The 57,671-nt window shown below is 60.2% G+C and carries 49 protein-coding genes (2 of these 49 cut by a window edge); 21 read left to right on the forward strand and 28 right to left on the reverse strand.

The window, feature by feature from the left end; genetic code table 11:
* The 3 genes from QM596_RS28620 to QM596_RS28630 all read left to right on the forward strand — a co-directional run.
* On the forward strand, window positions 1-1,408 hold the 3' portion of the coding sequence (locus QM596_RS28620) for an NAD(P)/FAD-dependent oxidoreductase (protein ID WP_019749255.1). Its footprint begins 269 nt before the window's first position; 1,408 of the gene's 1,677 nt are visible here — the last part of the coding sequence; the start codon falls outside the window, past its left edge; the stop codon is at window positions 1,406-1,408.
* Window positions 1,409-1,417: 9 nt separating this feature from the next.
* The gene (locus QM596_RS28625) at window positions 1,418-2,854 is read left to right on the forward strand and encodes an ATP-binding protein (RefSeq protein WP_283310491.1); all 1,437 of its coding nucleotides are present in this window, start codon (window positions 1,418-1,420) and stop codon (window positions 2,852-2,854) included.
* Window positions 2,855-2,924: 70 nt separating this feature from the next.
* Window positions 2,925-3,278: a UBP-type zinc finger domain-containing protein gene (locus tag QM596_RS28630; protein ID WP_003941317.1), complete on the forward strand. Its 354-nt coding sequence runs from the start codon at window positions 2,925-2,927 to the stop codon at window positions 3,276-3,278.
* Window position 3,279: 1 nt separating this feature from the next.
* Here QM596_RS28630 and QM596_RS28635 read toward each other — a convergent pair whose 3' ends face one another.
* From QM596_RS28635 to QM596_RS28650, 4 genes are all read right to left on the reverse strand, one after another.
* Window positions 3,280-3,606: a hypothetical protein gene (locus tag QM596_RS28635; protein WP_113684045.1), complete on the reverse strand. Its 327-nt coding sequence runs from the start codon at window positions 3,604-3,606 to the stop codon at window positions 3,280-3,282.
* Window positions 3,607-3,649: 43 nt separating this feature from the next.
* Window positions 3,650-4,141, reverse strand: a complete 492-nt coding sequence (locus QM596_RS28640) for a DUF3558 domain-containing protein (RefSeq protein ID WP_230091180.1) — start codon at window positions 4,139-4,141, stop codon at window positions 3,650-3,652.
* 68 nt (window positions 4,142-4,209) lie between these two features.
* A complete protein-coding gene (locus QM596_RS28645) occupies window positions 4,210-4,563 on the reverse strand; it encodes a hypothetical protein (RefSeq protein WP_232816907.1) in 354 nt (117 codons plus the stop codon).
* Window positions 4,564-4,593: 30 nt separating this feature from the next.
* Window positions 4,594-5,088 (reverse strand): DUF3558 domain-containing protein, encoded by a 495-nt coding sequence (locus tag QM596_RS28650; protein WP_051296052.1) that lies wholly within the window; start codon window positions 5,086-5,088, stop codon window positions 4,594-4,596.
* A gap of 176 nt (window positions 5,089-5,264) precedes the next feature.
* Between QM596_RS28650 and QM596_RS28655 the strand changes: the two genes are divergently transcribed.
* Window positions 5,265-6,320, forward strand: coding sequence for a 2,3-butanediol dehydrogenase (locus QM596_RS28655; RefSeq protein ID WP_283310493.1), 1,056 nt, complete (start codon window positions 5,265-5,267; stop codon window positions 6,318-6,320).
* Here QM596_RS28655 and QM596_RS28660 read toward each other — a convergent pair.
* The 3 genes from QM596_RS28660 to QM596_RS28670 all read right to left on the reverse strand — a co-directional run bounded on the left by QM596_RS28660 (window position 6,310) and on the right by QM596_RS28670 (window position 8,568).
* Window positions 6,310-6,633, reverse strand: coding sequence for a 4Fe-4S dicluster domain-containing protein (locus QM596_RS28660; protein WP_007726052.1), 324 nt, complete (start codon window positions 6,631-6,633; stop codon window positions 6,310-6,312). The genes QM596_RS28655 and QM596_RS28660 overlap by 11 nt on opposite strands.
* A complete protein-coding gene (locus tag QM596_RS28665; RefSeq protein ID WP_283310495.1) occupies window positions 6,630-8,219 on the reverse strand; it encodes an FAD-dependent oxidoreductase in 1,590 nt (529 codons plus the stop codon). Before QM596_RS28665 ends, QM596_RS28660 begins: the two co-directional genes overlap by 4 nt.
* Before the next feature lie 124 nt (window positions 8,220-8,343).
* Window positions 8,344-8,568 (reverse strand): hypothetical protein, encoded by a 225-nt coding sequence (locus QM596_RS28670; RefSeq protein WP_283310496.1) that lies wholly within the window; start codon window positions 8,566-8,568, stop codon window positions 8,344-8,346.
* A gap of 244 nt (window positions 8,569-8,812) precedes the next feature.
* Between QM596_RS28670 and QM596_RS28675 the strand changes: the two genes are divergently transcribed.
* Complete coding sequence (locus QM596_RS28675; protein ID WP_003941392.1) at window positions 8,813-9,193, forward strand: helix-turn-helix domain-containing protein; 381 nt, start codon at window positions 8,813-8,815, stop codon at window positions 9,191-9,193.
* Here QM596_RS28675 and QM596_RS28680 read toward each other — a convergent pair.
* From QM596_RS28680 to QM596_RS28700, 5 genes are all read right to left on the reverse strand, one after another.
* Window positions 9,190-10,983 (reverse strand): AMP-dependent synthetase/ligase, encoded by a 1,794-nt coding sequence (locus tag QM596_RS28680; protein ID WP_283310497.1) that lies wholly within the window; start codon window positions 10,981-10,983, stop codon window positions 9,190-9,192. The two genes, QM596_RS28675 and QM596_RS28680, sit on opposite strands and share 4 nt — an antisense overlap.
* Window positions 10,980-11,423: a MarR family winged helix-turn-helix transcriptional regulator gene (locus tag QM596_RS28685; RefSeq protein ID WP_007726042.1), complete on the reverse strand. Its 444-nt coding sequence runs from the start codon at window positions 11,421-11,423 to the stop codon at window positions 10,980-10,982. Before QM596_RS28685 ends, QM596_RS28680 begins: the two co-directional genes overlap by 4 nt.
* A gap of 103 nt (window positions 11,424-11,526) precedes the next feature.
* Window positions 11,527-11,658: a putative transporter small subunit gene (locus tag QM596_RS28690; RefSeq protein WP_003941363.1), complete on the reverse strand. Its 132-nt coding sequence runs from the start codon at window positions 11,656-11,658 to the stop codon at window positions 11,527-11,529.
* 27 nt (window positions 11,659-11,685) lie between these two features.
* Window positions 11,686-13,338, reverse strand: a complete 1,653-nt coding sequence (locus QM596_RS28695; protein WP_283310548.1) for a sodium:solute symporter family protein — start codon at window positions 13,336-13,338, stop codon at window positions 11,686-11,688.
* A 389-nt stretch (window positions 13,339-13,727) separates the two neighbouring features.
* The gene (locus QM596_RS28700; protein ID WP_349307334.1) at window positions 13,728-15,026 is read right to left on the reverse strand and encodes a plasmid pRiA4b ORF-3 family protein; all 1,299 of its coding nucleotides are present in this window, start codon (window positions 15,024-15,026) and stop codon (window positions 13,728-13,730) included.
* A gap of 338 nt (window positions 15,027-15,364) precedes the next feature.
* Here QM596_RS28700 and QM596_RS28705 point away from each other — a divergent pair, with 338 nt between their 5' ends.
* Window positions 15,365-15,961, forward strand: a complete 597-nt coding sequence (locus tag QM596_RS28705; RefSeq protein ID WP_283310499.1) for a T3SS (YopN, CesT) and YbjN peptide-binding chaperone 1 — start codon at window positions 15,365-15,367, stop codon at window positions 15,959-15,961.
* A gap of 190 nt (window positions 15,962-16,151) precedes the next feature.
* Here QM596_RS28705 and drmB read toward each other — a convergent pair whose 3' ends face one another.
* The 5 genes from drmB to QM596_RS28730 all read right to left on the reverse strand — a co-directional run bounded on the left by drmB (window position 16,152) and on the right by QM596_RS28730 (window position 28,900).
* The gene (gene drmB, locus QM596_RS28710; protein ID WP_283310500.1) at window positions 16,152-17,987 is read right to left on the reverse strand and encodes an MrfA Zn-binding domain-containing protein; all 1,836 of its coding nucleotides are present in this window, start codon (window positions 17,985-17,987) and stop codon (window positions 16,152-16,154) included.
* A complete protein-coding gene (locus QM596_RS28715; protein WP_283310501.1) occupies window positions 17,974-21,159 on the reverse strand; it encodes a helicase-related protein in 3,186 nt (1,061 codons plus the stop codon). The genes drmB and QM596_RS28715 overlap by 14 nt, the downstream gene beginning before the upstream one ends.
* Entirely contained in the window at window positions 21,156-22,676 is a 1,521-nt protein-coding gene (locus QM596_RS28720) for an NERD domain-containing protein (RefSeq protein ID WP_283310502.1), read from the reverse strand. The genes QM596_RS28715 and QM596_RS28720 overlap by 4 nt, the downstream gene beginning before the upstream one ends.
* Window positions 22,673-27,403, reverse strand: coding sequence for a DEAD/DEAH box helicase (locus tag QM596_RS28725; protein WP_283310503.1), 4,731 nt, complete (start codon window positions 27,401-27,403; stop codon window positions 22,673-22,675). Before QM596_RS28725 ends, QM596_RS28720 begins: the two co-directional genes overlap by 4 nt.
* 303 nt (window positions 27,404-27,706) lie before the next feature.
* On the reverse strand, window positions 27,707-28,900 hold the full coding sequence (locus QM596_RS28730; RefSeq protein ID WP_349307333.1) for a DNA cytosine methyltransferase: 1,194 nt from the start codon (window positions 28,898-28,900) through the stop codon (window positions 27,707-27,709).
* 573 nt (window positions 28,901-29,473) lie between these two features.
* Here QM596_RS28730 and QM596_RS28735 point away from each other — a divergent pair.
* Together QM596_RS28735 and QM596_RS29835 are read left to right on the forward strand one after the other, a co-directional pair.
* Window positions 29,474-30,694, forward strand: a complete 1,221-nt coding sequence (locus QM596_RS28735) for a DNA cytosine methyltransferase (RefSeq protein ID WP_283310506.1) — start codon at window positions 29,474-29,476, stop codon at window positions 30,692-30,694.
* Window positions 30,691-31,449, forward strand: a complete 759-nt coding sequence (locus QM596_RS29835; RefSeq protein ID WP_502943452.1) for a hypothetical protein — start codon at window positions 30,691-30,693, stop codon at window positions 31,447-31,449. Before QM596_RS28735 ends, QM596_RS29835 begins: the two co-directional genes overlap by 4 nt.
* Before the next feature lie 1,086 nt (window positions 31,450-32,535).
* Here QM596_RS29835 and QM596_RS28740 read toward each other — a convergent pair.
* On the reverse strand, window positions 32,536-33,018 hold the full coding sequence (locus QM596_RS28740) for an IS110 family transposase (protein ID WP_283310507.1): 483 nt from the start codon (window positions 33,016-33,018) through the stop codon (window positions 32,536-32,538).
* Between the two features lie 611 nt (window positions 33,019-33,629).
* Here QM596_RS28740 and QM596_RS28745 point away from each other — a divergent pair.
* Window positions 33,630-33,845 (forward strand): hypothetical protein, encoded by a 216-nt coding sequence (locus QM596_RS28745; RefSeq protein ID WP_283310509.1) that lies wholly within the window; start codon window positions 33,630-33,632, stop codon window positions 33,843-33,845.
* A gap of 346 nt (window positions 33,846-34,191) precedes the next feature.
* On the opposite strand, the gene QM596_RS28750 is transcribed toward QM596_RS28745, so the two are convergent.
* On the reverse strand, window positions 34,192-34,311 hold the full coding sequence (locus QM596_RS28750) for a hypothetical protein (RefSeq protein ID WP_283310510.1): 120 nt from the start codon (window positions 34,309-34,311) through the stop codon (window positions 34,192-34,194).
* A 253-nt stretch (window positions 34,312-34,564) separates the two neighbouring features.
* On the opposite strand from QM596_RS28750, the gene QM596_RS28755 reads away from it, so the two are divergent.
* The 7 genes from QM596_RS28755 (at window position 34,565) to QM596_RS28785 (ending at window position 43,316) form a co-directional block, all read left to right on the forward strand.
* On the forward strand, window positions 34,565-37,168 hold the full coding sequence (locus QM596_RS28755; protein WP_283310511.1) for a Z1 domain-containing protein: 2,604 nt from the start codon (window positions 34,565-34,567) through the stop codon (window positions 37,166-37,168).
* A complete protein-coding gene (locus QM596_RS28760; RefSeq protein WP_283310513.1) occupies window positions 37,165-38,157 on the forward strand; it encodes a PD-(D/E)XK motif protein in 993 nt (330 codons plus the stop codon). Before QM596_RS28755 ends, QM596_RS28760 begins: the two co-directional genes overlap by 4 nt.
* A complete protein-coding gene (locus QM596_RS28765; protein WP_283310515.1) occupies window positions 38,154-40,028 on the forward strand; it encodes a hypothetical protein in 1,875 nt (624 codons plus the stop codon). Before QM596_RS28760 ends, QM596_RS28765 begins: the two co-directional genes overlap by 4 nt.
* Window positions 40,025-40,918: a hypothetical protein gene (locus QM596_RS28770; protein ID WP_283310516.1), complete on the forward strand. Its 894-nt coding sequence runs from the start codon at window positions 40,025-40,027 to the stop codon at window positions 40,916-40,918. Before QM596_RS28765 ends, QM596_RS28770 begins: the two co-directional genes overlap by 4 nt.
* Window positions 40,915-41,709, forward strand: a complete 795-nt coding sequence (locus QM596_RS28775; RefSeq protein WP_283310517.1) for a DUF6339 family protein — start codon at window positions 40,915-40,917, stop codon at window positions 41,707-41,709. Before QM596_RS28770 ends, QM596_RS28775 begins: the two co-directional genes overlap by 4 nt.
* An 886-nt stretch (window positions 41,710-42,595) precedes the next feature.
* A complete protein-coding gene (locus tag QM596_RS28780) occupies window positions 42,596-42,991 on the forward strand; it encodes a hypothetical protein (RefSeq protein WP_283310519.1) in 396 nt (131 codons plus the stop codon).
* Window positions 42,992-43,121: 130 nt separating this feature from the next.
* Window positions 43,122-43,316: a DNA/RNA helicase domain-containing protein gene (locus tag QM596_RS28785; protein ID WP_283310521.1), complete on the forward strand. Its 195-nt coding sequence runs from the start codon at window positions 43,122-43,124 to the stop codon at window positions 43,314-43,316.
* Between the two features lie 482 nt (window positions 43,317-43,798).
* Here QM596_RS28785 and QM596_RS28790 read toward each other — a convergent pair whose 3' ends face one another.
* The 3 genes from QM596_RS28790 to QM596_RS28800 all read right to left on the reverse strand — a co-directional run bounded on the left by QM596_RS28790 (window position 43,799) and on the right by QM596_RS28800 (window position 45,546).
* Window positions 43,799-43,960, reverse strand: coding sequence for a hypothetical protein (locus QM596_RS28790; RefSeq protein WP_269578019.1), 162 nt, complete (start codon window positions 43,958-43,960; stop codon window positions 43,799-43,801).
* 59 nt (window positions 43,961-44,019) lie between these two features.
* Entirely contained in the window at window positions 44,020-44,229 is a 210-nt protein-coding gene (locus QM596_RS28795; protein WP_283310522.1) for a hypothetical protein, read from the reverse strand.
* 216 nt (window positions 44,230-44,445) lie between these two features.
* Window positions 44,446-45,546 carry an LLM class flavin-dependent oxidoreductase gene (locus tag QM596_RS28800; protein WP_069147393.1) on the reverse strand — a complete coding sequence of 367 codons (1,101 nt, stop codon included), beginning with the start codon at window positions 45,544-45,546 and terminating at the stop codon, window positions 44,446-44,448.
* 297 nt (window positions 45,547-45,843) lie between these two features.
* On the opposite strand from QM596_RS28800, the gene QM596_RS28805 reads away from it, so the two are divergent.
* Window positions 45,844-46,845 (forward strand): MBL fold metallo-hydrolase, encoded by a 1,002-nt coding sequence (locus tag QM596_RS28805; RefSeq protein WP_019749272.1) that lies wholly within the window; start codon window positions 45,844-45,846, stop codon window positions 46,843-46,845.
* 42 nt (window positions 46,846-46,887) lie between these two features.
* Here the strand turns inward: QM596_RS28805 and QM596_RS28810 are convergent, their stop codons facing one another.
* Complete coding sequence (locus QM596_RS28810; protein WP_113684028.1) at window positions 46,888-47,808, reverse strand: universal stress protein; 921 nt, start codon at window positions 47,806-47,808, stop codon at window positions 46,888-46,890.
* On the reverse strand, window positions 47,805-49,250 hold the full coding sequence (locus QM596_RS28815) for an amino acid permease (RefSeq protein ID WP_283310525.1): 1,446 nt from the start codon (window positions 49,248-49,250) through the stop codon (window positions 47,805-47,807). The genes QM596_RS28810 and QM596_RS28815 overlap by 4 nt, the downstream gene beginning before the upstream one ends.
* Window positions 49,251-49,410: 160 nt before the next feature.
* Between QM596_RS28815 and QM596_RS28820 the strand changes: the two genes are divergently transcribed.
* Together QM596_RS28820 and QM596_RS28825 are read left to right on the forward strand one after the other, a co-directional pair.
* Window positions 49,411-51,204: an alanine racemase gene (locus tag QM596_RS28820; protein ID WP_283310527.1), complete on the forward strand. Its 1,794-nt coding sequence runs from the start codon at window positions 49,411-49,413 to the stop codon at window positions 51,202-51,204.
* Between the two features lie 31 nt (window positions 51,205-51,235).
* Window positions 51,236-52,078, forward strand: a complete 843-nt coding sequence (locus QM596_RS28825; protein WP_283310529.1) for a hypothetical protein — start codon at window positions 51,236-51,238, stop codon at window positions 52,076-52,078.
* Here the strand turns inward: QM596_RS28825 and QM596_RS28830 are convergent, their stop codons facing one another.
* A complete protein-coding gene (locus QM596_RS28830; RefSeq protein ID WP_283310551.1) occupies window positions 52,079-53,053 on the reverse strand; it encodes a TauD/TfdA dioxygenase family protein in 975 nt (324 codons plus the stop codon). It lies immediately after the preceding gene.
* Window positions 53,054-53,164: 111 nt separating this feature from the next.
* Here QM596_RS28830 and QM596_RS28835 point away from each other — a divergent pair, with 111 nt between their 5' ends.
* On the forward strand, window positions 53,165-53,713 hold the full coding sequence (locus QM596_RS28835) for a nuclear transport factor 2 family protein (RefSeq protein WP_283310531.1): 549 nt from the start codon (window positions 53,165-53,167) through the stop codon (window positions 53,711-53,713).
* A gap of 3 nt (window positions 53,714-53,716) precedes the next feature.
* On the opposite strand, the gene QM596_RS28840 is transcribed toward QM596_RS28835, so the two are convergent.
* A complete protein-coding gene (locus QM596_RS28840; protein ID WP_283310532.1) occupies window positions 53,717-53,950 on the reverse strand; it encodes a hypothetical protein in 234 nt (77 codons plus the stop codon).
* Window positions 53,951-54,230: 280 nt separating this feature from the next.
* Here QM596_RS28840 and QM596_RS28845 point away from each other — a divergent pair, with 280 nt between their 5' ends.
* A complete protein-coding gene (locus QM596_RS28845; RefSeq protein WP_020970156.1) occupies window positions 54,231-55,724 on the forward strand; it encodes a stealth family protein in 1,494 nt (497 codons plus the stop codon).
* A 51-nt stretch (window positions 55,725-55,775) separates the two neighbouring features.
* Here QM596_RS28845 and QM596_RS28850 read toward each other — a convergent pair whose 3' ends face one another.
* Together QM596_RS28850 and QM596_RS28855 are read right to left on the reverse strand one after the other, a co-directional pair.
* Complete coding sequence (locus QM596_RS28850) at window positions 55,776-57,143, reverse strand: NtaA/DmoA family FMN-dependent monooxygenase (protein ID WP_283310533.1); 1,368 nt, start codon at window positions 57,141-57,143, stop codon at window positions 55,776-55,778.
* A gap of 20 nt (window positions 57,144-57,163) precedes the next feature.
* On the reverse strand, window positions 57,164-57,671 hold the 3' portion of the coding sequence (locus QM596_RS28855; RefSeq protein WP_283310535.1) for an LLM class flavin-dependent oxidoreductase. The gene runs 839 nt beyond the window's last position; only the last 508 of its 1,347 coding nucleotides appear in the window; its start codon lies beyond the right edge, outside the window; its stop codon occupies window positions 57,164-57,166.

Raw genomic sequence — 57,671 nt, forward strand, 5'->3', positions numbered from 1 at the left:
TCGGCGCGTTCTACTGACCGCCTACGCCGATACTGATGCTGCGATCGACGCCATCAACGTAGTCGACCTCGACCACTACCTCCTCAAGCCTTGGGATCCGCCGGAAGAGAAGCTGTACCCCGTCATCGATGCGCTGCTTGATGCCTGGGCAAGCTCGAGTCATCACCCCGCCGAGGAAACCAAGGTGATCGGCCATCGTTGGTCCGAGCGATCATCCGACGTCCGAGAATTCTTGGCACGCAACCAACTTGCCTATCGCTGGTACATGTCGGACGAGCCGGAAGGCCAACGACTGCTCTCGGCTGCCGGTACCGACGAACTGCGGCTTCCCGTCGTCATCGCATCCAATGGGGATGTCCTCGTCGAGCCCACTGACGCCGAACTCGCCGACAAACTCGGGTTGAGTACCACTCTCTCCGAAGACTTTTACGATCTCGTTGTCATCGGCGGCGGCCCTGCGGGTCTGGGCGCTGCTCTGTACGGCGCTTCGGAGGGACTTCGGACGGTTCTCATCGAACGGCGGGCGACTGGCGGTCAGGCCGGCCAGAGCTCTCGAATCGAGAACTACCTCGGCTTCCCCGACGGAGTTTCCGGCGCACAGTTGGCCGATCGCGCAAGACGCCAGGCAACCAAGTTCGGCGCCGAGGTCATCACCGCGCGAGACGTCACCGGTTTGGAAATCAACGGCTCGGCCCGCACAGTGCGTTTCGACGACGGTTCGTCGGTCGACGCTCATTCGGTCATCTTGGCGACAGGTGTTTCCTATCGCCAACTTTCGGCGCCGGGGCTCGATACATACACCGGGCGAGGGGTCTACTACGGGTCAGCTGTCACCGAAGCCGCTCGGTGCAGCGAGCAGGATGTGTACATAGTCGGCGGCGCCAATTCGGCAGGCCAAGCTGCGGTCTACCTCTCCCGCGGAGCTCGGTCAGTCACCATTCTCATTCGCGGCAACTCGCTCGAAGCCTCGATGTCGTACTACCTGATTCAGCAGATCGAGAAGAATCCGAAGATCACCGTGCGCACGTGCACGGAGGTAGTCGGCGCTGAGGGTGACGATCACCTCGAACGAATCACACTGCGTAACAGAGCCACCGGAGAAGAAGACACTGTCGATGCTCAGTGGTTGTTCATCTTCATCGGTGCCGCTCCCCTGACCGACTGGCTCGGCGACGTGGTGGTCCGCGACGGAAATGGCTTCGTTCTTGCCGGCCCGGACCTTCCGTCCGAAGGCGTCACCCCGGACGGGTGGCCGCTCGACCGCGCACCACATCATCTCGAAACCAGTGTCCCCGGAGTGTTTGTTGCCGGGGACGTACACGCCGAATCGGCCAAGCGCGTCGCGTCGGCCGTCGGAGAGGGCGCGATGGCCGTGATGTTCGTCCACCGCTATCTCGCTCAACAATAGGGAGATTCGATGTCCATTCCTGAATGCAGCCCCGACCTGCTCCGCACCCTGTTCCTGTTCGAGAAGCTCACCGACGATCAACTCGAATCACTGTGCCAGGCAGGCCATATCACCGAGATCGATCGAGGTCAGGTCTACCTCGAAGGTGAGCCTGCCACCTGCTTCTACGTCCTCATCGAGGGCGAGGTGGTGCTGTCCAAGCTGTCGGGCGGCGAAGACATCGAGATCAACAGGACCACCCAGCGCGGCGTCTACTCGGGAGGCTGGACGGCGTATCTCGGCGATCGTGTACCGCAGGTCTACGCGGGGTCGATGCGAGTGACGACTCCTTCGACGTTTTTCGTCCTGGACGCCGACAAGTTCGGCAACGCGATGCGCGAGTGGTTTCCAATGGCGGTTCATCTACTCGAAGGTGTTTTCTTCGGCAAGAAGAACACTCAGCAGATCATCGATCAGCGAGAGCGACTCCTTGCACTCGGATCACTGTCGGCCGGGTTGACTCACGAGCTCAATAACCCTGCAGCCGCAGCGGTTCGAGCGACAGCCTCTTTGCGCGAGCGTGTCGCAGGCATGCGCCACAAACTGGGGATGGTTGCATCGGGCACCTACGACCGCGATGCCCTCGTCACTCTCATGCGACTTCAAGAGGAAGTTGCAGAGGTTGTCGCCAAGGCGCCGACGCTCACTCCCCTCGAAGCCTCGGATCGAGAGGATTCGTTGGGTGAATGGTTCGAGGATCATTCGATTCGAGAGGGTTGGGATCTGGCTCCGACCTTCGTGCAGGCTGGTCTCGATACCGCTTGGCTCGAGAATGTTGCTGCAGCCGTAGACGAGTCGGTGCTAGAAGGCGCAATTCGCTGGCTGAATTACACCATCGAATCCGAACTACTGATGAACGAGATCGCCGACTCCACAACGAGAATCTCGACGCTCGTCGGTGCGGCGAAACAGTATTCACAGATGGACCGCGCTCCCTTCCAGACCATCGATGTCCACGAATTGCTCGACAGCACGTTGATCATGTTGGGGCAAAAGATCGGAAGCGGAATCGAAGTCGTCAAGGAATACGACCTCGCGCTGCCACCGATCGACGCCTACGCCGCCGAACTCAACCAAGTGTGGACCAACCTCATCGACAATGCGGTGTCTGCCATGGACGGATCGGGAACACTCACCGTTCGGACAAGCCGCGACGGTGACCGCGTGTGCATCGAGATCTGCGACACCGGCGCCGGGATTCCCGATGACGTCATCGACAGGATCTTCGAACCCTTCTTCACGACTAAGCCTGTTGGTGAGGGAACCGGTCTCGGCCTTGATATTTCGTGGCGAATTGTGGTCGGCAAGCATCGTGGTGAGCTTCGGGTCACGTCGGAGCCCGGTAACACCCGGTTCAGAGTTTTGCTGCCCATCGCGGGCCCACCGCAGGATACGCGCGACGACTAGTCGCCCTTGCACGGCCGGTAGGCAAAGCGCACGATGAAATGACCGACTTCAGTCAGCGAGAGGGTGGACCATGACCGACGGACTTCCAGCGGGGATCGATCCGAGTGTGCCGCCCAGTGGCGCGGGATGCGTCGAATGCGATGCGAGCGGCGGTTGGTGGGTGCACCTGCGTCGATGCGCGCAATGCGGTCACGTGGGGTGTTGCGACTCCTCACCGTCACAGCACGCGAGCAAGCATGCGGCCTCGACAAAGCATCCGTTCATGCAGAGCTACGAACCCGGTGAGGATTGGTTCTGGAGCTTCGAAACCAACGAGGCGTACGACGGACCTGAATTGGCGGCGCCCACTTCACATCCCGTAGATCAGCCGACGCCGGGACCTAAGGGTCGTGTCCCAGCCGATTGGCAGCAACACATCCACTGACTCAGTTCGGTTGGTCGATCGACCTCAAAGTCGAGACGTTCGACGACTCCTGATCCAATGCGTTGTCGATGCAGGCTTGAAACTGAGCCTGCATTGCCTCCACGACCGCGATATGACTCGCCAACACATCGACGAGCGCGTCGTGGCCACCGACGGCCTTCTCCTCGAACTTAGCCTGTAGGGCCTGTGCGGATCCTAGGGTTCCAAACCCTGTCAATTGACCGAGTAGTGCGGCGGAGTTCAATGCTGCCTCGAACTGCGCGCGGAGTTCAGTGCAAGCCGCGATCAGCTCGCCGGCGACTTTGGCATCGAGATACAAATTCGACATGTGACTCCTGTATTCGAGGGTGTAGCTGCAATCAGGACCGCTGTCACGGGAGCAATGGAATCACTGTCTCGGCGATTCGTTCCACCAGCGTGCACGGCGTCTCGGGGCGCGCCACACCGACCTTGGCGCCGACGCGGATCATCGCAGTGGATTGAGAGGTCGCGAAGGCGACGTTGCAAGCAGAATCTGTTTTGTCATTGCGTTCCTGGTATTTCAGAACTTCGCGCCCGGCGATTTGGGCTCGATGAAGGTCGCGCATGACTGGATTCTGTTCGACCTCTACGAGTGAATGATCGGTCGATGTCAGAGACAAGAAGTACCACTCACCGTTCCACGAGCAAATGTTGAAACCATCGATATGCGTGTCAACGATGTCAACCTCTTTTGTTGCCGGGTCAACTCCGACTTTCTCCAATTCCTCATTGCTGAGAACCTCACACGGATCAAACATCCCAATCACATCGACAGGGAAAGCCTCGCCCTCGACCGTCGAGGAACAACCCCCAACCAACAGCGCGGCCGCGACCAAGACCACGGCACCCCTCACTCCCACAGCACTCCCCCTCATTCGCTGCCCGGACACTCCAGCGACACTTCGCTGCCTCAATTTGGCAGGTCGACCGACCTCAAAGTCGACACGTTCGACGACTCCTGATCCAATGCGTTGTCGATGCAGGCTTGAAACTGAGCCTGCATTGCCTCCACGACCGCGATATGACTCGCCAACACATCGACGAGCGCATCGTGGCCACCGACGGCCTTCTCCTCGAACTTCGTCTGAAGCGCTCGACCTGATGCGAGCGTCCCTAAACCACCAACCCAACTCAGTTTCGCAGCAGCAACAGACAAATGCTCCAACGTCATTTGGTATTCGCCGCATGCCGTAACTAGCAATCGCGCCGTGTCCGGATCCAGCGAGAACGAAACCTCGGCCCCGGAGTCCTCATTTGAACTCATGCGTAGCACCACCTTCATCAAGCGAGCGATTCATCTGGGGAGCTCCGGGAAGAGTTTGTCGGTAATCGTCGAGGCGAGGCCACACGGGTCGATTGGCGTCTCACCGAAGTCTGGGGCGATCCGAACGATCAGCACCCCCTGATTGGTCGTCCAAGCTACAGAGCAAATCTGTCCGGTCGCATCGTCACGCTGCCCGAATTTGATAGCAGGGCCGCCATGAACATTCGCAGCCCTTACATCGGCATTGTTGGTGTTCGCTTCGACTTCGTCGAGAGTGTGGTCAGTTGACCAGACGCTCAGCGAAATTCCCGTCCCATCCCAAGAGCAGATTTCAAATCGTGGAATCTGAACTCCAAGAATCCCGCGTTCCTCAGTCGCCGGATCAACGCCGACATACCGCAAGGCGCTGTCGCTAATGCCGCCACAAGGGTCAAATAGCCCAACAGCCTCGTCGGCTCGTACTGCATGCCCCTCGACCGTCGAGGAACAACCCCCAACCAACAGCGCGGCCGCGACCAAGACCACTGCACCCCTCACTCCCACAGCACTCCCCCTCATTCGCGGCCCGCTCACAGTATTGGACGCTCCCTAGGACCGATCGGTTCCACCCCATTGCATTCCGTTGCAACCCTTCACCCACGCCAACAATCGGCCTAACGTCGATCTACCAGGGGATTCACAACGAAGTGAGGTGCGGATCAATGAAGGCAGCACGGTTCCACGGGCAGAAAGACATCCGGATCGAAGAGATCCCTGAGCCCGAATTGCGGCCAGGAACAGTCAAGCTGAAGGTCGCATGGTGCGGAATCTGCGGCACCGATCTCCACGAGTACCTCGAGGGACCGATCTTCATCTCCGCACCCGGACACCCGCATCCACTCTCACACGAGAATGCGCCGGTCACGATGGGCCACGAGTTCTCCGGCACCGTCGAAGAGGTCGGCGAAGGCGTCACGGACGTCGAGGTGGGCGAAAATGTCGTCGTCGAGCCGTACTTCGTCTGCAACGAGTGCGCCCCGTGCAAGGCGGGCAACTACCACCTGTGTACGACGATGGGGTTCATCGGCTTGGCCGGCGGCGGTGGAGGGCTCAGCGAGAAGGTCGTCGTCGACCGTCGCTGGATCCACAAGATCGGCAACATCCCGCTCGACGAGGCAGCCCTCATCGAACCGTTGAGCGTCGCCCATCACGCGGTCGTACGCAGTGGAGCCGAAAGCGGCAACGTTGCAATTGTGGGCGGCGCCGGGCCGATCGGACTCCTCGTCGCGGCAGTTCTCAAAGGGCTGGGTGTCACGACGATCGTCACCGAACTCAGCGAAGCCCGCAAGGCCAAGGCCCTCTCCAGTGGAGTCGCCGACTACGTCATCGATCCCACCACCGAAGACGTCAAGGCGCGTGTCCTCGAACTCAGCGGAGGCATCGGCGCAGACATCGGTTTCGAGTGTGCAGGCGTCAACGCGGTCCTCGACACCATGCTCGACACGGTCCGGCCTGCTGGAGTTGTTGTCAACGTGTCGATTTGGGGCAAGCCCGCGACCATCGACATGCAGAAGCTGGTCCTCAAGGAAATCGATCTACGCGGAACCATCGCGTACGTACGTGACCATGAAGCGGTCATCAAGATGGTCCAGGACGGTGTCGTCGATCTGGCGCCATTCATCACCGGTCGTATTCAGCTCGAAGAATTGATCTCCGAAGGGTTCACCACTCTGATCGAGCACAACGACACTGCAGTCAAGATTCTCGTCAGGTCGTAACCGGACGGGGCACCTCCGGGCCCACCGCAGTCAGGGACCCAGGTGCCCGCCCTTTGCCCCATCCGATCTTCTCTCGGTAGCGGCCGATGTGATCGTCCTCGATCACATCGGCCGTTTCCAACGGCGTGGATTGCGGATGCACATACAGCGCATCCGTCGGGCAATATGCCTCACACATGAAGCAGGTCTGGCAATCCGATTGGCGCGCAATCACCGGGACGCCCGACGGCGTCCGATCGAAAACATCTGTAGGACACACATCTACGCACTTGTCGCAGCCGATGCAGTCAGGCGCGGACACCAGCTCGATCATGACGCCACCAGTGCAGACCCGACAGATTCAGAAGTCCGGGTCCACACCGAATCCAAACCGCCGGTGAGGACGTGATGGTGCTGCGTCACATCGAGTTCGGGATAATCGTCCCGCTTGCTCATTCCCCGAGTCTCGGTCCGCGCCAACGTCGAGTGGTACATCCAGCGACCGACGGCCGTGATCGCGGCAGCCTGCCGCGCCGCCATCCGACCTGCAGGATCGGCGCCCAGATCCGCACTCACTGCACCCCAGAGCGATTCGAGCTCACCGAGCGCTGCGGATACTCGATCACCGCTGCGGAGGTAGTTCTTGTCGAAGGGAATCAGCTGCGCTTGAGCAGCTTTCACCACATCGTCGGCAGTAAACCCGGTTCGTGCCGGATTACGCAATCCGACGGTTCCGGCTCCGCGAAGACCACCAGCAGATCCGCGTCCGAGCGACAGCGCGTAGCGCGCAGCACCGGTTCCTGCCCATGAACCAGAAGACATCGCCCACGCGGCGTTGTGACTTCCCCCGCCGGTAAACCCTCCGCAGATTCGCTCTCGGGTCGCAGCGTCCCCGGCGGCAAACAGTCCTGGAACGGATGACGCGCAATCGTCGTCGACGACGTTGATTCCCCCAGTGCCGCGCACCGTGCCTTCAGCGAGCATGCCGACCTCGAATTTGTCGGTGAAGGGATCGATTCCGCGGCGATCGAATTGCAGGAAGAAGTTGGGTTGCCCCAGCCTCATTCGACGCTGCACCTCAGCGTCGGCCCGATCGATCTGCGCGAAGACCGGCTCGTTCCGCAACGTGCTGGCGATGACGGACCTCCCCTTCGCCGAACCGGCACCTTCGAGCACGCTTCCGTCTGCGTGAAAGAACGTCGCGTACGCGTAGTAAGCCGTCTTGGTGATCGTCGATCCGGCCGCCGCGATCCCGTACGCGTTCGAGAACTCCATGCCGGAGAACTCCGCTCCGACTTCGGCTGCCATCAATGCACCGTCACCGGTATCGACATTGGTGCCCAGCGCACCGGACAGAAACGCACAACCTCCGCTGGCGACCACTACCGCGCCTGCCGAGACGCGGTAGTCCTGATGTTCGTGACGCTGGTATCCGGCGACTCCGCGAACTCGGCCCTCGCCGTCCACCAACAACTCCAGTGCCGGCGAATGGTCGAGGATCCGCACCCCGGCTCGACGAATCCAGGTGCGCATCCGTCGCATGTATTCAGGTCCCTGCAAGCCGGTACGTATCTGCTTGCCCGTGCTGGGGTCGACGGGGAACGGATATCTACCCTCCACCGCGAGGAGATCCATGTTGGAGTAGGTCTGCTCGAGGACGCGGTCCATCCAATGGTGGTCGGCCAGATATCCGCCGAGCGCCTCACGACCGGCCTTTGCCCGCTCACGGGCAGTCGTATCCGGCTCGACGTACCAAACACCCGTTCCGGATGGGGCCGTCGCGCCACTCGTTCCGCAGTATCCCTTGTCGACCAGGACGACGTCTGCACCGGCCTTGGCCGCACGCAACGCCGCCCACGCGCCGGCGGGGCCACCACCGATCACCAATACATCGGTGGAGAGTTCGAGGACGTCCGTCACTGGCCAGCTCCTGTCAGAGGTCTACGCAACACTTCTGTTGCCGCAATATTCCTCGAACGAACTACCCAGCGCCACAGTCAGAATCACTGTGAACTCAACCAGTCACCGCCGCATCGGCAGAGCGCTACGACGCTTCCCGCTCCTCGTCGGTGCACAACGCGGAATACTTGGCGAAGGCTTCCTGCAAGGTCAGCGATTTGCGTCGCTCGGCGATGTCGCGGGGCTTTCCCTGTGCAACACATCGAAGCGCATGTTCGATCACAGCTTCACGTATGACGCTGGAAATGTCCGCGCCCGTGAGCTCTTGGAGGGTCTCTAGGGCCCTCAGTTCCTCTACGTCGAATCTCACCGTTACCGATCGTCTAGCCACACTGAGGATGTTACTTGCGGGTACACCAAGATTGGTGAGTTACATATGCGTCGAGTCGAATATCTTTGGGCGCCAAAACCTTCGAATTCCGATCTACGTGGGTAAATCGTTTTCCACTCACGGCACTCATGTAATGCAACGCACACAGTGCCATCCAGCGTGCCGACGGACACTGTCGCTGTCTATGCTTGCGAAACACTGCCTTCGATCGGAGATATACCGCGTGAGCATCGACCACATCGTTTCCGCAGTCGACGGCGATGCTGCCGAGCGAATCAAAACGGCCCTGGCCGAGAGAGCCGCAACCTCGACGGACACGACCACGCTGGTGTTCGACGGCGTGAGCATCGAGATTCCACCGTCGGTCGGCGACGCCGTCGTGCAGCTCCTGACCTACCTCGCTGCCGGGGACAGCGTCGCCCTCGGGCCAGTTGCAGAACTCCTCACCACCTCGCAGGCAGCAGAGATCCTCGGCGTTTCGGACACGTATGTGCGCAAACTCGCCGACGCCGGGAAACTCCCGATCGAACTACGCGGCACCCACCGCAGGTTCCGCCTCGATGACGTGATGGCGTACCGCGAGCAGTTCCCCAAACGCGCCTAGCTCTTCGCGTACATTCCTTCGATCTCCTTCGAGAACCGATCGACGACGACATTGCGCTTGATTTTGAGCGTCGCTGTCATCTCACCGTCCTCCTCGGTCAGATCGCGATCGAGAATGACGAACTTCTTGATCGACTCCGCATGCGAGACAGCAGCATTGGCGTCGTCGACAGCCTTCTGCAGCTCCGCTCGAAGGTCCTTGTCATCACGTAGTTCGGCGACGGTGGCACCGGAAGGCTTGCCGTTCTCCGACTTCCACTTCTCGAACACCTCAGGGTCGACGGTCAACAGCGCCGTGATGTAGGTCTTCCCGTCGCCGACGACAACTGCCTGCGAGACGATGGAATGCGAACGGATACGGTCTTCCATCGGGCCGGGCGAGACGTTCTTGCCGCCCGCCGTCACCAGAAGATCCTTCTTGCGTCCGGTGATGGAAAGGTAACCGTCGCTGTCGAGTTCACCGAGATCACCGGTTCGCATCCAGCCGTTGACGAATGTCTCTTCGGTGGCCTTGTCGTTCTTCCAGTAGCCCTTGAAGACAACCCCGCCGTTGAGTTCGATCTCGCCATCCTCGGCGATGCGTACCCCGTTGCCGCCCATCGGCTGTCCGACGGTTCCGATCTTCTGAGCACCCGGGACGTTGACGCAGTGCGCCGCTGTGGTTTCCGTGAGGCCATAGCCCTCGTAAATCGGAACTCCGAGCCCACGGAAGAAGTGCCCCAACTCAGGAGTGAGGGCGCCGCCGCCGGAGATCGCGAACCAGCACTCGCCGCCGAGAGCCGCACGAAGCTTCGAATACACGAGCTTGTCTGCGACTGCGTGCTTCGCCTTCAAGATCAGCGAGGGACCGCCCTTGTCGAGCGCTTGGCTGTATTCCTTTGCAGTGGCTTCGGCGAAGGCGAAGATCGCGCCGGGAATCTTTCCACCGGACTCCGCCTTGCGTGCTGCGCCGTCACGAACTTTTTCGAAGACACGCGGAACACCGAGGATGGTGTTGGGCTTGTAGCGCTCGAATTGGGTTGTGATGGTGGCAAAGTCGGACCAGTGGGCCTGCGACGCACCAGCTTCGAACGTCGCGAGGGACACCGCGCGGGCCAGTACGTGAGCGAGCGGCAGGAAGGTCAGGACTCGGTTTCCCGGAACCGCAACCTTGCCGATCGATGCAGTGAGAATCCCGCGCACCTCGGACAGGAAGTTGCGGTGTGTGAGGATGCATCCCTTGGGACGGCCTGTGGTGCCGGAGGTGTAGACGAGTGACGCCAGATCGTCGGCTTTGATGCCCGCGAGTCGCTTCTTCAACTCGGTGTCGTCAACGTCGGCGCCCTGTGCGGTCAGCTTTTCGACTGCTCCGTCGTTGATCTGCATGACGGCCTTGAGAGAGCTTGGCGCGTCCTGGAACAGCTGCTCGTGCGCACCGGTTTCGACGATCGCGATGACGGCCTCGGAGTCTTCGAGGATCCAGCTGACCTGGCCCTGAGACGACGAATCGTAGATCGGGACGGTGGCGGCGCCGGCGGCCCAGATGGCGAAGTCGAAGAGCGTCCACTCATATCGGGTCGCAGAGAGGAGTGCGACGCGGTCGCCTGCCTGCACGCCAGCGGCAATGAGCCCGTTTGCGACGCCGGTGACCTGCTCGGCGAACTCTTTAGCCGTTACATCTACCCAACCCTCGCCCTTGGGGCGGGAGAACACCGTCAGATCTGGCGTGCGCTCGGCGTGAGTGAAGACGGTGTGCACCACAGACTCGTTGTCGGAGATGGTGAACTGGGCTTTGGCGCTGTACTCACTCACAGGGTGTCATCTCCGTTGGTCTGCGATTCGATGCTGATTCTGAAGCGGTGGAGTGCGCGGGCGAAGTCTGCGACCTCGGACTCGGTCCAATCGTGCAGCCTGCCGGCGACTTGGTCGAGCCGACGCGCGTCGGCGGCGTCGAGGTATTTGCGGCCAGCCTCTGTGAGGTGCAGCGGATTGCCCTGACGAACGGATCCCGGATCGGCATACACCCAGCCTGCCTCGATGCAGCCGCGAACTTGGCGCGAGATGGTCGAGCGGTTGACGCCGAAGACTTCGGAGATCTCCGTGGCCTTGCAGCCGTCGTTGCGGCCGATGAAGGAGAGGAAGGAATGCTGCGCGATCGACGGGTGATCATCGGAATGCCGATCCCCCGTCATCAGCTGCCGCGTGAGGTGCACCAGCTCGTCATGAACAGCTGGTGGACCGGTGAGCGCCATTGCTCCGTCGTGTTGCACTGAGCAACTATAACGCCGACCCCTGTGTCCGACGCAATATGACCGCCGCCACCGACAAGAAGTCCGTCGGTGGCGGCGTGAAGAGTTAGACCAGATCCTCACCGTTGCGGCGAGCAGTTGCCCAATCCTTGAAGAATCCCTTGCTGATGACTCCCAGCACGACCAAGACCAACGCCGGCCAGATCAGAACATAAATGGTCAGTAGGGCTGTACTCATCCGTATTCCTTCCACTTGTCTCGACGGTTACTTTCCGGGCGCTCCGACAGCAGGAAACTCGTCATCGTCGAAGTCTCCGGTCCGCTGCTTGATGAGTTCGAAATCGAACGTCTCACGCTGATTGACGGACATCGCAAAGCACACGACGGTACTGACGGCATAGGCCACCAAAGATCCGCTGAGCGTTGGATAGTCGTGCAGGAAGCCGATCGCGAACGGCGCGGACAGCACGATCGCCAGGCCACCGACGATCTGCGCAACCTTCAGACCGAAGAATCCAAATACCATGAGCCCCAGCACCACTCCGATGCCGACAACGGCAACGATGTCGGAGAGAATCCCGAACATCCCATCCATCGGCACCCAACTGAATCGGACGGGCAAGAAGGCAGCAAGAGCCACCAGCACCGACACAGTGAAGGCCTTGTTGGTGACCTTTCCCCAATAGAAGCTCGCGATAACCGGGAACACCAGCGCGCCCCACAGCGCGCCGACGAACACCAACAGATCCAGAATGCTCAGTTGCAGACTTGCCAAGGAGATAGCGGCCGCCGTGGCAACAATCATCGTTACTCGGCCGATGAGCAGCATCCGTCGAGGGTTCGCATTAGCCTTGCCTGCGACGGCTTGGCCGTAAACGTCGGTCATCACGATGGACGAGAGCGCAGCAAGGTCCGAGTCTGCCGTCGATGACAGCGCGCCGATGATCATGACAAAGAAGACAGCCAGCAAAATTCCGGGCAGGTACGACGCGGCCATCTGCGGAATCAGGTTGTTGACGTCACCATCCATCGGCTCGATTCCGAGGTAAAGAGCGAGAACACCCAGCATTCCGACGCCGATGACCGTGGCGCCATATCCCACGGTTGCGGTGATGAAGGTGGGCTTGATCAGGTCTTCGCGGACCGCGAACAGACGTTGGGCAATGGTCTGGTTGCCGATTGCGTAGGCAAGAACTGCCGCGATGTACGGCGCCCCCTGTTCGAAGAAGGCAACGCTCGAGAAGAAGTTGCCCTGCTCAGCAGTAAGGTTGCCTGCCCCGGATTCGAAGGCTGCCGGGAACCCCGACGCAAAGAAGATGAACGGCACCAAAACCGCTACCGCACCGAGCATTCCGATCAGCTGAACGAAGTCGGTCAACACCGAAGCACGGAAGCCCGACCACAGCGTGTACAGCAAAACGCCCAGCGCAACGATGAACACACCCTGGATGAAGTTGAACGGCGAAAGCAACGCGATCAGCAGACCACCAGCGAGGAAGTTCGACATCAAACTGATGAGACTACCGACGATATTGGAGCCCGCGAGCATCAGCTGACTCGAGCGTCCGTGCCGCGCGTACATGACCTCAGCCAGTGTGTGGGCTTTCGGCGCTACTTTGCGAATTCGCTGGCCAAACGGATAAATGAAGAGAATCATCAACGCGCCCCATAAACCGTAGTGAATGGGGCCGGAGATTCCGTAGGTGTAGCCAGAAGTGGCGGATGCATACATCGACGACGCCCAAATCCAGGTGGCCGTCATACTCGCGGCCGAAACACCAAATCCTAACTTGTTTCCGGCGGTCATAAAACCGTCGGCATTTTCCTGCTTCTTACCAATACGAAGAGAAATCAGAAAAGTTCCACCATAAAAAGCAACAAGCAGTGAAACAATTACCAATGTACTGAACTGGACCATGTCGGACCCCGTCACATGCCACATCCTTCGCACATAATCGGCAGAACAACGCGCAAAAACCCCTGTTCAGGATCTTTGCGCTTCGCTTCTGCACGCCCTAGGAGCGACCGTCATACCAACACCGGTCACATATTCAATTGACTAGCAACACGCACTTCGTCTTTTCGGAAACCCAACCTCCACAAAATAAATCTTCTGCGCAAGCTTTTGGCTCGACCACGCAATTCAACAACTGAGAATGGACCATAGCATGATGGCAATTTCGAACAAAAACTCCAACATTTTTCCACCTGAAAATATTCATGTTTCCGCCGCAGGAAAATCATGCGCTTCCAGCACATATAACAACTCCGCATCGATTGAAATCGATGCTCGATTCGAGCGCTCAGCTACTTCGACAGGACCATCCTGGCAAACCGTCGGCCCCACTCGGGATCGGCGGAAACATGCTCGTCCAGCGGATTGGAGACAATCGCCCCGATCATTCGCAGGTACACGAGAGTATCTCGCACCATCCACGTCCAATCGTCGTCTCCGAGTCGTGTTCCGTCTGTTGTCGACCAACCCAATGCCGTGAGGCCTTCGATCATCACTTCACTACGTTCGGACTCCGACAAGCCGGCAGCCAACGTAAGGAACAGAATTCGGCCGGCTTCCTGCCCCAACTCGCCCTTTCCCAACGGCATGGCCGTCACGATGTGACGCCACAGCTCGCCTTCATATGCAAGCACTGACGCGCCGAGTCGAGTCAGAATCAATGTGCCTCGGAGTCTCCGGACAAATCTCAGTGTCTTTGCGACTTCAACGAGTACTGCTAATTGCGAGTCACTCCCTGCCGTGACATCGATCCAGTCACTGCCCCAATCGAGTTCGTCTCGGGCATACGCAACAAGGGCCGGAGGCAGTGACCCGGATGCCGTCAAGACAATCCCACCACCTCGCGCGGAGTTCAGCAGCCACAGCAGTTGACGGGTTGCTCCTTCACGCATCACCTCGAAGTAGTTGTCGTATCCGCCACGAAGCTCCGCTTCGGCAACTGCGGCAAACAGTTTCGGCGCGGAATGAACAGACAAGCGGCGCAAGAACTTCTCGAACAGCGAGCTTCCCACAGGCGGTGACTTATGCAATGCCACTGCAATGGTGACCGCTGCATTGGACTCTGCGGGAACAAAACGTTCGGGATCGAACAGTCCATTACTCGCCTGCCCGTTCAGGAACTCGCGATACCCGATCGGACCGCCAGAATCCTCCGGCGGGCACGCCCTCGCACCGTCAAGACAAGATGGCTCAGAAATCGGCTGGTCTTCGACAATCTGCTCGAGAACCAACGTGTGACTCCACCTTGCGCGGGCGTTGTACTCATAACGGACGTACTCCCCGACCGCGGTAACTGCCTCGTCGATCCGGACTTCGTCCTCACCAAACTCGTCTTCCTGGTATCCGTCGCGCTCGATCACCTCTGGCGCGATATACCGATCTGGGCCATTGTCCGTTGAATGATGGACACTCACCCACTGATGAGCGTGTTGATCTCCCCATCCCATCACCGCCTGCACAATCGAATGAAGCTGGTCCAGTTCGATATTCGACGGAACCGAAAACCGTCTCCAAATAGGCGGCGTGATGCAATCGATTTCGATCCGCATGACAAAGTTCGCCGCCGCCGGCCGTCGACGCTGATTCCGCATCTGCCTCGGCGTAAGGACCTTCATCTGGCTTTGCGCCGCTTGATATGCAGGTACCAAACGCAGATGTGAAGCTCGCCGAACTCGCTGACCCGTCATGTATGGAGGCTAGATCTACCTACCGACAGCCGAGATACTCACTGCCACAAGGTTGCCCGATTTGTCGGGGCTCGCATGACGTCGCTGGTCGGCTGTTAAGTCCTGATCAGTGCGGACCTAGCCAGGCATCTTCAATCATCCACTGCGCGGACAATAGTGTGCGCCGATTACCGTAGACCTGACAGCTACCGCACGAAACAGTGCCCAGCGCCTGCTCGGACTGGCACAGAACATGAGGATCCATGAGCGACCAAGACACGACCGCCGACCAGCCCCTCCATATCAACGGCGCAATTGCCTTGGTGACGGACGAGCGCGACGAGTTGGTTCGCCTGTGCGTCCAGACCCTCGCCGAACTACTGGGCAGTGAGCCTGCCACCGATGACGACGGCGACATCGTCGTGCCGGTTCACGGGTTTGTCGTCTACGTGACAGTTGCGGATGACGGCCCTCAGATCAACGTCTGGTCTTCGGTTCTGACCGGCCTCGGCAATCCCTCGCACGCTGCAACCCGGTTGATCGAACTCGCGCAGGAATGGCCGCGCCTGCGCTTCGCTTTCAGCGGCGACCACCTGCTGGTCTCCACGATGCTCGACGCGGACCCCTTCGCTCCACAACATCTGCTGAACTTGATCGACGAGGTTCACGATTTCACTCACGAACTCGACGACGATTTTGCTGAATCCTTCGGCGGAGCCCTCGACTGCGACGCGGATGACGACAGCTACGCCGGCGACTGCAATCCCGGCGATTGTGGTGGTGACTGTGACTGCGCGTGCGGCGATGAAGCAGACGGCGAACTCAGCATCAGGGCGGTCACCTCGACGCCCACCAAGTAGCGAAGACCTAGTTCTGATCGAAGATGGAAATCGGAACGGCCCACGATTCAGGCGGCGAGTGCACCTCGGTGCGATGCGCGCGCTGTGAGGTGCGTGATGTATTAAAGGGATCGACGACACCGAGCCAGTACCGTCACGGTCTCCCCTTGACGACAATTGGCATGGGATGTCTGACGCGTACAGTCTGCGATTAAGAAGAGTCGGTACCCAAGTCCATTCGCCCGGACGTGAACTGCCGGATCTCTGGAAGAACGCCGTCCATCAGTCCTTTCACGTCACTTCCACCAAGTACAAGCTGCCGGTCCAGGAGCCGATTTCCGCTTTCGCATGAGGTTTCACTTATCAGAGAACAACCGTGGCACGCCGAGAGATTTAGTTGAGAAGCCCCCTGCCGATCACTCTCAATACAGACTGGATCGTTGGAGCAGAAGTCTGCGTCCTCGAGTGCAGACACAAGTAGCGGGACCAATTTTTCAGGGTCTCCCAGTCTGACAAGTCCGCCGAGTGTTCCCTGCGCGTCTCCCGCTGCGGTATAGATCAGGATTCCAGCTGTCTTGTCGGCACGATCGGTGTTCGCGTAGATGCGCTCCTGCAGGGAGGCAGACGCGTAGCCACTCGCAAACGCCAGTCGCCGAATTATTAGATGCGACAGGGTGTGCAGAGCAACATATCTCGGTTCAGGCACGTCCAGCCGGTTGCCCCACTCAGTGTTGTTCCTCCGCATTTTCAAGATGCCTGCGCGGGCCTGCACTTCAGGTTGCGCCTCCCATTTGGCTAGTTGGCTCTCGTCGAACCGCAGGAATATTCCTTCTCCGAAGAGTTCGATTGCTGGAAAGGTGGGATGACGCCACTGATCTGGCCCCAGGTCCACATTTACTAGAGCTGCATCTGCATTGTGGCGGCGAAACCCTCGAAGCGCTCGGACTTCGCGAACGCGACGTACCTGTCCGATGCCATCTATCTTGCTTAGGAGGCTTTGAGGGCCTGCGACACCTCGGAGGCTTCGTCCGTCAACGACAAAGTCGCTTCCTGTGCGGTCGCGTCCACCGTCAAGTTTCTTTGCGAATGCCGCCCACTCACCGTCTTTCAGATCGAGCAGCATTTCGTCCGCACTGGTCTCGTTACCTGCCGCGACTGTCAGGACTTGCTCTGTCGTCACTCCGAGTTCATCGGCGATCCACCCGGCTACTATCTCGGTCTGCGGTCCACCGTTGTCAGCCACAACCTTCTCGAAGTACACGTGACCTCGAATCTTGTCCGCCGCTTCTACTGACTGCGGACGTTCTTCGGGGATGTCGAGAGCCGAGATTCTCTCTGCGATGTAATTGCCTGTCGCCCCCCGCTGGACGGCGACGAGCTGGTGTTGGCAGGGTTTCTTCACCGAGCCTTCCGGTTCCCATGGCTGGCGCCCGGCGCACCGGATACCGTCTCGATGCAAGGCGCCCTTCGTAACAAGCTCCGCCAAAGATCGGGAGTTCCCGCAGCCGTTGCACGTCACCACTAACGCCGCGAGGCCTTCACCGAGATTCGACAGCTTTAAGAATCTGAGCGCCTTGTAGTCACGGCAAAAGCGGACACCTTCGTCCAAGCTCGCATCACGCCCCCTGTGCGCCCACTGGAACCAGTTGATGTCCTGGAGATGGCTGCCCTTCTCGCATATAGTCACATAGCGCATCGGCACCAGCAAGCCACCGCACTCGCACGCGTTACTCCACTTACCCTTCTTCTTCCCTGTGAGCTTCGAGAGCTTGTCGCAGCGCTCGCAGAACCTCCAAGCGGGAAAGCGCCAGTACAGCAACGCGGGGGTATCTTTGCCAGCCCGGCCTGCGTGGGTGGGTGGCTGCTTCAGGACACCAGAGCCAAGGCGGGCCATCAACCGATCACAGCTGACCTCTTGCGCGAACTTCTTGTCCCACCACGATGTATCGGGCACCAAGAGGGATTCGTTCCGAATATCGACAATCGATCCGACACCGAATGGCGAGATTGTCTCGGAGAGACGTAGGTCATGCTTAATTTTCTCCACGGCGCACCTCCTCCAGCAGCTGGGGTTCTTGAACCTCGACAGCAACATTGGGCTCAACTGATCTCATCGAGTCACCGACGAGCCATCCCTCACCGGGCTGACCGAATCGTTTCAACAAAGCTGCCTGGCCTTGCTTCGTGCGCTCGTAATACAGAGATTCTCTCGACTCACGAGTCTGTGCTGCCCGGCGATCCCAGTCGTTCAGCAGGCTCCACACGGCGCCCTGCGTCTCCTCAGCTTCGAGGGGTTCCTCACGAGACACGTACCCGAGGAACTGTTCGACGACTCGTCTGATCGCGGACCCTATCTTGTCGTCCTCGAGGCTAAGTCGACCTGCCGCTCCGTTATCCGCAAGAGGGACGAACGAATGGCGCAACAGTGCGGTGAGCGCACCGGCTAGTGAACGGTCGCGCGAGGCCAGCGACCAGGGCGTCACGCTTGTGGGCTCTACACTGCGGTAGAGGGCCTCGTGGTAACCACGGAAAGTCTCGAAATGCGATCGATCGCGCGCCCGGCTTGATCTGAAGAGTGTCACGACGACTCCCCTCGTACCCCCACGCCCGACGCGACTAGTTGCCTGGATGTACTCGGCTGTGGTCTTCGGCTGTCCTACCATGAGCATCAAAGCCAGCCGGGGAATATCGATACCCACGGAGAGCATGTTCGATGAAAGAACCACATCGACAACGTCTTGCGACTCATCCGCACTGACTTGGAGCGCCCGCAGATCATTCGGGAGCTCGTCCGGGCCCCGGCGGCTCGTCAGTTCCAGAACCTTCTCCGCTCTGACTCGTCTTGGTTGCAAACCGAGCCGATCAGCGCGAGCTTCAAGCCTGCCGTTTACGTCGTCAACGACAAGCGTTCCCGTACGACCAAGCTCACGGAGGCTGTTGTGGTACATGACCAGCGTCCAGTACGCGTCGCGCAACACTGCAGCTGGGGTCTTGCTGGAGAGTACCTCCGGAATCTCCAACATCGGAGTAGCCGCCGCGATGACGGCCGACGGTTGGGAGACCGACTGTGGCATCAGGCCAACATAGAGGCGCCCTTCTCCACTTTCCACCGGTCGAGAAAAGAAGGTGCGATCGTCGTCGAGCCCGGATGGCGGGTACAGCGCAACCTTGCGTCCATATAGTCCCTGTACTTGCTCCGGGGACGAACGGATGGTCGCTGTCGACGCGACGATCTTCGGCGGAGTATCGGTACTACTCAGCAACACCTGGATCGCCGCATCGAATACGGCCACTGTGGTTCCGAGTGGCCCCGATAGCAAGTGAAGTTCATCCTGAATGATCATTGAAGGCTGCTTGAAAGTCGTCCCGATTCCGAGCAACTTTCCGGCGTCCGGCTTGAACTGCAATTGCGCAAACTTGTCGACTGTGGCCAGCAAGACGGTGGGCGGGTTGTCATATAAAACGTCGTCGACGACGGCAAGAGGAAGTTCGTCGTTGAACGGGCACGACTCGTCAACACAGTGGAGGAGGACGTCCTTTCCTGCAAGACGCATTCCGTAATCCTGGTGCTTGCTGCTCTTGACCTTCGGGACGATTGGAGTCCTACACCATGGGCAGCTCTCGACCTGGAACTGGTTAGCTTCCTCCGGACGTGCAGCCTTATGAAGTCGTTCGAGAGCACCCTCCGCGCCCTTCGCCCCTGTACGGGTACCTGGGGTGACGTCGTTTCCCACCCAAAGGCCTATCGTGAACGGCGCCATGCCCTTCACACGGTCGTCTGAATTCCGAAGAAGCGTCATCGCGCATATCAGTGCCGCTGCTCGTTGGAACTGCTGAGATGTCAGGAGTCTCAACGTATATCGGGTGATCACGGCAGTGCCTCCACCTGACAGACCGTGGACAAGTCGCCGACGGAAGATGTCGATTGCTGCCAATCCCAGGTATGCTTCAGTTTTGCCACCGCCGGTCGGAAACCAAATCAGATCAACGAGTTCCCTGTCTTTGTGCGTCTCGTCTACGGTGGATGCCAACGAAACGAGTAGGAAGCCGAGCTGGAATGGGCGCCAGCGTGGCTCCTCGATCTGCTTGGGCGGTATCCCACGGTTGACCGAAGGCTGTTGCATCTGTAGGCGCATTGCCGTCATACCGAGGGAAAATGCGGTTCGTAAATCTGAGCTCTTGGGTGCGCGGAGAAGCTTTACCCCTTCCCTCATCCTGCCAACCGAAACGCGGGAACGCTCGGCAATTCTGAGTGCGATAGCGGCGTCTTTACCGAAATGCTCGGCCCGTTCCCTCTGTTTCGAAGACCAGTCGTCGAAGGAGTCAACAAAGGCATCGAGCGAAGAAAGCACAGCATCCGGATTCTCGTCGATCTTCTGAAGGTGTTTCAACTCCAGGGAAGTGAACTCGGGTGTCCCCTCGTCAAACCCAGTGGTCTCAACGTCCGGCACAACGAAAGCTGGCACCGGATCCAGGAAGACCCTCTCGCAACGGCCTTCCGTGAATTCCCAGTTCGCAGCCATTCCATGTCCGACCGCGTAGACCTTCCTTCCGCGGTACCTCAGACGCAGCTCCGCTGCCTCTTGGTCTGTATCGAATGAACGGGTCGTGTCGTACTCCAAGATTTGCGCGTTTGCGGCCGGCGTGACAGTCAGCTCGACTTGGAACAACATCCGAACTATATCGAGTCGGTCGTCCCCGGTTGATTCGGCCAGCTCTCGGGCATGAACCGTTACCAGGTAAGCGCCCTTAACTTCGCGCCAGCGCGAACCGATCTCTACCTGCACTTCTCCCACAGTGAGTGGAATCGGCCCCTCTCCACGCCTGAGAACGAGGTCGGTCACGTCGAATGGACTGCGACGCCAATGCGGAGGCCCATCGGTATCAACAGAAGAATATGTTCCACACGAAAATTCGACTCCCACAGTGTCTCCGTCAGTGACGAAGGAGACGGCTACCGACGACGGGCGCCAGTCCTCCGCCAAGGGAATCCCTGCGCCATCCTCCTCGACGTCTCCCTCAGGAACGTCGGCCATGACCTCGTCATCTTCGTCGCTGCGACGTGTGCCATGCGCTGTGACTTCACTCGGAAACAGCATGCCGACCGCGTATTGCCGGTGAGGAAAATTGAACGTGATCTCGTCGTCCCCAGCCTCCGGTCCTACATAAGACGCGCGTAGATGTTTCAGCACCGCCCGCTGAGCCTGTGTGAGATTCATTTTCCAACCTGCTTTCGAAAAAGGTCTTGAAGTCGCTTCTTGTCCTCCTTGGAAGCGACAATGTGAAGCGAAACGCGGGGCCGCGTAACCGATACATAGAACGCGGCAAGTCCGCGATCGTCGTATTCCTGCGGCAGGTTGCACACGATGACATGCTCCGCTTCGAGGCCTTTCGCGAACCGTGGAGTAGTTACGAGGAATCCGCTCTTGCTTAGTTGCGGCTTGGCGTCCCCGGCTACGTCGATGATCCAGATGCTGTCTCGGCGGGCTCCATTCGTATTTAACTCGCGAGCCACAGTCCCTGCCTCAGCAACCCCTGCCGTGTTCCCTGACGACCACCGCCACCCCACGCGGTCCCCGTGGACAATGCCTGGATCTCCGACGTCAGCACCGAGATACTCCTGGACTACGTGAACGATCGCGCGGGTGTTACGTACGTTCCGGTCAAGGTCGAACTGAAGCGCCTCCTGCCGCATCAACTCGCAGACATCCGGATCGAACTCGCCGTCCACGTGCGCTTGGTTATTGGGATCGAGAAACATCCGCCAGCGTCCTCCGGCGAGGCCGCCGCGTATTACGGAGTCCAGTGCGTCCATCCCCGTGGCATTCATGAGATCTTGCGCTTCGTCGACGAGGACAGCGTCGTACTGCTTGTCATCCGACAGGTCCGCGAATGGACGGAGATCGATGTTTCTCCCCGCGATCAATGGGCCAAAGAAGTCAATCAGAGAAGGCGAGTGAAACGTGATAAGAACCGCCTTCCCCTCACCTGCTTCATGCTTTGCCGCTTCAGCGAGGACCAAGGACTTCCCCGTGCCGGCACCGCCGAAGATGAGCATCCGGGCGTTACGCGCGAGCGCAGCAAGCACTCGAGCCTGGCCTTCGGTCGCGCGGTTCTGTTCCTCGATGACCGCGCCTCGCTGCGCGTCGATTACTGGCATCCGTGTGAACTCACCGAACAAGCGGGCTCGCAGTGTTTCGGACCGGGCAACCTTGACCCCGAAGGGTGGTGTCCTGGCATAGCTCGTGACCTTCCCGAGCGCGTCGGTCATCGACGCGATGTTCATCAGATCCTTTGCCCACCAGTGGCTGCCCTTCCAGTCCACGGCAGGAGGAGGCCCGTCGATATCAGGAGTGACTACAACTGCCTCAGCGGCAAACCATCCAACGCCTTCCTCCTCCAAGATGCTCCGCAATGCATACATTGCCGACTGTGCCTGGGCCATCGGCGATTCACGCAGCTTGTTCCAGTCACCGTGGCGGTTGATGCTGAACCAAACACCATCATGTTTCCTGATGCCACCGCCTTTGACCTCGATGAGGATTACAACACCGTTCCACAGCACGACGAAGTCAGCTTCGCCCTGCTGCTTGACAGCATGGCTTCGCAACCTGACCGAGTGAAAGGCGACTGCGCCGGGAGGCCCATCGACCGACTGCAACAGGCGCGCAAGCTTACGTTCAGCGTTGCTTGGCGCAGCGGCTTCGATGTCCGCCAGGTCCGGTATGAGAATCACGTTCGCTGCTCCCCCCAAAGCTTTTCGTATTCGCGATAACCGAGAAAATCATTGACCGCACCGAAGTTATCCGCGACATCCACGATGAGGCATTCATCGCTGCCGCCGTTCTCAGGACCGCGCAGACCTCGGCCAGCCATCTGAATGTACGCGCTCGGACTGAAAGTCGGCCTTGCGATATATAGCGCTCGGACTCCCGGTGCGTCGAAGCCCTGAATAAGGAGGTCACAGTTCGCAAGGACTTGAATTTTCTTCCGTTTGAAGCTCTCGATTACGTCGCGACGTTGCTGTCGTCCGGTCTGACCGCTGACCGCTGCGGCTTCGATATTTTGATAACGAAGCGTAGCAGCAAGAACCTGCGCAGAAAGGACGCTCGGTGTGAACACAAGGATCGGCCATTCAGGGTCCTGGCTCATAATGTGACTGACGAGCACCCGCATGCGGGCCTGGTCCCGCCCGATGCGGTCCAGCACCTGCGGCTCGAGCTTCCGCATCGAACGTACCTGCGCGAGCTCACTCGGCTTCAAATCGACGTCGATGCCCGTCAGGACCTCATGTTTGACCCGAGAAAGAACACCAATCCCCGACAATTCTTCGTAGGCGTTGTCCTCGAATGCCTTGAGTTTTTGATGGCCAAATCGGGTAGCTAAGTCCTTGGTCGGTTGACTGTCTTCTGCCTTGCCCTTGAATGGCGTCGCAGAAAGCCCTACCAAAGGCCGCTCCCAACTACGGCCGTCCACTCTAAGCCACTTGAGGATTCGCGCATACCTCGCCGATCCGCCCGCACGATGTGCCTCGTCGATAAAGACTGCGGAAGGGCGACTGAGCCACTCGTAATTCGGCCTACCTACCACCGATTCATCCAACTTGGCATCGGTAGCTACCACCACGCTAAATTCGGTATCGGGCTCATGAACAGAGTTACTATCCCAGAGCCGACCGATCGTCATCGGGCGCTCGTCGCCGAGCCCTCGCCAGACGGTGCTGAAGGTCTGCACAGCTTGTTCGCAGAGCTCTTCCGACTGCGCGATCCACAGAACAGTTCCGGCCAGGTGTCCCTGCATGAAAAGCCTCAGCACCGTCTCGGTTGCAACGCGTGTCTTTCCGGCACCCGTTGGGAGCTCAACCATGCCCTTTTGCGCGCGACCCTCCGGATCCTGGAGCGTCAAAACATCGCGTAGCTGCAGACTGAGCCCCGCTTGGAAATCGTGCAAGGGGTTCAGTTTCACCGCCCCGGGGACGACGAATTCGTCATCCTGACGCTGGTTCCGAAGCCCGGCGTAGTCGGCGGCGAAGCCCATCGTTCGAAGCCATTGGATCGCCGGCGCTCCGCCAGCCCATTTAATCGGAACATCGGAGTATCCTTCGTGGCGAAACTGGGCCGCGAGGAGGCTAATCGAATCGGTGCCGTACACGGTTAGAAAGAGCTCGGCGACGGACGTCGAGTCGTTTACCAACTCCTGTTCCTCTAAAGCCTGCCACAGGCCGGTCGGCAAACTCTCTCTCAACGTGTCGTCACCGAAGAAAACCTCAAGTCGCTTCGCGTCGGTAGATGCGGCACGGGCAGCCTGCCGCTGCTCCTCTAACCGTTGGTCGAGGCCGGTCTGAAGCACTCCGCTGAGATCGGCGTTGGAGAGTCTCAGGTCGAACGCCTCATTTACGATCTCCAGAATGCGTCGCTCATCGAGATCGGCCCGAACTACTAGTGCCACCCCATCCATGTGCCACGTAAGCGACTGATCTTCGACGCCGTCCTCCGTGGTCACGCGTTTCACGATCTTCACGGCTTTCGACACAGTCCCATGCATCACCTCGCTGTACGCAAAGGTCGAACGAATTCCGGTATATAGGTCAATAACTGGCTCAGTATCCTGCTGCCCTTCAATGAGCATCGAGAAGGAGAAACTCTCCTCGAACCGACGGCATCCGACAATCTGGACGAGGAGCTCGATCTGTCCTTGATCGGCCTGAAGATACGGCCGGTGCCTCAAACCAAGAAATGCACGCTCCTCGTCTGTTGTGGCCACGAAGACCGAGTCAGGCCGCCTGACTTCGATGTTGCGCCCCACCCGCGCGGGAACGAGGGGCGGATGATCATCTGGGTAGGCTAACGGGCTTGCTTCCAGGACGAACGCAGTAAGCGCGCTGTCCTTCATCGGCGAGGATCCGGGTTCGGACTCCAGTGCGTCTTTAACAATGTCGATAGGAATTGCGGCGAGATCTTTTGGCAGGGCGAGAACGTCCTCAACTTGGCGCGGTCCTCGGAAGAGTGGTAGCAAGGCCTCGTATTCGACGAGCGTGGCAGACACGATATCTGCCGGAGACCGATATCCACGCGTCGACTTTAGCAACCCTGCACTCTGAACTGCCCATCGAACTGGCGAAGTAACCTGATAGGTCCGACCGGTGTCGATGTCCTCGCATGTCCATTTCGCCGCGTCATTGAATGCAAGTAACTGCAGCGTCCACGTCTCCCGAGTGTGGTCGGAGGCCGATGAGTTGTGAAGCATAAGCAAGACCGAAAACGGACCCGGTCCCTCGTTTTTGTCGAATTCGATTCGCTCGATTGGACGCTCTCCGGGCCCTAGATTTCGGTTGAGCTCCTCCTTTACATACAAGCTGTAGTCGTCGAAACTGACTTCGTCCTCGATTGAATAGGCCGCCAGTGGTGCATGAATAACTCCTGCGGCATACGCGACTTCTGGAACACACCGACTGCGGTCCAATCGTCGGTCGCGCATGCTGTCGTCAAGTCCTTCGATGTCGAACACTTGCATGGGTGCCGACCAACCACCATCGCACGTCGGAGCCTTAATGCCGCCGGACGTATCACGGTCCACCACAACTCGGGCTTGAGCAACAGGCACATCCAACACCGCATCCCAGAACTTGGAATGCTCGTCCTCGGCCGACCCGATGGACAGCTTGTCCAGCCTGGCTTTCAGAATCGCGAGCGGGTCCAGGTCACTGAACCCAGCCCTCTCTCGGAGCTTCTTTTCGACGCCGGGGATAGCCAAGAAATCCGGGTCGATGAAACTTGCCCCTTCAACGTCGACGTCGTCCAATCGTTTGAGGAAGACACTGACGTTCTCGCTCAATGAACGCATTCCGCTGCTGGTCGGTATGACTTTGGCAGATCTGATCCCCTCTAGTTTGGGATTCAGCAGTACGAAATCGAGAGTCTTCGCAGCAGAGTTCAGGTCCGGGCCCTCTGCCCATTCACGCAACCATGACGAGATTCCCCTCTTGGGAACATTCTCAAGCGCCTTTTTCTCATCCTTCAGACGAGGGTCGATGGTGGATGAGAACCTGTAAATGAAGAGCTGACGTAGTCGCGCGGCACGCTGATTGTTGGCGTAGCACCGCCAGTGCGGGACATCGTCGCCGGTGTTGGGCGACTTGATCCACTCCGCGTGGTTAGCTTCGGACACACCATCGACTGAGAAATCTAAGGGGCGGAGGTCCTCCGGCAAACGTAAGACACCCGTGGAGTCAGGAACCAGCGCCGCTTCACATCCGAGGTATGGGACATGTGCACAAAGGACTTCGTCACCGAACGATTGAATTTCTCGACCACGACCACGAGCGGGCATGTATTCCAAATGCGCAGCGCGGTCGTCGGCGGACGAGACCTTCGGCAGCATGTCGACGAACATGCTCGCGAGGGTCGCAAGAATCTCACGGTTGTATAAATTTTGAAGCAATGTGGTGCGGTCGTCGTTGACACTCCACGGAGCGTTGAAGAGGGCGGATGCAGATGTAGTGTCCTGGAGTGGGAAGTACGACCAGAACTCGCCTGTCCTCATGTGGGCGAAACGCGCAGGCATGGCAACCGTGACTTTCACGCGATCACGCGACACCGCTTCGCCGACCTCGACACGAGCCCCTGTGGTGGGTTCATGCATTCGATTTTCGACATACCAATCATCGTGGTCACCGCTGGGCCGTTCGATACGGAAGGCACCATTGCCGATTTCACGCGATACATGACTTGTAGCAAAATCTTCATCGGTTCCGATGACCCTGAGCCGAATTTCTCGCACCGCGGTGACGAATAGGAGAAACTCGGATCGAAACTCCTCGATCTCCTTCTTCAAATTCTGGGAGTTGGATACGTGTGGGAGCTTGACGATCGTCGTCGCCCACTCTGCCAACTCGGCAAGAACTGAGTCTTCAGCGAACTCCGCCTCGGCATCAACAGGCGTCGGAGTCCTGAGGATTGGGAGCCTTTTCGCACCCGACGCTTCCATCGCGATTGCTGTCTTTGCCTGAAGAGAATTGAACTCGAACGAGATAGACCGGCTGAAAACTTGCGGTGAACCGGTAACTGACAGAACCGATTTGAAACCGAGGCCAAATCGTCCAATCTCGTCGCCACGTTTCCCGCTGAGGTGAGCGTGAGCGATCGAGATCAGGCCATTCCGAGAGAAGGGACGGCCGGCGTTTGCGCAGTACAGAGTCTTACTTTTGAGATCGAGGACAATCTCTACCTGTCCTGCTCCCTCTTCGAGCTCGTCAGCGCCCGACATTGCGTCGGCAGCGTTCTGCACCAGCTCGAGAAGGGTGCGGTTGGAGTAGCCTCCTACCCTGATGGACTCCTCATGATTCGCATGCTCGGTAACCAAGTTCGAGTTCGCCCGATATGAATGGATCGCCCGTGAGAACAGCTCTCCAACGTCATGGCTCAACTCTGTGTTGGGCACCCAATCGGAGACATTCAACGCCACGATTGCGCCGCCTCATCCGTCTGCACCGCAGTGCGCTGTTCCGGAATGGTTCTGCCCTCCGTTGTAATTAAGCTTATGGTTTCGGATCGCACCTTTGAGTACTGTGCGCTTCCTTAGACCGGATATCCACTGACCAGCACTTACCACCGAAGTTGAAGTCCTCCACCTTCGGGTCGTCTGTCTTACCCGTCCTGAGTCGCCAACCGTTTATTAGTTGGTTGCCGAACCATACCGCCGGAATCCGACACCCTTGCAATTGTTATACGCCAGAAAGGTCTCATTCGTTACATTCTTGAAAATATGTCACCCTTGCGTAGAGCCCTTGCGGGCGCCGCCAGTGGATCGGTTTGCAGGGGGTCGCGGTTCGGACGGGGAGGGCCCAAGCCAACCGCTTTTGTCGACGCGGTTGAAGAATGATTCGTCTATGGACTCCGTCATCCCCAAAGCAGCCGCCAGAATATGGACCCCGAGACGAGGTGGAATCGCATTTCCGACCTGCTGAGACACGTCGTTTCCGCGCCACGGATAGTCAAGCGGAAATGTCTGAAGGCGACCGGCTTCGGCGTTGGTGAACCGATTGACATCGAATCCACGCTCGTCGACGAGACGATTCCTTGAAACTTTCCCGGTAACAGTAAAGGCCGGCTCATCCGAACGTCGGCGACCACGGGCGCGAGGATTGCCGCCAGTCCCGTAGTTGGACACCACGGAGAACGGATAGTCCCTCGTCGTCTCCAGAGCATTGCCCATCGTGTTCCACGGTCTACGGCCGGTTGGCCCCACTCCCCGCTTTAAACCTTTTCGGTATGGGTGGTGCGAGGGGCTCGGGAGACTGGTTTCTTGTCGGAGCCGGGCAACGAGGATTGCACGACGACGCGTCTGTGGAACTCCGTACTCCTCTGTTTGCAGCACGCTGGTTGCCACACCGTAGCCGAGTCCCTCCAGTACCTCGCCCATTGCTGCCCATACGGGGAGCACGGCCTGCACTTGTTCCAGAATGACTGCTTCATACGGTCGCCCGTCAGCGTGGGCTTGGAGCGCCCACCGGAGGGGCTCGAGTACCAGTCCCGTGCGTTCGTCGTCGAAACCGGCAAGGTCCTTGTCGATGTCCTCCCCGGCCCCCAGCGACTTGACCAGTCGGAGGACTCTATCCAGAGCCAGACGACCCGCACCTGCTCCCGCCACCGTATATGTCTGGCACGGTGGCCCACCGGCGAGGACGCTCGCCTCGGGAAAATCTCGAGAACTGAATGCTCGCACATCGCCTTCACGGGTTACGAGACCTGCTGCTTTTCGAGTCTTACATGCTTCCGAGTCCCACTCGATCCCCACAGTCGGCACATTAAGCCAGTGGGCTGCCACGTCCAGCCCGCCCGGTCCTGCAAAAAGATCCACGATGTGGGGGTTCGCAATCTCAGGCGAGCAGGCGGCAGATGTCATGAGGCCCGATTCTATAAGGTCGCTATGACAGCTCCAGCGACTGTACTCGCTGGCCATTAGGAGTTCCCAAGGCTCAACGGCGCGGAAAGCGTTGCGTCGGATCTGGCCTGTGACCCGGCTCCGTACGTCCGCGCGCCGGATCGTCGGCCTCGACCGTCCCGATTCGCTCGCCGAGCACTTTTTGAGCAGATACTTGTGTCGCTCTCACTCGAAACCGACACAGGAAGTCCTCGCACTCGCCTCTAACCGCGTTTTCCGCGGAACAGAACCGGTGTCGGGGCCGACATGTACGGTTCGCAGTTGTGGAGAATCTGCAGCCCAGTACCTGTGATAGTCGCGGTGTCGATATCTGCTCCGATACAACTGGTTCAGGACATTTCGCAGAGCGCAGCGCCGCGCCGGCCAGTTCAGACAAAACCCGACCTCGCCTACGCGGCGGCGACACGACGCGGATCGCCATCAGGTGTTCCACCCGAACCGTAAACTCCCGTCCACATGGCGAGTCACGATGAGTGACTCGATGAGGCTGAGTCCGCACGTTGACACACCAACGCGGTGCCGAAACCACAACGCACCGAGGGATACAGTTCTATCGTTCGTTTGTTGCCGTACCAAGGTCGAGGGGTTCATGTGAGGCGAGGGAATGATGACAGGTTCTCCGTAGTAGATCTGTTCTCCGGCGGCGGCGGAATGAGCTTCGGCTTTCACTCGCACCCAGCCTTCGAGGTCGTTGGCGCAGCCGATGCCCAACTCGGAAAACCCAGCAGTGCTCGCGGTTCGCTCGCCTGCAATTCGACGTACCAACTAAATATGGGCATCGAACCCGTGGCTGTTGATCTTTCGTCGGTGAGTCCACGCGATCTCAAGAGGGCCCTACGAGTTGAGACTGTGGACGTGCTATCCGCTTGCCCACCCTGCACGGGGTTTACTCGAACGAACTCAAATAATCACTTGGTTGACGACGCTCGAAATAGCCTCGTGCCGAGAGTGGCCTTGTATGCAAAAGCACTTAAACCGTCAGTCATAGTTATGGAAAACGCTCGAGAGTTGCTCACGGGAAACTTCCTCAGCCACTTCAAATCACTTGAGCGTGACCTCGTTAATCTCGGTTACACACTGTCCAATGGTGTCCATACGTTGACAACTTTTGGTTTACCTCAGATCCGCGAACGGGCGTTGATCGTCGCCACCCGTTCGGACGTGGAATCAAAGACGTTGGAAGATCTCTGGGACGGATACCGGGTCTCTCCCGATGCATTAACCGTCCGACGAGCGATTAGCCATCTGTCAAGTCTGGAACCTGGCGAAGTCGACCGGAACGACCCATCACATGTGGCACCGCGTTTCGCAACACAACTGAATCGTGCTCGTATCGCGGCTATCCCCCATGACGGTGGGTCGTGGCGTGACCTACTCGATGGAGGTAGAAAGACTGCAAAGTTTCTCACCCCCGCGATGATGAAGCTGGTCGAGAGAGGGAAGCTTGGTAGCTTCCCCGACGTCTACGGCCGTATGGCGTGGGACAAGCCGGCCCCAACCATCAAACGCGAGTCCGGACACGTGGGCAACGGCCGATATGCCCATCCGGTTGATGACCGGTTATGCAGTCTTCGTGAGTTAGCAATCCTCAACGGCTTCCCAGCTGACTACAAGTTCGGCGGTTCGAGTCTCGCCAACAAGTACCGCCATGTGGGGGATGCAGTTCCGCCCCTGATTAGCTACCAAATTGCATCAGCGGTCGCATGGAGCCTCACAGGTGATCGACCTGCGATCACGGAAATTATTCTGCCTGGTACTTCACTCCGCGCAGCTGACATTCTGCCTGTTAACGCCAATGAAATGGCGGCGTGAAGACGCCTACGAGTCGACGTGAGCTGCACACGAAAATCGACTCGCTCAGCCAGCAAGGCGTGGACGTTGTCACAGGCGTTGTCGATGCAATCCTTTCGCCTGCGCACACCCAACTCCTGCACGACTCATGGCTAACGACTCCGTCATGGGCAGAAGGGTTCCTTGCGCGATTGCGTGCGCATCACGCACTTAGTCGGGAACCGTTGTCCACCACCCAGTTTGAGGCAGCGTTCGAGTCCGCATGCGAATCAGCGGGTTGGTCTGTTGGGTCATCGGCCTCCGCCACTCAGAGATTCTTCGATACCACAATCACTCTGTCCGACGAGCAACCCAAGAGAATCTCACTAAAGGCCTCGTCGGCTACTGGGATGAATAAAAACTGGATTCATATCTCGAAACTGACTGAAGCGGCATGGATCCAGGACACACGAATAAAAACGAAGCGACGGGACAAAATCGTTGAACTATTCAAGGAATACCGAGAAATAACTGATTGTATAATCATGTTGCGAGGCTTCAAGTCTGATCACGCCGTAGACTACGAGCTAATAGAGATACCAACGTCATTATTCGATGCCGTGGACCATCTAGACACAGCAACAGCACAGCTTTCAACGATCCCGATTCCCATGAACATTAAGCCACCTCATCTGAAGATACGAGTCGATCGTTCGGATTCCAAAATAACCCTTACTGGAATTCAGGTGGATATATGCGCCGTTCATGGTCGGTGGAAACTCGAAGCGCAACACTAATCCCCGCACTCCCGCACACTTAGGGCAAAATCTCGTATATAGGTAACAGGCAAGGTACCGCCGATACCACGGTATGGCAGCGCGGGTCCAGACACTCGCATCCATGGTAGGCCTGGCACTGATCTTCGGCAGCGGGATCGCGGCCGCATCGTCGGGTGGACCGGACTCTGGTGGATGCGCCCGCAGATCCGGTCGTGGAGCGAGCCAACCTTCATCTGTCTAGCCAACTGAGACTTCAACCTGCCGCTAGTGCCGTACCTGTCGTAACCGCCGCACCGCTGTCACTCCGTCGGCAGCGGCCGAGATAATTGGACAGTCCGTTGACGCGAAGAGTTGGTAGTTTCAAGCCTCGTCTGCGCGCAATTACTGGTAACGAATTCGAATCAGCTGAACGCCAATTGCTCGATCGACGGGTGGGCAGGATTCTCTGCCTGAATCAGGCTTATGTCCGATTTTGACGCTCATCCCGCTAATCCCATCGCGGCCGGTTCTCGGGTTAAGGTGGTCCAGACCTCCAGACCTCCAGACCTCCAGATCACGGTCCGGCGATACCAAGCCGCGGCTCGGCGTTGTGATCGCGGACTACGCCGCCACCGTCGTCGACAACTCTGACCTTGGGCGGAACTGGGCCGCGGTGTTGCGGTTAGCACGCCCTCGACGACGGCTGTCTGGTCTTCGCCGCCGAGGGTGGCCTCGGACTCGCTCGAATCTTCCCCCGTCTCACCGAGAAAGAATCAAGGAATATAAGTACGCCACTCGTTGATGTCAGCGAGAAAGAAGCTCTTCACAAACCTCAATGTGAATCGCACCGGCGAGTCCGGAGACATTGATGTACCCCGAATTTTCCGGAGTTCGTTTGTTTTACTTCAGGCATTGATGCACCCGAGAGAGGTTCACGATGCCCCGATGTTATCCACCCGAGTTCCGCCGAAAAGTCCTCGACCTGTTGAAGACAGGACGCACGGTCGCCGAGATCGCCTCGGGTCTCGATGTCACCGAACAGACCATCTACAACCGACTACCGCCGCGCCAGTCAGTTCCGGCGGGCGCGTTGGTCTTGACCAATGCGTCGAGAGACTTCGATTGTCAACCAACTCCGCATCGAGCGCCCCGAATTCTCTTGGCCAGCCGCACGGCCTCCGCTCGGCATGTCGCAGCGGTGGCGTCCTCGGACCGAGTGCGCCAGGTCGCAATCGCCGTAATCTGACTGCATGGCAATGATTTTCGTAAATCCACACCAAGTTCAACGGTGCGAACCAAAGCGGTCAACGAATTGACCGCGCGCGTCCGCTCACACGTCATCTGTTCGCGAGCAACCACGAGAGCACGCATCGCCGCTCGCGATCCGTCCGCGCGTGGTCGGTGCAGCCGATCGACGTCGACGGACGGAACCGACCGGGCGATGCGAGCGGCGTCGAGATCGTCGGTCTTACCGACTCCTCGGCGATCCGCTGAACCCATCGTGGAGAGTTCAGCAACCGGGAATCCCGCCAAAAGCACACGGTCGGAGAGCCCAGCTCCGTAGGAGCCAATGCCTTCGACGACCACGAGAGAGGGTTGCTGCCCCACTCGGCATGCAATCCACGTGCGGGCCCGCTCGAGTCCTGCCGGGCTTGCCGGCAAACTTGGCCTATCTTGCTTGTCTTGTCCTGCGCCGCACCGGTTGCGGAGGTCAAGACATACAATGCGTGGTTTGCGGCGTGGGTATCGACCCCGATGACGATCTCGCAGTGATCTTAGGGCGATAGGCATTTCCCGACGGGTGTCCTTTCCGATAGGCGACGTCGTTGTCGCCCATCGGCCCGGAAAGAGCACTTCGAGGCAGGCCTGTAATTGACCACGACCTCGCGGCAACGGGGTCGGGCAGGCTTGAAAATCAAGCCACCGAAGCAAGAGCGGAGCGCCCGTCGCCGCCACAACACTTTGGGCAAACCCCAGCAAGTGCATTCGAAAAAGGAGCAAAGCGATTCACGCGTCACACGGCATTGCAGCGACGACACCTGTCCTGTCAGCCAGCCCCAGGCCGGCCACTACAAACACTTACATGCGGTTCACTGCATGTAGCTCCTAACTGCATAGCTATCAATTTTCAATTCAAGTATTGCACTAGATTGGCACCGCGTGGGGGCCAGCTAGAGTGCCAATGGATGAACGCCAATGAGCACGTCTGATGAAACGCCATGCTGGCGAAAATTTCGGAGCTTACTGAACTTGCGCTTGGCACTTATGCATTCAATCCTGACCGAACCGACGAGGACGCCAACGGCGAAAGGCGGATTCGTCAAGGTGGCTTTGGTGACCGTCAACTCTTCGAACTCGTGCAGAATGCGGCCGACGAGTTGCGCACGGATGAGCATCGCGAAGGCAAGATTCATGCGGTCCCCACCGCGCGCTAACTGCACTGCGCCGACGAAAGATCGCCGATGGCCTCTGAGGGCGTGGGCACGATCCTGCGGATGGGTGTCTCGAAGAAGCGCGGCGGCCGAACGGCATTCTCCTACGACCTTGCGGTTGTCGTCGAAGAGTTGGCCGGGCAACGTGTGCTCTCACCGGTACACCGACACCCGCGAGATCTGACAAAGGGCGGTGACATCTGCCCTGGCCAGCCTGACACCACTACAATGTTTTGCGCGCCAGCCCCTGGCAACCGCCCGATGACAAATCGAAATAACACTGTCTCATAGCTTTTTTCATCATCCAGGTAGGGCCGTACGCTGGAGAACCCCTGCCAGCTGGCCGCTGCTATCGCGTACCTAGCGCTCGCGCGATGGTCCTACCGATGGCGATTCCGAACAGAATCGGCACTGCACTCCCGATCTGTCTCGCGATTGCCGTTTTGGAGCCTACCCAATGGTGGTCCACTGGGAATCCTTGAATTCGCAAAGCCTCGTAGTGCGTAATTGCGCGGTTCTTTCGTCAGGTGCAGGTATCGCCCCTTTTCCGGCTCGAAGAACTCCCTGCGTATTGCCGGGGAAGGACGATCTCAATTTAGGCGGCTCGGCGCCGTTCTATGGACAACTCGGCAATGGCCGAGAACGGGACCTATATTCTTTCCTTCGATGCTGCCACCAAGGTCAGTGTCGATCCTGAAGACACGCATGTCCTTGGAGGGCGAATGGCAACTGACGAGATCTCCGACGAGCAGGTAGAGCAGCTCTACGAGGTGTTCCTCCAGTTCACCGAATCGATGACACCGCACGACGCCGTGAAAAATCTGCGGATGTTCGGCGCGGACGAATCGGTTGTCAAACTGGTGCGCGCGAAACACGACGCCGAGAGCCTACGGATCCGCGAACTCGACGAGCCGCCATCAGTGTTCCTCAACGGGCGCCCCACTTGGTACACGGGACCGGACATGGACAAGGACAAGAACTGGCCCGCCCTCCTGGGGTCGATGCGGAAGAAGGACTTCGGCGAGGAGAACATCCAGTCGGTCGACGAGTCCTCGACGAAGGTCGTCGCTCTGCTCGACCACCCCAAGCAGGACGAATTTCGGACCCGTGGGCTCGTTGTCGGTTTCGTGCAGTCCGGCAAAACCACCAACTTCACCGCAGTGATGGCGAAGGCCGCCGACCGGGGCTACAAACTGTTCATCGTGTTGTCGGGTATCCACAACTCGCTGCGCCGGCAAACCCAGATTCGACTCGTCAATGACCTTGTCGCCTCGAACCCAGGACAGTGGCACCAGGTAACCAGCGAGACCCGAGACTTCGTCCCGCCGCCGAATCCGAAAGCCTTCTTCGCAGCGCAGGGGCAGTGTCTGCTGCTTGTGGTCAAGAAGCACCCCGTTGTCCTCCGAAAGCTCAGCGAGTGGCTCGGCGCGGCCGGGGAGTATCTCGACAAGTGTCCGACGCTGATCATCGACGACGAGGCCGACCAGTCGACGGTCGCCACGCCGAAGATCAACCCGCTGCTCTACGACGTGTTGAACAAGTTTCCGCAAGTCGGCTATGTCGGGTACACGGCGACGCCGTTCGCGAATCTCCTCATCGATCCGTCGGTCGAGGAAGATTTTTACCCCCGGGACTTCATCGTCAACCTGCCCCAGCCCGAGGGTTACCACGGGACCGAGGTGCTCTTCGGTCGTGATCTTCTCGCCGGTGAGGATCCCGAGGATCTCCCCGGTGGCTGGGACATGATCCGGGAGGTCCCAGATGATGAAGTCGACGATCTCAAGCCGAAGAACAAGAAGGAAGCGGCTTACTTCGAGCCGGCGATCACCCACTCTGTCCGTGCTGCGGTGGAGTGGTTCTGGCTGGCGACGGCGGCTCGCAGGGTTCGCGGTGGCGGCAACCCGCATTCCACCATGCTCGTGCACACGACGACCGAGACGCGCGTGCACGAGGGGTTCAAGGAGCCGCTTCTGAATCTTCGTGCTCGGACACTGGGTCGACTGGATGCCGGCGACACGGCGTTCGTGGAGCACCTACGTTCGACGTGGGACCAGGAGACCGCTCGTGTTCCCGCGAGCGACTTCGGCGAGGAGAAGGTGCCTTTCGAGGAGGTGCTCGACGAGCTCCGAAGCGTTATCCGCGATACCCGCGTCATCATCGACAATTACCGCAGCAAGGACCGACTGAACTATGAAGCCGGTCCGGTGACGGCGATCGCCGTCGGCGGCAGCACCCTCTCCCGCGGTCTCACCCTTGAGGGCCTGGTCACAAGTTTGTTCGTCCGGGCGGTGTCTGCCTACGACACGTTGCTGCAGATGGGCCGGTGGTTCGGGTACCGGAACCACTACGCAGATCTACCCCGTATTTGGATGACCGACGAGCTCGCCGGGTGGTTCAAGCACCTCGCTACGGTCGAGGCGGACATGCGGCAGGACATCAACCGGTACATGACGTCCAACGAGACCCCGCTGACCTTCGCCGTCCGTCTTCGCTCGCACCCGAAGTTGAGCATCACGTCCAAGGCGAAGATGACGAGCGCGGTTCTCGCGCACGCCGCGTATGGCGGGCAGCTCGTGGAATCGCGGTACTTCGACGTCTCCGACGCGGGCCGTGAGTGGATGGCCCGTAACGCGGCGGCCGCCCGGGCACTCGTGACGGCCGCCGCCAAGGACGGCGTCCGCTACGAGGAGGTCCGGAAACAGACGGCAGTCTTCGCCGACGTTCCCTATGACCACGTCCAAGACTTCCTACGATCCTATGAATTTCACAAGGAGTCGTCGGACGGCGACAGAGACCGTCTAGTCAGCTACATCACGAAGCGGGTCCGGGCCGGGGCACTGCTCCGCTGGAGCATCGCCGTCATCGGGAACGGCCGGGACGAGACCGAACCCCGCGACATGGGTGGCGGAGTCTCCGTACGGATGGTCAAGCGCGCCCGACTGGGGCAGAAGGGCCAGATCCTCAGCGATGTCGCAGACATCAAGACCCTGAGCAGCCGGCGCGATGAGACCATCGATCTCACCCTCGGCGGCCCAGTACCAGGGAAGCACAACGAGATCCTCGCGCTGCGCCAGAAGCAACGACCCGATCAGGGTCTCCTGCTGATCTATCCGATCGAGCCCGAGTCCAACACCGGTGACAAAGTTGGCCGTCGACCGCTCGCCGCGCCGACCGACGACGTCGTTGTGGGTGTCACCATCCTGTTTCCTGAGCCCCGTCCTGGGAGCCGGGATTCCGACGTCGAGTACTGGAGCGCTGACTTGTCCAATGTCGCGGTTGAGGTCGAGGATGATTCCGTTCTCGAACAGGACGACGAATCCTCGTGACGGTCAACGGTGCTCAGCTCCAGCACCTCTGGACCGCGGTGGCCGCACAGCCGGCGACGAAGGCGTTTCGGACCGCCGAGGTCGGCGTCGACTCCTTCCGAGGATCATTGCTCGCCGCGGTGGACCGCTCAGGCCGACGCACTCTGCTCGTCCCGATCCTCGCGAAGCAAACACTCGAAGAGGACCTCGACGGTCAGGCGGTCGTCCTCCGCAGGCGAGCATTGGAGGACGAGCAGAGCTATCGCACGTATGCGTGCCTGGAGCTGGTCGACGCAAGTCAGGACGACCTGTTCACCGCGCTGTGTGTCAAGATAATTGAGCGGATCGCCGCGCACCCGGACAAGGCCGTGGCCGCGCTCAGGAAAGTTCTCTCCGACTGGAGTGCTCTCCTCGCCGGTGCACGCGAGAAGCTCTCGCCGTCAACGTTGGCCGGGCTGTTCGGTGAGCTGTATGTGCTGCGCGAAATGCTCAGGCAGGACCCGGGCGCAGTGACCTTCTGGACCGGCCCGGAGCGGGCTGCACAGGACTTTCACCTCGGTATCGACGCCGTGGAGGTCAAGACTACGGTAGCGGTGGAGGGGCGTCGAGCGCAGATAAACGGCGCCCAACAACTCGATCTTGCGGCACCGGGACGACTGGTCCTCAGATGGTTCAGACTCGGTACGGGACAGGGGATTTCGGTTCCAGAACTCGTCGATGAGATCGTGGAACTCTCGGACGACCCGCCCGGCTTCCGAAAGCTTCTCCTGGCATACGGCTACCGCGAACCAGAGCGCGAGATCTACGCGCGCCGGTCTTTCGAGGTCCTTGAGCACCGCGCCTTCGAGGTCGGACCAGCCTTCCCACGGGTCGTCGCGGCCAGCTTCGTCGGACATGCGGTGCCCGCCGGCGTCGAGGACATCGGCTATGTCATTGATCTGGACTGCGCACCTGCCGCGGCGGCCCGCATCGACGACGAGGCGCTCGCGCAGTTCATGAGGCAGTCGTGACCACACCGCGGTGGTGGTCCCAGCCCTTCCCTCCGACTGGCGCGATCGCGTCGGAGGGCATCCGTAACCAGCTCGGCAGGCCACCGGTGGACCCGTTGACCGTGTTCGTTCGAGAGACCGCGCAAAACTCATGGGACGCACGGCTTCCCGGACTGCCGACTACCTACCGGATCGAGTTGACGACCGTCTCGCCGACTCACCGGCCCGCATGGGAGCGTCTGCTGACCCCGCCCCCGCAAACCCAGCCGTTCCTTCAGGTCCGTCAGGCCCTGCGGACGCCGAACCTCAGACTGCTGTCGGTAGTCGACCGGGGCACAAAAGGCCTCGGCGGGCCGACCCGCGCGGACGAGCTCGCGCGAGACCGCCGGGATTGGGTCTCATTCGTGCTCAATGTCGGCGAGAAGCGGGACACCTACCAGGGCGGTGGCACGTACGGCTACGGCAAGGCCGTTCTCTATCGGTTGTCCCAGGTCGGGACGATTTTGGTCTACACACGCACCGAGGTTCCCGGTGTCGGCTTGACCTCGCGACTGATCGGCATCGCTCTCGGCGACTCCTACGACAGCCGCGAGCGTGCCGACGCTCAAGCCCGGCCGTACACCGGGCGGCACTGGTGGGGCGACGTCCAGGGTGAGCACGTCGAGCCTCTGGTCGGCAACCACGCGGACAGCATCGCGCGGATGCTCGGACTGCGTCCCTTCGCCGATCATGAGTCGGGCACAACCTTGGTCGTCCTCGATCCTGATCTCGAGGATTTCGACGACACCGAGTCGGCGGCGCAGCACCTCGCCGACACCATCGCCTGGCAGATGTGGCCGACCATGCTTCCGGAGCGGGGAGACCGGCGCCTGATCCCGGAGGTCGTCGCGGGCGGTCGGACGTACGACGTTCCCGATCCGGCAAAGTCATATCCGCTGCGGATGTTCGTCTCCGCTTACCGCCGGCTGCCATCAGATCGGGCGATGACATTGGAATGCAAGAGCCCTCGTAAACCATTGGGTCGCTTCGCGCTCGAAAAGGCCGTCGTTGTTCCCCTCTCGCCAGATTCGGTTCCTTTGGCCGCCAGTTACGCGGGCGTGGACGGGGACCCGCACCATGTGTGCTTGATGCGCTCGCCCGAGCTGGTCGTCCAGTACTACAAAGGCCCCGAACCTGGGTCGGTGAACAAGGCATACGCGGGCGTCTTCCGGGCCGATGATGAGCTCGATGAAGTTTATGCCGCTGCCGAGCCACCGACCCACGACCAATGGGTACACGAGCAGCTGACAGGCCACGCCAAAACCTTCGTGAAGGTCACCTTCACCAGGATCCGAGAACAGCTTTCGGCGTTTCGGACTCCGGCGCCGACCACAACCGCAACCTCGAGTGGAGTCGCGTTGGGCGCCGCGAGCAACTTCCTCGGCGGTCTCGTCGCCGCAGCGTTCGCCGAGGCTGACGGACTTGCCGCCGGCGATGACGGTGACTCCACCGGCGGCGACCGGGGTGGCGGAGACTCCTCCGGAACCGGTCGAGGGGGTCGTTCCTCGTCGAATCCCCGTGATCGAGTTCGCGTCGGCGCCGTCGGTGATCCCCGCGTCGAGGAACGGGACGGTGATGTCGTCGTTGTCCAGAAGTTTGCGGTGACCGGGCCGGGGCCCGTTCGCCTCAGCGCTCGTCTCGCCGTGGCCACTTGGGAGGGCCGCGAGGACGACGCACCGGCCGGAGCAGCACAACCCGCGGTACGCTGCTGGGTGACCTCCGCGGGTGTGGAGCGAGCCGAGGCATGCATCGTCGATAGCCCGTCCGAGGTCGACCTCGTTGTCGATCCGGTGCTGGACACGGTGACCGACATCGCTGTCGTCGGCTCCACCATCGGGGAGGATGCCGCGTGAGTCGGGCATTTCCATTCATCCGCCCACCGGCGGACATCGTTTTAGCAGGACCGTGGTCACGCGCGATCGCCGACGGTACCGAAGAACTTCCGCGGGAACTGCCGGATTGGGACTACGACACAGTCCTCTCGATCCGCCGGCCGATGCAGGTCGACGGCCTGCGCGCGCGTCGACTCAGTGGACTCGCGGACGACGCGGAGATCGACCTCACCGTCCGCTGGGCGGCGTCGAGCTCCGCACTGCGCGGGAGGGCGTGGCGTGCTGGAGTGCCGCCGCGCGACGGGGTCGAGTTGAACGTCGAATTCGACCTCGACGGCGATGAGCTCGGCGGCATCCTCGAACTCAACACCGTCCTCACGTTACGGCGGTCCACCGGAAGTGCCTCGAAGGCATCGGCACGCCGCCCAGGCAGTGTGCTGTGGAACGACACGTTCTCGATCAGGTTGCAAGGCGACGCAGTCCTGTTCCCGCTCGCGATCGCCGATTTCCACGACCTGCCCTATCCGACCAAGGCCAGCTGGTACCTCGAGGTCGGCGAGGATCTTGAGGCTGCCGCACTCGGGTCCATCCTCCTTCTCGCCAACGAGCGGCGGGAGGTCGTAGTCAACGCCCTCGCGCTCGCGGGCTCGCCCACAGACGCCGACCGCCGGGTCCTCTCCGCACTGCGCACCGATGTTCAGCGAACCCTCATCGAGAAAGCTCTAACGCACGAAGACTTCGCCGACGATGTCGAGTACCCAACGGGGTCGCTGGGCGCCCTACTCGCGGCCGTGCTCCGCACGACCTTCCCCGCGTTCACCTTTGAGGCGCTGCGACGAGAACGACTATCTGAGCCCGCGCTGTTCACGAGCCGCATCCAGGACGCGACGAATCTGTTGGCCGCGCCATGACCAGTGTGCTCTACCCACGTCTCCTCGACCGAGCCGCCCGCGAACTGCACCAGCTGCACACGCACGCGACCATTGAACAGCTGCAAGAGCGTGCCGCGTTCGCTCACAGATCCGCGGTGTTCGCAGCGACGGGCGGACGTCGGGTAACCGAGGACGAGCTGCAAGATCTCCGAAATCGAATCGTCAAGGCGGCCGAGAACGCCGGATTCCCGGGCGAAGGTCGGCGTGCGGATCGTGCGAACTTCGACCTGGAGGTGGCCCAGCTCCTCCACGAGCGATCTGGGTTGGTGGCAGCCGAGGCGTCCGTCCGCTCGATCTGGGCCTTCCTCGCCCTCGTGCTACTTCCCGACGTCTCCTACTGGCGCTACCCCAGCCCTCCGTTGGACCGAGTCATCGGCACTGACATCACGCGCCACGTCTGGGGACGCCTGTGGTGGCGCGCCCACCTCCTCGCTCTGCCTGGGCAAGTCGAGCCCTATCGACTCCTCGACGCATTCGGCGAAGCCGCGTTCGACCAGATCTTCGCCCGCCGGAGGTCACTCGGCGGCAGCCGCGCACTCGTTCGGGCACTCGCCGAGACCTGGCCGAACATCGAACGAGGGGGCGTCAACGACCGACAGCTTCTCCGCGACGTACTCAAGCGACTCCTCCGGACGAGCGTGATTGTCGAGTTCGAAGCCCTGGACGAAGACGAGCTACGGAGGCAAGTCGCCGAAGCAGCGGCCGAAACGGTGGCCGTCCTCGCCGAGGACGCACCGCCATCCCGGCGCCGACATGCTCAAAACGACTAGACGGCGCTAGAGTGCACCAGCGGTGCCCGCCACCGGAATTCTGTCCGGCGGTGGTGACGGCCCGGGGGCTGGAAACATTCACCCCACGTGGCCAGAGACTTCGCGAGTACTGGTGGTGAGGGTTGTGTCGTGGTGTGAGCGGAACGCATCGCGCGGGCGTCGGTGAAGGACGGACAAGACTTCGACGATCGTCGCACGTCGGTTGGGCCACTTCATGGGGTAATCAGTCCGGGAGCACGGGGGCTCTGAATGTTGTCGTCAGCGTGACGGAAACCAACGTGCGGCACAATGTAATTTCATACCTGCGAGATTCATACTTCTGCGCGGCCACAACGGCCGTATCCCCTTCGTTCTCAGGAGAATCGGGGTCCATACGGCTGAGCAATTGCAGGACGCGATGTGTTGTCGTACCGGTCACTGTGTGTGAGCGAAACGGAACAGAAGGCCTGGCGTCACAGTCTCCCCCGCTTCGCACGCGATCTGACCGATGCCGGTCTCGGTGGGGTCGACACGCTCGTCGAGTATCCACTCCCTTGACGTCGTAGCGTGCTGACGTCGCGCTTGCCGGGACACATCCTGATACCGGAACAAAGCCGTATCTCGTCGTCGAGCTCAAAAGGGTGGTCGCCGGCGCATCCCTACGAAGACCGCACTGATCTCATGGTGACTCCTGAGCTTCCCGGTCGCCCCAGATTGCACCCTCAAACTCAAGTGCAGGGTATACCACTACCTCACCGATTTCGCGACTGTCCTCGCTGATCAACCCGCCCCGGTGGCCGGTGTCGCCTACCTGCACAACGTGACCGACCCCCACACGATCACTGAGCTGAATCCTTCACCTGCCGGGCACGCCGCCCACCTCTTCACCGCCGCAGACCGCGATTAGATGCTCACCTTCCTGCGATCACGTCTGAACCCGAACAGCGGAACCGATCCAGGCGATGCACTTCTGAACTCCCCGCCCGCACCGCCGCAGCAACTCCTCCAAATTGCCGCTGCCGAACTGCGCGAGCGATCGCAATTCCATCTCTTCGGAGAGCAACAACTGGCAGTGGACCTGGTATTTCATGCCGCCGAACATGCCCGTGGCCACGTCACTAGTCGGATCCTTGTCGTCACCGGCGGCCATGGCAACGGCAAGAGCGCCATCGCCCTGTTCCTCCTTGACGAGCTCGCCTGGAGTGGCGGCCCTGTGCTCCACGCGACCGGCTCGCGGTCGCTCAACCAGACCCTGCAAAAAGTCGCCGGCGCCCGCACTCCCCGTGCACAGATGCCGAACTGAGATCCAACCGCCCTCAGATCGATGAACTGATATCTGCCGCAGGAGTTCCCGTGTTCCTTGTCGACGAACATCAAGTAGTCCGGCCAGGATAGGTGGACTCCCTTGAACCATTGCGCGCCATGCCAAGACTTTGGGATTTGAGACGCAGCAAGGCCATCCGGAAGAACAGCTTCGCTGCGGCGGCAGTGTGGAATACGTGCAGCGGGTCAAACGCCTCCTGCATCTCGGCCACGAGAAACCCTACCAGTGGACAGGCGATCCACGCTTCACCATCCGAATCGCTGACACCGCACAAGAACTCGAGAAAATCCTCTCCCTATTATGAGAGCAGGAACACTCCGCACGCATGACAGCAGGATACTATGGTGGCTACTGCACATACCATGGTGGCTACTGCACATAGAAAAAATCGAATGCTCGCAGCTATTCGACGCGTCGATCCTCATCGGAGTCCGCTCGGAGATCTCGGACGTATGCCTTCCCGTTCGAGTTGACCGGGTGTCTCCTCGTCGTCTTCGAGATCGTCGAAATCGTGGAAGTCCGACCCTCCCATGTACGGGCCCGGCCGTTCTAGGCCGACGATGAAATCCGAAGGAAACACACTGCCGCCGTCCTCGGGGTCAATGGAACGTTTGCGAACGGTGTTGCGGTGTAACCGATGTGTTGCGCACGCTTTAGAAGCCCGAGGATCTCGGCAATCTGCCCGTTGATCGCAATCCGCTCAAACTGTCTGGTTATTCGTGTTCGCTGATCAATCGTATTCGCCGACGCCTGATTTGCCTCGGCGTCGATGATCAAGGCCCGGATCTATTCGAGCTCGGTCAGCGCCTTCTTCAGGTTGGCCACCAGCTTCTTGAGGCTCGAGACGTTCTTCTTCACGACCGCGATACGAATATTGCTCGGGTACAGATTCTTCGGATCATTGAGCGGAAGTGAGTGATCCACGGTTACGAAGTGCAGTGCGCTCAAGCCCGCGAGCAGACTCTGTAGTCAAGGTCGAGGTGGTGAGCCGACGGATTGCCAGGATTTCATTCGTCTTGTTGGATCGATTTCGTGTTCGAGAAGGTCCCGTGCCGCCAGTCCTCGGCGTTGGCGTAGTCGCCACCGACGCCTGCACTGATGTTTTGACGACCGACCAACTTAATGTCGAGGCGTCGTTGAGTCTGGCTCCGGACAATCTCGATCGCGCCGGTCAAGACGATGACCAAGCGACAACCCGCGTGGATCGCCTTGGCCACTACGCCACTGAAATTCGCCGTCGTCCCGCTCCGGACATGGCCGACCGCCAACCCTTTGGACTGATACTGCTCCGACCTGGTTGGGTCGGCGAGTCGATCCCACTCACGGATACCTTCATTGCAGTCAAAACCGACCGCGATGTCGGTAACAAGTTACTGCAGCTCGTGAGCGGTCGCAGCGCCGGACCTGCTTACCCGACAGTCAGGCTTCTCCGCTCAGTCGACGGCGGTGAAACCCTTCGCCCGATCTTTGTCGGCCGAGGTCCACAGCGTCGTCGACAGTTCTGCCTTCACCAGCGGGATGACCTCCTCGGCAAAGCGGCGCAGAGTGTCCTTCTGCTGCTCGAAGTCGAGCACGTGATTGACCGACACCGATTGGAAATCGTGGCCGTAGCTCTGGTGGTAATCGATTATCTTCTCGGCGACCCGCTCCGAAGACCCGACCAACGCCGGCCCGCGGTCGACGGCTTCCTCGATGGTCCGGAAACTCGTCGACTTTCCGACGGCTTTGGGATCGTGCTTGCGTTTGTCGGCCTGCGCAACGGCGCCTTCGTAGATCGGACGGAACTCTTCGATGGCCTGCTCGGTGGTATCGGCGAGGAACAATCCGCCCGAACCCGAGCCGACGTACGCCTTGGACGGGTCGTGCCCGTACGCCAGGTACTGCTCGCGGTAGTGGTCGATCAGCACTTTGTAGTTCTCACGAGGCTGGAAGGCGTTGGCGGTGACGATGGGGTCGCCCCACTTCGCCGCGAGTTCGACGGCCTCGAACGAGGTAGCCGATCCATGCCAGATACGGAACGGGCCGTCGTAGGGACGCGGTAGAGTCGTCGCGTCCTCGAGCGATGGTCGGTGAGTTCCCACCCACTTGACGTTCTCCTCGCTGATCAGCAGTTTGAGGAGTTCGTAGTTCTCGGTGAGGTATTCGTACTGCTTGGCGATATCCAGGCCGAGGAGCGGGTACTGAAGGACCTCGTTGCCCTTGCCGATCACAATCTCGAGGCGTCCCCGGCTCAGCTGATCGATGGTTCCGAAATCTTCGGCGACTCGAATCGGGTCGAGTAGCGACAGAACGGTGACACCAGTCGAGAGCAGGATTCTGTCTGTGGCCTGCGCAATTGCCCCCAAAACGACGGTTGGCGCCGACGAAAGAACCGGCCCGGCGTGGCGCTCACCCACCGAGAACGAATCGATACCCAGTTCTTCGGCGAGAACCGCCAGTTCGACGACGCGGTTGAGCCGATCGGACGGGGCAACTTCCTCGCCGGTCACTGGATGGGGTGGGTTGAAAATGATGTCCAGAACCTGAAAACGCATGACCCGTCTTTCTCGATAACCACACAGCACGCCTGTCCCTCGGAGGCTAGTGCGCGACTGCTCGACGGATCCGCGATCCGAGGACGCGCCCAACGCAACGAATTCGCGAAACACGCTATTCAGAAGGATCTTTCGACTCAACGAGACCATTCAGTCGATAAAACTCTCACCGATCCGAAGTCGACCCAAAACATGCCGAACTCCCGCCAGGCAGGACCTGTGTCACCGACCAATCAAGCGCACGGTAAACATGAAGTACTAAGAGTGCGTTCCCTTACTCGTTAAGAGGTACTTGTTATGAATGGTGCGGCAGCCATCGGTGATGGCATATTCCAGATTCCTGTCCCGATCACGGACAACCCGCTCGGGCACACGCTCGTCTACGCCATGGAATCCCCCGGCGGACTGATCTTGGTCGACGCTGGCTGGGGTGACGACAACGGCTGGCAGGGCCTCAACGCGGGGCTCGCCGAGATCGGGCATTCGGTGACCGACATCGAGGGCGTCGTGGTCACGCACTTCCATCCGGACCACACCGGACTGTGCGGACGGGTCCGCGAGGCATCCGGCGCTTGGATCGCCATGCACGAGGACGACCACTACCTGTTCGATCAGATGGCCACTGCGCGTAACGAGGAGTGGATGGCGTACCAGCTCGACAACATGGAACGTGCCGGAGCGCCCGCAGCTGACCGTGATGCCTTCCGACTGGCTGCCGCGGGTGAGTCTCCGGTGGGCCCCGAGTCCGCTCCCGACCGCCTTCTCGTCGACGACGAGATCATCGCACTCACCGGCCGCGGCCTCCGCGTTGTCTACACCCCCGGCCACACGCCTGGTCACGTCTGCTTCTACCTCGACGACGCCGACATCATGTTCACCGGCGACCACGTCCTGCAGAAGACAACACCGCACGTCGGGAACTTCGTGTACCCCCTCGACGAACGCGACGCCCTCGCCGATTTCCTCGACTCGCTCGCACGAGTGCAAAACATGAACATCACCCGCGGTCTCGGCGCTCACGGCATTCCGATCGACGACGTCGGTGGCCGCGCCGGCGAGCTGATCGAGCATCACCAGGAGCGACTCGATCACCTGCTGCAAGAGTTCGCCGACGACAAGCTCACCGTGTGGGACGTCGCGGCAAAGATGAAGTGGTACAAGCCGTGGGCCGAGATCTCCCCGATGGGCAAGACGATGGCGCTGTCCGAAGGTGCAGCTCACCTTCGCCATCTGGTTGCCCGAGAGCAGGTCTCTCAGGTTCCCGGCTCCGAGCCCGCGCTCTTCGCTCGCTCCATCTGAAAGATCAGGGCCGACAAGCACTCCGCTCGTCGGCCCTGATCTCTATTCCGCTTCGGCCTGATCGACTATTCGGGTCGACGCCGATCGCGGGACCACCACCACCGGAACCGGTGAGTACCGCACGATCTTCGCCGCCCGACTGCCGAGGAACACCCGCGCCAGTGGACCTGCCTTGCTCGAGCCGACAGTCAGAACGTCACCTCGGTCCCACTCGACGCCCTCGAGCGCCTCGGCCCAGTTACGACCATGGCTGATAACCGATTCCATGACGTCGGGTATTTCGGGCAGTGCACGCACGCGCTCGAAGGCAGCGTTGGTCTCGCGCTCGACCACCTCGGCCCACTCGGAGATGATCGGTGAATCCCCCTCGGTCCCGAGTGTGGTCGTGTACTGCGCGTTTGCGCGAACTGCAAACGCCGCCAGTCTGAGTCCGGCATCGACACGCGCAGCCACGGTCGCGGCGGCGAGCACCAGATCGTCTTGATCGGGTGTGCCCGAGTATGCGGCGGTGACGCGGCGAACCACCTCACCGGACTTGGTTCGAAATCCCCTCGGCGCCAGGGCGACCGGAACGTCGGAGCTGTGCAGCAAGCGTGAGGTGACACTGCCGAGAGCCACGTGACCGAACACCCCGGCCGTAGACGAATCTAGGACGATCATCTTGGCTTCGTGCTCGTGAACGAGATCAAGCAAGCCACTCGACGTCGACTGAGCCTCATGCACGACATAGGTCACGTAGACGTCGGAGGGCATGTCTGACCGCGCTTTCGCCAGTGCCGCTTCGGCTTCGGCTCGCAACTGCTGGTGGTATTCGGCGTCGACACGCGCCATCCCGGGCGGTGGCGGCGAGGGAATCACCGCGCAGATCACCAGCGGTTCACCGGACGAGCGCGCCAACAGCGTTGCCAGATGGACGGTTCCGGAACTGTCACCGTCGGGTGCGTATCCCGCGAGCAGCGTCATGACTCGGACTCCGATCCCAATTCGGCGCGGTTCTTCGCCCCGAGGCGCGAGTGCTTCATACCGTAGGCGAAGTACCAGATGATCGCGACGGTCACCCAGATGAGGAACACGTAGATCGTGACGGTTCGGAGGTCCTTGATGATCCACAGGCAACCCAGGATCGAGAGGATCGGCGTCACCGGATAGCCGGGAACTTTGAAGCTGCGCGGCAGGTCCGGGTCACTGCGCCGCAGGATGATGACCCCGATCGAGACCACGAGGAAGGCCACCAGGGTTCCGATACTGGTCATTTCAGCGAGGAAGTTGATGGGAATGAAACCGGCCAGAATGCTGATGACGACGCAGACGATGATGGTGTTGGGCACCGGCGTCAGAGTCCGTGGGTTCACCTTGTGGAAGATCGACGGAATCATGCCGTCGCGTGACATCGCGAACAGAATGCGGGTCTGACCGTAGATGACCACGAGCGTGACGCTGCAGATCGAGATCACCGCACCGGCGGCCAGAAGTGTTCCCGGCCAGGTAGATCCGGTCACCTGTTCGAGGATGGCGGACAGCCCGGCTTCCTGACCTTCGAACGATGCGGAATCCTGTGCACCGATCGCCACGGCGACAACGGCGATGTAGATCGCGGTGACGGACACGAGTGCAATGAGGATCGCGAGAGGGAGATTGCGACGAGGGTTCTTCACTTCTTCGCCGGCAGTGGACACAGCGTCGAGGCCGATGTACGAGAAGAAGATGATTCCGGCGGCGGACATGACGCCACTGAATCCGAACGGTGCGAAGTCGGCGAAGTGATTGCTGTTCCATCCGGCGATGCCGACCACGATGAAGAGCAGCAGAATTGCGAGCTTGATCGAGACCATGATGGCGTTGGCCTTGGCCGATTCACTGGCGCCGCGGATGAGCAGAACACCGCACAGGCACACCAGGATCACTGCGGGCAGATTGATGATGCCGCCCTGCTCCGGCGCTTGTGACAACGCATCGGGGATCTGGAACCCGAAGAGGTTGCCAAGCAGCTGGTTCAAGTATTGCGACCATCCGACGGACACCGCCGCGGCCGAGACTCCGTACTCGAGAAGCAGACACGCGCCGACGGCCATGGCCGGAAGCTCTCCGAGCGTCGCGTAAGCGTAGGAATACGACGAGCCCGACGCTGGGACAGCTCCGGCCAACTCCGCGTAACAGATCGCCGTGAGTCCCGCGACGATACCGGCAACAACGAAGGAGATGATCACTGCCGGACCGGCGACCGGGACCGCCTGCGAGAGGACGAAGAAAATACCGGTGCCGATCGTGGCGCCGATGCCGAACATGGACAACTGCGCCAAACCGATACTGCGGGTCAGCTCACCGCCGTTGGTATCTGCGCCGGGCTCCTGGTCTATCTGCAAAGCCGGCTTGCGCCGAAGTACGTGTTTGACGAGAGTAGCCATCGACGCTCCTCTAGAGTGCCTGGTAGGAAACTGTTGTATCCTCATACTGCACGTAAGTGTCCTGCGACACAACAGTTGGAGCAAAGTTGCCCAGCTCACGCCAACCGTCCGGTCTGGAATGCCCGGATCGTGAACCGCCTTCGGAGAAAACGGGGAGATCATGACCGGACCGACCATCACCGTCGACCTGCGTCGTATCGAACAGAATGCGCGCGTCCTCGTCGAGGCGTCCAGCGCTCACGGTATATCGGTGGCCGGTGTCAGCAAATCTACGTGCGGATCCCCCAAAGTGGCACGAGCAATGGTCCGCGGCGGCGTCACGCAGATCGCCGACTCCCGCCTGGACAACCTGGCCCGCATTCGCCGCGACGGCATCACCGTTCCCCTGATGCTGATCCGCGCACCGTCGCTGAACGAGATCGACGACACGATCCGCTACGCGGACATCAGCCTCAACTCCGAGTTGACGACGATTGCTGCTCTGGGCAGAGCAGCACAAACGCGAGGAGTCGTCCACGACATCGTGCTGATGATCGACCTCGGAGATCTCCGCGAAGGGATCCTGCCGGCGGAGGCATTGGACGTAGTCGCTGAAATCCTTCCCATCGAGGGCATCAGACTGATCGGAATCGGCGCGAACCTCGCCTGCGTCGGCGGCATCCAACCGACCGTCGACAACCTGTCGAATCTGGTCTACCTAGCCGACGAAATCACGAAGCGGTTCTCGATCGAACTGCCGATCGTTTCCGGCGGCAATACGTTCTCGCTGCCACTACTCGAGACGGGCACGATGCCCGAGGGGATCAACCATCTGCGTTTGGGCGCCAGCATCGTACTGGCCGAATCACCTACTCCCCCCGGACTGTACGAACTGCTGAACAACGATGCCTTCACTCTCACCGCGGACATCATCGAGGCCAAGGTCAAGCCGTCGCGGCCGTATGGAGTCTCAGGCGAAGACGCATTCGGCCGACGCCCCGTCTTCGACAACGAGGACAAGCCGAGCCGACGCCTGATCTTGTCCATCGGCCGCGAAGACATCTCGCCGGAAGGCTTGACCCCGATCGATCCGCGCCTGAAGGTGATCAGCGCCAGTAGCGATCACCTCCTCGTCGACGCCGGAGAAACAAGCGACGAATACCGACTGGGTGGCACCGTCGCCTTCACGATCGATTACGGCGCGCTCTTGATGGCGATGACATCGCCCTACGTCGAAAAGCGCTACGTCCTGGGCACCGAACCGATCGATGCCAATGCGAGCGTCGAATTGATCGACCTCGAAACTACCGGGCTGGCAAGCCATCTCCTCGATCACGGTCTACGCGAAGACATGTCCGGAATCGGTTTCAGCTGCATTCAAGCCGAGAACGCCGCCGCGGATCTCACAACGCTGCCGCTGTGGCTCACTGCCGAGGCCTGGCAGAACACCAGAATTCCGATCGCCACCGAACCCGGAACCGATTTGGGTGCAATCATTTTCGCCTCCCACGGCGATATCGAACAACTGCTGTCGTCGGCAGCGGATCTGCACGGCCCCAGTTTGGAGAACACCGTCTTGGTGGGCGTCAAGAACGCCACGGTCGATCACAAGCGCGCACTCGACGAGTACGGGGTATTGCTGGTGACGATCGACGAGATCGATCGCCATGGCATGGCGGCCTTGATGCCTCGCGTCCTCGCCGCGGCGGGCCAGGGTGTGAACGGCGTCCACGTCCATTTCGACATGGACATCATCGACGGGCGTGTTCTCGGCGTCGACGACACGACGCATCTGGGCGGCCTCACATTCCGAGAAGCGCACCTCGCCGCCGAATTCATCAGCGAGACCGGCCTGACGAGATCGATTTCGATCGGCAGCGTCGCGGCAGCGGATTCCGATCCTCTCGGCCGTCAGGCGACCTTCGTCGACGGACTGGTTGCATCGCTGCTCGGGCGCAAGGTGGTCAAAGCCTGACGTTGTCGGCAGCCCTTGCGAGAATCGTTCGATGATCACGCGGAGCTCCGGTCAGCACGTATTCATCGCACTCGGCACGCCGTGGCTCGATGCCGTGGTCGCGTTTCTCGAACCCCGTGCCCGTGTCGATCCCTGGATCATGCGCGGAAAGATGGCCATCGGCGACCTGTTGATCACTGTTCTCGACACCACTCCTCGCACGCTGCTCTGCATCGAGACCGTGGCTGCGCCGTTCGACGGCACGTCGCGGATGGAAGTCGATGAACGCCCGTACGAACTCCACGGTTTGCCCACCGTTCCCGAACTCGAACAACGATGGCCCATCACGTTTCCCACGGATCCAGGGCCGGTCGACGACGCACTGGCCGACCGGATTCTCACGGCCGGCCAGTCGCACTATGCGCACTACTTCGGCGACATCGACACGCTGGATCCGACGTCCACAGCTGCCCACGCCCGAACGTTGATGAACGAGCGGGGAAACTGCACAGGTTGCAGCTCACCGATGCCGTTGCGAAAGTTCAACAGCGGCGATCGCCTTCACTTTCATTCCGCATCACGGATCTTCAGGCAGGCTGAACCTGGTGACGACTACCCCGCCGTCCTGTGCCGCAAGTGCACCGGAAGGATGGCCACGTCTGGGCACACCAACTTCATCGACTACATGCTGGCGAAAAATCCACCGTGCCCACACTGCGGTGCACACAGAACCGCTCAGTGTGCCCCGGGGATGCCGGTCCATCCGTTCGATCACCTACCGTGGCTCGCCGTAACTGGCTGCGTCGTGGGACCGGACACCCCGGAATGGACGTGCCGAGCGTGCAGTCACTCATGGGGACAGATGTTCCCGCCGGATCACCCGCAGCACGACTGATCAGTTCGCGGCGAAGCCGGGAAGCCGATCGATGTCCGCGATGATCGAATACTCCGCGGCGTCACCCTGGAGGATTCGACTCTCCTCGCCGTGGACGTCGACGGGGACGTCGCCGGCCAATGTCACTCGGTGCACACTGCGCGCCTGAGTCCCGTAGTCGGCGATACCGTAATGCTGAGTCGCCTGGTTGTCCCAGATCGCCAGGTCGCCGGCCGACCAGTTCCATCGAACAGTGTTTTCCAACTTGATGATTCGTGCCTGCAGGATCTGGTAAAGAGCGACCGACTCCGACGGCTTGAGCCCGACGAACTCCTTGAAGAAGTGACCGAGCAGGAGGGTCTTCTCCCCCGTCGCCGGATGGATACGCACCACCGGGTGTTCGGTCTCGTAGATCTCACGGGTGAATTCGGCGTAGTAGGCCTGGCGCTGCGCGTCTACCGGGTTCGCCTGATCGACAACCTCGGCATAGTCGTAGGCATTGGTGTGAACGGCCCGCAAATTCTCGACCAAGACCTTGAGCGAAGGCGGCAGTTGGTCGTACGCGGCGGTGGTCGACGCCCACGTGGTCGCTCCGCCGTACTCGGGAATGGTCGTCGCTCGCAGAATCGAGGCTTTCGGGATGCGGTCGACGAACGTCACGTCCGTATGCCAACTGTTGGCGGCTCGGTCGAGCACCAACAGCTTGTCGCCCCTGGACTTCACCGTCGGATGCGGGGTGGTCTGGGTGCCGAGGGTTCCGGCGAATTCGTACTGCGACGTGTCGTCGAGATGATGCTGCCCACGGAAGAACACAACCTTGTGCGCTGCCAGCGCATAGTTGATCGCGTAAGCGGTCTCTTCGGACAAGTCCCCGGAGAGATGGACGCCGTCGATGCGGGCGCCGATCAGCTCGCCTACTTTGTGGACGGTGATTCCGCCGGCAGCGTAGATCTGCTCCGGGGTCTGGGTGACACGTTCGAGTTCGGTGACGGACATGGCGATCTCCTGTGAGTCGGTCAAGCCTACGGGCGCGGCAGTCGTCATGGCGCCGCCTACTGTGAACACTCAATCATTTACGCTGCGGGCTCGAATACGGTTGAACTCGAGGTGATCTCAAAGTTCAGCGCTCCCTCGTCGGAGAATACTGCCGCTCACTGGGACGAGGCCGTCGTCGTTGTCGTCATGAGCTGTAGCGTGCGATCTGCCGCACCCACGTCTACGGAGGACAGCATGCAACCCGAGGGCCCTGCCGAACAGATTCGTTCAACGCTCGCTCGCATCGCGCATCTTGCCGATACCGGCTCGGTCGAGGATTACGTGGAGCAGTTCACCCGCGAGGCCGAATGGAACATGCCGGCCAATCCCGATCGCGGTATCCCCGCACAGGTACGACGTGGCCGCGAAGAAATTGCTGCTGGAGTAGTCGAGCGTCGAGCCGCCGGCATACAAGGCCCGGGCACATTCACACGCCACGTCACCACGGCGATCGCCGTGGACGTGACCTCGGAAACGACAGCCCGCGCGGATGCGGTGTGGACGTTCTACGTCGACACAGCCACGTCGCCCGAACTCAGCGGCGTCGGGAGCTACGCGGACGAGTTCGAACTCGAAGATGGGCGGTGGCGACTCTCGCGACGGGTGATCTCGCGCGGCTGACGCTCAGTCTTCTTCGCCGGTGATCGCCTCACACCAGTCTTCGACCTGATCGATCCCCTCTTCCGTCCATTCCGGGCTCATATCTTCGAGTGCATCGAAGACAACCTCGCAGGTCAGCATATCCGGTGAACCCTCCGACCCCGCTGCCTCGGTTCGCTCCGCAGACGCTGTCGCAACTGGGCCGGCGGCCAGCGCAACCGCCATCGCGCCTGTTCCGACCATCGATTTCACACGCATCGGTTCTCCTCCTTCACTCTCGCTTCGGTCCTCGGGGTACCCGACTCGCCCCGCCCTACCCATCGCCGTCACTCATGTCCGACTTTCGGCGCCGACGGCATAGACTGAGCTCGTCGCCACCACGCTCTCGCAGCGTCGGGGGCGACAGATACACAGCTGGATCAGAATCGGAAGGCATCCCATTACAGAATCTCCCGCTCCGCACGACATCTACTTCGTACCCCCGGAGCAGGACAGCCCCAATCCCGTGGAACCGGCGTCGGCCGCGTCACGCGCACGGATGGGCGAGCTACCCGAGACCGTCCGATTCAAGAATCGTTTTGCCCTCGCGATCACGACCACCACGCCGCTCGAAGCGATGGTCGAAGATCTCCTCTTCATCCGCGACATCCTCGACGCCGCAGGAATCGAGTATCTACTCGTCCGCGGAAACGACGAGCGCCCCGTGATCGCGGTGAGCTGGACCGAGCGCAAAAACCTGCGGCAGGCACTTGTCGAGGGATGCGCCAACGCACCCTTCTATTCCAAAACCGTCGACGCGAAGAAGAGCCCCGCGCTCCTTGTCGCGGACGGTGCCCTGTCGAAAACCAACAAGTCACGGATCTTCCGCTTGTTCCGTCCGCGGGTTCACGTCGCAAGCGGCATGAACTACGGCGCGAACATCGGCGTTCAAATCGAATTGTGGTCGATTTCCGACGAAGAAATCGTCCTACCCGTCGAGAACTCACTGACACGACGAACCGTCCTCCCCGAAGAAGCTGTCCGAGGAACCGTCGAGCGATTCGGCCGGATCTGGCCGACTATCGAGAACATGTTCGCCGATCATGCCTCCGATATCAGCTTCGATATCGATCTGGTCTTTTCCTGGGTCGACGGCTCTTCCAAGGAGTTTCAGGCTCAGCGCGCCAAGCGCATGCAGAACTACATCGTCGGAGAGGGCGACGAATCAGAAGCGCGCTTCCGTCAGATCGACGAGCTCAAATACGCGCTTCGATCCATCCACATGTACGCGCCGTGGATCCGGCGGATCTTCGTCGCAACCGATTCCGATCGTCCGGACTGGCTTGCCGACGATCCGCGAGTCACGTTCATGCCCAGCGAAAAATTCTTCGCCGATCCAAGTGTGTTGCCTACCCATAATTCTCAAGCTGTCGAGTGCCAGCTGCACCATATTCCGGGTCTGGCAGAGCATTTCCTCTACTCCAATGACGACATGTTCTTCGGTCGCCCCGTTGGCCCGGACATGTTCTTCTCCCCCGGTGGGATCAGCATGTTCATCGAGGCCGACACCAGAATCGGATTGGGACACAACGACAACGACCGCAGCGGGTTCGAGAATGCGGCTCGCGTCAACCGCCGGCTACTCCAGGACCGCTTCGGTCTGATGACCACCAGGCATCTGGAGCACGCAGCGACGCCACTACGCAAAAGCGTGATGGCCGAGATGGAACGCGAGTTCGCCGAAGACTTCGCCGCAACTGCAGCAAGCACCTTCCGCGCGAGTTCCAATATCTCGGTGACCAATTCGCTGTATCACTACTACACACTGATGAGTGGACGGTCGGTGGTACAGAAGTCCGCAGCCGTCAAGTACGTCGATACGACGGTCAAAGCCGGTTTGCGCGACATGGACTCACTGCTCGCCAAGCGCTCCATGGACTTCTTCTGCCTCAACGACGGCAGCGCTCCGGAGATCGATCTGGAACTTCGCACACGCAAGATCACGGAGTTCCTGGAGAGCTACTACCCCATCCCTGCTCCCTGGGAAGCCTAGACGAAGCGGGGGCCCAGCCGATTTCGGCTGGGCCCCCGCCACTTCGGTCGATCAGCGTGCTGTCACGTGCTCCCGCTGCACCGGGATGGGCAGTCCGAGATTGTCACGCAACGTCGTTCCTTCGTAGTCACTGCGGAGAACACCTCGATCCTGCAGCAGCGGCACCACGTGGTCGACGAACTCGTCGAGGCCGGTTGGCACGAGGTGCGACCCGAGGATGAATCCGTCCGAACCGTCGTTGCTGACAAACGAATCTATTTTCTCGGCAACCTGCTGCGGTGTACCGACGATCGGTCCACGCTCGAACTGATCGATCACCACTTCGCGCAGATTCAGCTTCTTGCTCTCGGCTACCGCGCGCAGTTTTGCGACGGTCGCGAAACGATCTTGGTGAATGAAGGCGCGGCCCTGGATGATCGGCGGAGCCTCGGGATCCGGAGCGATGTCGGGTAGTGGTCCTTCGGGGTCGTACTTCGACAGATCGAGATTCCAGATCTGTTCGAGCAGAACCAAAGCGGTCTGGCCGGTGACCTGCTGGTCGCGAATCTCTCGGTACTTCTCGATCGCATCTGCCTCCGAGGTGCCGAGAACAAAGCTCGCCGACGGCAGGATCTTGATGTCACTCGGGTCACGTCCGGCCGCGACGGCACGTGCTTTGATATCGCGATAGAAATCGGCCGCCTCGGGCAACTGACCGTACGGTGAGAAGATCGCGTCGGCATTGCCGGCAGCAAAATCGCGCCCCTGCGGCGACACCCCGGCCTGCAGAATAACCGGGCGCCCTTGCGGGCTACGCGGCACTGTGAATCGGCCGTTCACGTCGAAATGCGATCCATGAAAAGCGAATTCACCGGCATCCGGTCTCGCGAGAAAGCGCCCTGATGCCTTGTCGGCCACGATGTCGTCGCTTCGCCACGAATCCCACAGTTCACGCACCAGCGCTACGGTCTCCTCCGCACGCTCGTATCGTTGCGCGCGGTCGAGGTATCCGCCGCGGCGAAAGTTCTGGCCGGTGAATGCGTCGAACGAGGTGACGACGTTCCAGGCGGCACGCCCTCCGGACAACTGATCGAGCGTCGCGAATTGGCGGGCCAGTTCGTACGGCTCGTTGAACGTGGCGTTGATGGTGCCGGCCAATCCGAGGTGTTCGGTTACTGCCGCCAACGACGCAAGGACCGTGAAGGTGTCCGGCCTACCGATGATGTCTTGGTCGAAAATCTGTCCCGCACGCTCACGAAGGGCGAGGCCTTCGGCGAGGAAGAAGAAGTCGAACTTCCCACGCTCGGCGGTTCGAGCGGTGTGCTCGAAAGAATCGAACTCTATCTGGCTGCCCGCCTGCGGATCCCACCATGCAGTGTGATGGTTGACGCCGCCGAGGTAGGCACCCAGGATGACCTGATTACGCTTCTGAGAACTCATGAAAATCTATTCCTCGTCTGTCAGGCGGCCGGAGTACCGGCGGCGTAGCGGTTGGGAACGTCGATGGGTAGACCAAGGAGTCCGCGAAGATTCGTCTGCGGATATTCGGTGCGGAATACGCTGCGTCGCTGCAGTTCAGGCACCAGCTCACCTGCGATGGCGTCGAGGTCGTCCACGAGGACGCCCGGCCGCAACCGGAAGCCGTCGATTCCCAACTGCTGCCACCGGAGCAGGAGATCCGCCAACTCCGCAGCAGAGCCGGTGAAGGTCAGCGCGTCCGAACGGTATTCGGCGCCGGCCTGCGCGTCGAGGCGAGCGAGCCGTTCCTTTCCGGTTTCTTCCGGCGTATCGAAGAAGACGACGATGTCGGTGAAGACCCGAAGAGATTCGCCGGTGCGCTGCACGTGTTCTTCGGCTGCTCGCACTTCACCCAGGATTGCCGTGACCTGCTCGTCGTCGAACGGCGTCACGAACACCAGATCGGCCGTCCGCGCCGCCAGCTCGTACGCGACCCGCTGATGTGCCAAC

This window comes from Rhodococcus sp. IEGM 1406, assembly GCF_030056745.1.
In the GTDB taxonomy this organism is placed as follows: Bacteria; Actinomycetota; Actinomycetes; order Mycobacteriales; family Mycobacteriaceae; genus Rhodococcus_F; species Rhodococcus_F erythropolis.

Bases quoted from the DNA above. Each gene is read 5' to 3' on its own strand.
- QM596_RS28705 (WP_283310499.1), top strand. From the start codon at position 15,365: ATGAGCGACCAAGACACGACCGCCGACCAGCCCCTCCATATCAACGGC.
- QM596_RS28730 (WP_349307333.1), bottom strand. From the start codon at position 28,900: ATGGCCAGCGAGTACAGTCGCTGGAGCTGTCATAGCGACCTTATAGAA.
- QM596_RS28645 (WP_232816907.1), bottom strand. From the start codon at position 4,563: ATGAGTTCAAATGAGGACTCCGGGGCCGAGGTTTCGTTCTCGCTGGAT.
- QM596_RS28810 (WP_113684028.1), bottom strand. From the start codon at position 47,808: ATGACGCTGCTCGCGGGATACGCACCCGACGGTGACAGTTCCGGAACC.
- QM596_RS28820 (WP_283310527.1), top strand. From the start codon at position 49,411: ATGACCGGACCGACCATCACCGTCGACCTGCGTCGTATCGAACAGAAT.
- QM596_RS28715 (WP_283310501.1), bottom strand. From the start codon at position 21,159: ATGAATCTCACACAGGCTCAGCGGGCGGTGCTGAAACATCTACGCGCG.
- QM596_RS28850 (WP_283310533.1), bottom strand. From the start codon at position 57,143: ATGAGTTCTCAGAAGCGTAATCAGGTCATCCTGGGTGCCTACCTCGGC.
- QM596_RS28745 (WP_283310509.1), top strand. From the start codon at position 33,630: ATGCTGGCGAAAATTTCGGAGCTTACTGAACTTGCGCTTGGCACTTAT.
- QM596_RS28780 (WP_283310519.1), top strand. From the start codon at position 42,596: ATGCTCACCTTCCTGCGATCACGTCTGAACCCGAACAGCGGAACCGAT.
- QM596_RS28660 (WP_007726052.1), bottom strand. From the start codon at position 6,633: ATGATCGAGCTGGTGTCCGCGCCTGACTGCATCGGCTGCGACAAGTGC.
- QM596_RS28685 (WP_007726042.1), bottom strand. From the start codon at position 11,423: ATGGCGCTCACCGGTCCACCAGCTGTTCATGACGAGCTGGTGCACCTC.
- QM596_RS28695 (WP_283310548.1), bottom strand. From the start codon at position 13,338: ATGGTCCAGTTCAGTACATTGGTAATTGTTTCACTGCTTGTTGCTTTT.
- QM596_RS28700 (WP_349307334.1), bottom strand. From the start codon at position 15,026: ATGCGGAATCAGCGTCGACGGCCGGCGGCGGCGAACTTTGTCATGCGG.
- QM596_RS28840 (WP_283310532.1), bottom strand. From the start codon at position 53,950: ATGCGTGTGAAATCGATGGTCGGAACAGGCGCGATGGCGGTTGCGCTG.
- QM596_RS28690 (WP_003941363.1), bottom strand. From the start codon at position 11,658: ATGAGTACAGCCCTACTGACCATTTATGTTCTGATCTGGCCGGCGTTG.
- QM596_RS28825 (WP_283310529.1), top strand. From the start codon at position 51,236: ATGATCACGCGGAGCTCCGGTCAGCACGTATTCATCGCACTCGGCACG.
- QM596_RS28755 (WP_283310511.1), top strand. From the start codon at position 34,565: ATGGCAACTGACGAGATCTCCGACGAGCAGGTAGAGCAGCTCTACGAG.
- QM596_RS28775 (WP_283310517.1), top strand. From the start codon at position 40,915: ATGACCAGTGTGCTCTACCCACGTCTCCTCGACCGAGCCGCCCGCGAA.
- QM596_RS28830 (WP_283310551.1), bottom strand. From the start codon at position 53,053: ATGTCCGTCACCGAACTCGAACGTGTCACCCAGACCCCGGAGCAGATC.
- QM596_RS28630 (WP_003941317.1), top strand. From the start codon at position 2,925: ATGACCGACGGACTTCCAGCGGGGATCGATCCGAGTGTGCCGCCCAGT.
- QM596_RS28635 (WP_113684045.1), bottom strand. From the start codon at position 3,606: ATGTCGAATTTGTATCTCGATGCCAAAGTCGCCGGCGAGCTGATCGCG.
- QM596_RS28815 (WP_283310525.1), bottom strand. From the start codon at position 49,250: ATGGCTACTCTCGTCAAACACGTACTTCGGCGCAAGCCGGCTTTGCAG.
- QM596_RS28625 (WP_283310491.1), top strand. From the start codon at position 1,418: ATGTCCATTCCTGAATGCAGCCCCGACCTGCTCCGCACCCTGTTCCTG.
- QM596_RS28845 (WP_020970156.1), top strand. From the start codon at position 54,231: ATGGGCGAGCTACCCGAGACCGTCCGATTCAAGAATCGTTTTGCCCTC.
- QM596_RS28655 (WP_283310493.1), top strand. From the start codon at position 5,265: ATGAAGGCAGCACGGTTCCACGGGCAGAAAGACATCCGGATCGAAGAG.
- QM596_RS28800 (WP_069147393.1), bottom strand. From the start codon at position 45,546: ATGCGTTTTCAGGTTCTGGACATCATTTTCAACCCACCCCATCCAGTG.
- QM596_RS28805 (WP_019749272.1), top strand. From the start codon at position 45,844: ATGAATGGTGCGGCAGCCATCGGTGATGGCATATTCCAGATTCCTGTC.